General features: G+C 64.6%; 38 protein-coding genes and 1 pseudogene. 19 read left to right on the top strand and 20 right to left on the bottom strand.

Annotation, left to right across the window (positions count from 1 at the left end; all coding sequences use genetic code 11):
• The first annotated feature begins 34 nt into the window (after window positions 1–34).
• Entirely contained in the window at window positions 35–1,234 is a 1,200-nt protein-coding gene (gene ftsZ / locus CAG33_RS24255; protein ID WP_085584858.1) for a cell division protein FtsZ, read from the top strand.
• 112 nt (window positions 1,235–1,346) lie between these two features.
• Window positions 1,347–2,258, top strand: a complete 912-nt coding sequence (gene lpxC, locus CAG33_RS24260) for a UDP-3-O-acyl-N-acetylglucosamine deacetylase (RefSeq protein WP_085584860.1) — start codon at window positions 1,347–1,349, stop codon at window positions 2,256–2,258.
• Between the two features lie 207 nt (window positions 2,259–2,465).
• On the opposite strand, the gene CAG33_RS24265 is transcribed toward lpxC, so the two are convergent.
• The 7 genes from CAG33_RS24265 to CAG33_RS24295 form a co-directional block, all read right to left on the bottom strand.
• The gene (locus tag CAG33_RS24265) at window positions 2,466–3,971 is read right to left on the bottom strand and encodes a sensor domain-containing diguanylate cyclase (RefSeq protein ID WP_085584863.1); all 1,506 of its coding nucleotides are present in this window, start codon (window positions 3,969–3,971) and stop codon (window positions 2,466–2,468) included.
• Between the two features lie 191 nt (window positions 3,972–4,162).
• A complete protein-coding gene (locus CAG33_RS24270; protein ID WP_085640811.1) occupies window positions 4,163–5,479 on the bottom strand; it encodes an OprD family porin in 1,317 nt (438 codons plus the stop codon).
• Window positions 5,480–5,674: 195 nt separating this feature from the next.
• On the bottom strand, window positions 5,675–5,899 hold the full coding sequence (locus tag CAG33_RS24275; protein WP_085584867.1) for a hypothetical protein: 225 nt from the start codon (window positions 5,897–5,899) through the stop codon (window positions 5,675–5,677).
• A 122-nt stretch (window positions 5,900–6,021) separates the two neighbouring features.
• Window positions 6,022–7,386: a heavy metal sensor histidine kinase gene (locus CAG33_RS24280; RefSeq protein WP_085640813.1), complete on the bottom strand. Its 1,365-nt coding sequence runs from the start codon at window positions 7,384–7,386 to the stop codon at window positions 6,022–6,024.
• Window positions 7,376–8,053 (bottom strand): heavy metal response regulator transcription factor, encoded by a 678-nt coding sequence (locus CAG33_RS24285; RefSeq protein ID WP_085584871.1) that lies wholly within the window; start codon window positions 8,051–8,053, stop codon window positions 7,376–7,378. The genes CAG33_RS24280 and CAG33_RS24285 overlap by 11 nt, the downstream gene beginning before the upstream one ends.
• A gap of 9 nt (window positions 8,054–8,062) precedes the next feature.
• Window positions 8,063–11,164 carry a multidrug efflux RND transporter permease subunit gene (locus CAG33_RS24290; protein ID WP_085640816.1) on the bottom strand — a complete coding sequence of 1,034 codons (3,102 nt, stop codon included), beginning with the start codon at window positions 11,162–11,164 and terminating at the stop codon, window positions 8,063–8,065.
• Window positions 11,161–12,321: an efflux RND transporter periplasmic adaptor subunit gene (locus CAG33_RS24295; RefSeq protein ID WP_085584875.1), complete on the bottom strand. Its 1,161-nt coding sequence runs from the start codon at window positions 12,319–12,321 to the stop codon at window positions 11,161–11,163. Before CAG33_RS24295 ends, CAG33_RS24290 begins: the two co-directional genes overlap by 4 nt.
• Window positions 12,322–13,600: 1,279 nt before the next feature.
• On the opposite strand from CAG33_RS24295, the gene CAG33_RS24300 reads away from it, so the two are divergent.
• From CAG33_RS24300 to CAG33_RS24310, 4 genes and pseudogenes are all read left to right on the top strand, one after another.
• Window positions 13,601–13,957 carry a DUF6124 family protein gene (locus CAG33_RS24300; RefSeq protein ID WP_085584877.1) on the top strand — a complete coding sequence of 119 codons (357 nt, stop codon included), beginning with the start codon at window positions 13,601–13,603 and terminating at the stop codon, window positions 13,955–13,957.
• Between the two features lie 144 nt (window positions 13,958–14,101).
• On the top strand, window positions 14,102–14,329 hold the full coding sequence (locus tag CAG33_RS24305) for a hypothetical protein (RefSeq protein ID WP_085584879.1): 228 nt from the start codon (window positions 14,102–14,104) through the stop codon (window positions 14,327–14,329).
• 150 nt (window positions 14,330–14,479) lie between these two features.
• Window positions 14,480–14,761, top strand: a pseudogene (locus tag CAG33_RS29130) (PAS domain-containing protein); the annotation flags it as partial.
• Between the two features lie 207 nt (window positions 14,762–14,968).
• Entirely contained in the window at window positions 14,969–16,072 is a 1,104-nt protein-coding gene (locus CAG33_RS24310) for a methyl-accepting chemotaxis protein (RefSeq protein WP_371856117.1), read from the top strand.
• 295 nt (window positions 16,073–16,367) lie between these two features.
• On the opposite strand, the gene CAG33_RS24315 is transcribed toward CAG33_RS24310, so the two are convergent.
• The 5 genes from CAG33_RS24315 to norR all read right to left on the bottom strand — a co-directional run bounded on the left by CAG33_RS24315 (window position 16,368) and on the right by norR (window position 20,723).
• Window positions 16,368–17,117, bottom strand: coding sequence for a YkgJ family cysteine cluster protein (locus CAG33_RS24315; RefSeq protein WP_085584883.1), 750 nt, complete (start codon window positions 17,115–17,117; stop codon window positions 16,368–16,370).
• An 83-nt stretch (window positions 17,118–17,200) separates the two neighbouring features.
• A complete protein-coding gene (locus tag CAG33_RS24320) occupies window positions 17,201–17,521 on the bottom strand; it encodes a hypothetical protein (protein WP_085640820.1) in 321 nt (106 codons plus the stop codon).
• Between the two features lie 139 nt (window positions 17,522–17,660).
• Window positions 17,661–18,143, bottom strand: a complete 483-nt coding sequence (locus CAG33_RS24325; protein WP_256576752.1) for an N-acetyltransferase — start codon at window positions 18,141–18,143, stop codon at window positions 17,661–17,663.
• A 3-nt stretch (window positions 18,144–18,146) separates the two neighbouring features.
• Window positions 18,147–19,049: a chemotaxis protein CheV gene (locus tag CAG33_RS24330; RefSeq protein ID WP_085584887.1), complete on the bottom strand. Its 903-nt coding sequence runs from the start codon at window positions 19,047–19,049 to the stop codon at window positions 18,147–18,149.
• A gap of 123 nt (window positions 19,050–19,172) precedes the next feature.
• The gene (gene norR / locus CAG33_RS24335; RefSeq protein ID WP_085584890.1) at window positions 19,173–20,723 is read right to left on the bottom strand and encodes a nitric oxide reductase transcriptional regulator NorR; all 1,551 of its coding nucleotides are present in this window, start codon (window positions 20,721–20,723) and stop codon (window positions 19,173–19,175) included.
• Window positions 20,724–20,884: 161 nt separating this feature from the next.
• Between norR and hmpA the strand changes: the two genes are divergently transcribed.
• The 9 genes from hmpA to CAG33_RS24385 all read left to right on the top strand — a co-directional run bounded on the left by hmpA (window position 20,885) and on the right by CAG33_RS24385 (window position 29,723).
• Window positions 20,885–22,066 (top strand): NO-inducible flavohemoprotein, encoded by a 1,182-nt coding sequence (gene hmpA / locus CAG33_RS24340; RefSeq protein ID WP_085640822.1) that lies wholly within the window; start codon window positions 20,885–20,887, stop codon window positions 22,064–22,066.
• 234 nt (window positions 22,067–22,300) lie between these two features.
• Entirely contained in the window at window positions 22,301–22,861 is a 561-nt protein-coding gene (locus tag CAG33_RS24345) for an ester cyclase (protein WP_085584894.1), read from the top strand.
• A 25-nt stretch (window positions 22,862–22,886) separates the two neighbouring features.
• Window positions 22,887–23,396 (top strand): disulfide bond formation protein B, encoded by a 510-nt coding sequence (locus tag CAG33_RS24350; RefSeq protein WP_085584896.1) that lies wholly within the window; start codon window positions 22,887–22,889, stop codon window positions 23,394–23,396.
• 826 nt (window positions 23,397–24,222) lie between these two features.
• Window positions 24,223–25,164 (top strand): ubiquinol oxidase subunit II, encoded by a 942-nt coding sequence (cyoA, locus tag CAG33_RS24360; RefSeq protein WP_085640824.1) that lies wholly within the window; start codon window positions 24,223–24,225, stop codon window positions 25,162–25,164.
• 3 nt (window positions 25,165–25,167) lie between these two features.
• A complete protein-coding gene (gene cyoB, locus CAG33_RS24365; RefSeq protein ID WP_085640826.1) occupies window positions 25,168–27,198 on the top strand; it encodes a cytochrome o ubiquinol oxidase subunit I in 2,031 nt (676 codons plus the stop codon).
• Between the two features lie 3 nt (window positions 27,199–27,201).
• The gene (locus tag CAG33_RS24370) at window positions 27,202–27,828 is read left to right on the top strand and encodes a cytochrome o ubiquinol oxidase subunit III (protein ID WP_085584902.1); all 627 of its coding nucleotides are present in this window, start codon (window positions 27,202–27,204) and stop codon (window positions 27,826–27,828) included.
• Complete coding sequence (cyoD, locus tag CAG33_RS24375; protein ID WP_085584904.1) at window positions 27,828–28,163, top strand: cytochrome o ubiquinol oxidase subunit IV; 336 nt, start codon at window positions 27,828–27,830, stop codon at window positions 28,161–28,163. Before CAG33_RS24370 ends, cyoD begins: the two co-directional genes overlap by 1 nt.
• A 10-nt stretch (window positions 28,164–28,173) precedes the next feature.
• Window positions 28,174–29,061 (top strand): heme o synthase, encoded by an 888-nt coding sequence (cyoE, locus tag CAG33_RS24380; protein WP_085584906.1) that lies wholly within the window; start codon window positions 28,174–28,176, stop codon window positions 29,059–29,061.
• Window positions 29,062–29,231: 170 nt separating this feature from the next.
• On the top strand, window positions 29,232–29,723 hold the full coding sequence (locus CAG33_RS24385) for a RidA family protein (RefSeq protein WP_085584908.1): 492 nt from the start codon (window positions 29,232–29,234) through the stop codon (window positions 29,721–29,723).
• Window positions 29,724–29,783: 60 nt separating this feature from the next.
• Here the strand turns inward: CAG33_RS24385 and CAG33_RS24390 are convergent, their stop codons facing one another.
• The 3 genes from CAG33_RS24390 to CAG33_RS24400 form a co-directional block, all read right to left on the bottom strand.
• A complete protein-coding gene (locus tag CAG33_RS24390; RefSeq protein ID WP_085584910.1) occupies window positions 29,784–30,488 on the bottom strand; it encodes a hypothetical protein in 705 nt (234 codons plus the stop codon).
• A gap of 118 nt (window positions 30,489–30,606) precedes the next feature.
• On the bottom strand, window positions 30,607–32,133 hold the full coding sequence (locus tag CAG33_RS24395; protein ID WP_085640828.1) for a HAMP domain-containing sensor histidine kinase: 1,527 nt from the start codon (window positions 32,131–32,133) through the stop codon (window positions 30,607–30,609).
• The gene (locus CAG33_RS24400; RefSeq protein ID WP_085584914.1) at window positions 32,130–32,846 is read right to left on the bottom strand and encodes a response regulator transcription factor; all 717 of its coding nucleotides are present in this window, start codon (window positions 32,844–32,846) and stop codon (window positions 32,130–32,132) included. Before CAG33_RS24400 ends, CAG33_RS24395 begins: the two co-directional genes overlap by 4 nt.
• A gap of 151 nt (window positions 32,847–32,997) precedes the next feature.
• On the opposite strand from CAG33_RS24400, the gene msrB reads away from it, so the two are divergent.
• Genes msrB through msrA form a run of 3 tightly spaced genes read left to right on the top strand, consistent with a single transcriptional unit; the run spans window position 32,998 to window position 36,088 of the window.
• Window positions 32,998–33,516 carry a peptide-methionine (R)-S-oxide reductase MsrB gene (msrB, locus tag CAG33_RS24405; RefSeq protein ID WP_085640830.1) on the top strand — a complete coding sequence of 173 codons (519 nt, stop codon included), beginning with the start codon at window positions 32,998–33,000 and terminating at the stop codon, window positions 33,514–33,516.
• A gap of 43 nt (window positions 33,517–33,559) precedes the next feature.
• The gene (locus CAG33_RS24410; RefSeq protein ID WP_085640832.1) at window positions 33,560–35,368 is read left to right on the top strand and encodes a cytochrome c biogenesis protein DipZ; all 1,809 of its coding nucleotides are present in this window, start codon (window positions 33,560–33,562) and stop codon (window positions 35,366–35,368) included.
• Between the two features lie 15 nt (window positions 35,369–35,383).
• Window positions 35,384–36,088, top strand: a complete 705-nt coding sequence (gene msrA / locus CAG33_RS24415; protein WP_085584920.1) for a peptide-methionine (S)-S-oxide reductase MsrA — start codon at window positions 35,384–35,386, stop codon at window positions 36,086–36,088.
• A gap of 14 nt (window positions 36,089–36,102) precedes the next feature.
• Here msrA and CAG33_RS24420 read toward each other — a convergent pair whose 3' ends face one another.
• The gene (locus CAG33_RS24420; protein ID WP_085640834.1) at window positions 36,103–37,008 is read right to left on the bottom strand and encodes a LysR family transcriptional regulator; all 906 of its coding nucleotides are present in this window, start codon (window positions 37,006–37,008) and stop codon (window positions 36,103–36,105) included.
• 102 nt (window positions 37,009–37,110) lie between these two features.
• Between CAG33_RS24420 and CAG33_RS24425 the strand changes: the two genes are divergently transcribed.
• Window positions 37,111–38,283: an aspartate aminotransferase family protein gene (locus CAG33_RS24425; protein WP_085634085.1), complete on the top strand. Its 1,173-nt coding sequence runs from the start codon at window positions 37,111–37,113 to the stop codon at window positions 38,281–38,283.
• A 19-nt stretch (window positions 38,284–38,302) separates the two neighbouring features.
• On the opposite strand, the gene CAG33_RS24430 is transcribed toward CAG33_RS24425, so the two are convergent.
• The 4 genes from CAG33_RS24430 to CAG33_RS24445 all read right to left on the bottom strand — a co-directional run bounded on the left by CAG33_RS24430 (window position 38,303) and on the right by CAG33_RS24445 (window position 42,034).
• Window positions 38,303–38,794 (bottom strand): adenylate kinase, encoded by a 492-nt coding sequence (locus CAG33_RS24430; RefSeq protein ID WP_085640836.1) that lies wholly within the window; start codon window positions 38,792–38,794, stop codon window positions 38,303–38,305.
• Window positions 38,795–38,879: 85 nt separating this feature from the next.
• Window positions 38,880–40,793 (bottom strand): alkaline phosphatase D family protein, encoded by a 1,914-nt coding sequence (locus CAG33_RS24435; RefSeq protein WP_085640838.1) that lies wholly within the window; start codon window positions 40,791–40,793, stop codon window positions 38,880–38,882.
• Window positions 40,794–40,864: 71 nt separating this feature from the next.
• On the bottom strand, window positions 40,865–41,578 hold the full coding sequence (locus CAG33_RS24440) for a hypothetical protein (RefSeq protein ID WP_085584929.1): 714 nt from the start codon (window positions 41,576–41,578) through the stop codon (window positions 40,865–40,867).
• A 126-nt stretch (window positions 41,579–41,704) separates the two neighbouring features.
• Window positions 41,705–42,034, bottom strand: coding sequence for a hypothetical protein (locus CAG33_RS24445; RefSeq protein ID WP_085584931.1), 330 nt, complete (start codon window positions 42,032–42,034; stop codon window positions 41,705–41,707).
• Between the last annotated feature and the right edge of the window lie 408 nt (window positions 42,035–42,442).

Here is a 42,442-nt window from a genome sequence, read left to right on the forward strand (position 1 = left end):
GGCGAAAAAACTAGAGAATGTAAGGAGAGGGAAAATGTTCGAACTCGTAGACAACATCCCCGCAAGCCCGGTAATCAAGGTTATCGGTGTCGGCGGTGGCGGCGGCAACGCCGTCAATCACATGGTCAAGAGCAACATCGAAGGCGTCGAGTTCATCTGCGCCAACACGGATGCCCAGGCCCTGAAGAACATCGGTGCGCGCACCATCCTGCAACTGGGCACCGGCGTGACCAAGGGCCTGGGTGCGGGCGCCAACCCGGAAGTCGGCCGTCAGGCCGCGCTGGAAGACCGCGAGCGCATCGCTGAAGTCCTGGCCGGCACCAACATGGTGTTCATCACCACCGGCATGGGCGGCGGCACCGGCACCGGTGCGGCGCCGATCATCGCCGAAGTGGCCAAGGAAATGGGCATCCTGACCGTTGCGGTCGTGACCCGTCCGTTCCCGTTCGAAGGCCGCAAGCGCATGCAGATCGCCGACGAAGGCATCCGCATGCTGTCCGAAAGCGTCGACTCGCTGATCACCATCCCGAACGAGAAGCTGCTGACCATCCTGGGCAAGGACGCCAGCCTGCTGTCCGCCTTCGCCAAGGCCGACGACGTGCTGGCCGGCGCCGTGCGCGGCATTTCCGACATCATCAAGCGTCCGGGCATGATCAACGTCGACTTCGCCGACGTGCGCACCGTGATGAGCGAAATGGGCATGGCGATGATGGGCACCGGCTGCGCCAGCGGTCCGAACCGTGCGCGCGAAGCCACCGAAGCGGCCATCCGCAACCCGCTGCTCGAAGACGTGAACCTGCAGGGCGCACGCGGCATCCTGGTGAACATCACCGCAGGTCCCGACCTGTCCCTGGGCGAGTACTCCGACGTGGGTTCGATCATCGAAGCCTTCGCCTCCGAGCACGCGATGGTCAAGGTCGGCACCGTGATCGATCCGGACATGCGCGACGAGCTGCACGTGACCGTGGTCGCCACCGGTCTGGGCGCCAAGATCGAGAAGCCTGTGAAGGTCATCGACAACACCGTCCACACCACCATGGCCGCCGCCCCGGTACAGCCGCAGCAGGCGCCTGCACGTCAGGAGCAGCCAGCGGTGAACTACCGTGACCTGGACCGTCCGACCGTCATGCGCAACCAGGCCCAGGCCGGTGCTGCGACTGCCGCGAAGATGAATCCGCAAGATGACCTGGACTACCTGGACATCCCGGCTTTCCTGCGTCGTCAGGCCGATTGATGAAATGTATCAGGGGTATTCAGGTGATTGGTGTTCAGCAAAGGCTCGGTCTGCTATCATCGCCAGCCTTTGTTGATACCAGTTCGCAATTTGCGCTGAAGCGGCCCATGCCATGATTAAACAACGCACACTGAAAAACATTATCCGTGCCACCGGTGTTGGCCTGCACTCCGGCGAGAAGGTCTACCTGACCCTCAAGCCTGCGCCGATCGACACCGGGATCGTCTTCCGTCGTGCCGACCTCGACCCAGTCGTCGAGATCCCGGCCCGCGCCGCCAACGTCGGCGAGACAACCATGTCGACGACGCTGGTCAACGGTGACGTGAAGGTGGACACGGTGGAGCACTTGCTCTCGGCCATGGCTGGCCTGGGCATCGATAACGCCTACGTCGAGCTCTCCGCGTCCGAAGTCCCGATCATGGATGGCAGCGCCGGACCTTTCGTATTCCTGATTCAGTCGGCTGGCCTGGAAGAGCAGGACGCCGCCAAGAAGTTCATCCGCATCCTGCGGGAAGTGACCGTGGAAGACGGCGACAAGCGCGCCACTTTCGTCCCTTTCGACGGGTTCAAGGTGAGCTTCGAGATCGATTTCGATCACCCGGTTTTCCGCGACCGCACCCAAAGTGCAAGCGTGGACTTCTCCAGCACGTCGTTCGTGAAGGAAGTCAGCCGCGCCCGCACCTTCGGCTTCATGAGTGACATCGAGTACCTGCGCAAGCACAACCTCGCACTCGGCGGCAGCGTGGAAAACGCGATCGTGGTCGATGCCGATGGCGTGCTGAACGAAGACGGCCTTCGCTACGAAGACGAGTTCGTTAAGCACAAGATCCTCGATGCGATCGGCGACCTCTACCTGCTGGGCAACAGCCTGATCGGTGAGTTCAAGGGCTTCAAGTCCGGTCATGCACTGAACAACCAGCTGCTGCGCAAGTTGATTGAGCAGACAGATGCGTGGGAAGTCGTGACGTTCGAAGACGCCAGCACCGCTCCGATCTCTTACATGCGCCCGGTTGCGGCGGTGTAAGTAAAAAACCTCTCTAGTTTTTTGAAGGCCACCTTTGGGTGGCCTTTTTTTATGCCCGGATTCGTTGCACGGCGGGCGCCAGCCCGCTGGCAATGGCAGTGGGGCAGCCACCACAGTTGTAGTGGTGCGCATGAATCTTGCGAACACCCGGTGCCCCCTGTGGGAGCCAGCTTGCTGGCGATGGCGTCAGCACCGTCAGCTCAAGGCTCAGGCCACCACCACCCGGTTGCGCCCACCTTCCTTGGCCTGGTACAGCGCCTTGTCCGCCGCAAACAGCAGTTGCTCAAGGCTTGAGTCCATTGCCGTCGTCCAGGTGCTGACGCCGATGCTCACGGTCATCGGCGCCTCATCGCCGTCCGCGTGGGGCAACTGCTCCACCGCCGCGCGGATGTGCTCGGCGATCTGCCGGGCGCCGGCGCTGTCGGTCTCGGCGAGGATCACCGAAAACTCCTCGCCGCCATAACGGGCCACCAGATCCGCCGGGCGCCGCACGTTCGCGCTGACCACCCGGGCCAGCGCCTGCAATGCCCGGTCCCCGGCCTGGTGCCCGTGGCGGTCGTTGAAGGCCTTGAAGCGGTCGGCGTCGATCATCAGCACCGATAACGGCTTGCCCGAGCGCTGGGCGCGGAACCACTCGTGGCGCAGCGACTGGTCGAGCATGCGCCGGTTGGCCACGCCGGTGAGGGCATCGGTGGCCGCCAGCTGCGCCAACTCCCGCTCGGCCCGGTGGCGCAGGCGCAGTTCCCGGGCCAGCAGCCAGGTCAGCCACAGCAGGCCGGCGCAGAGCACGCCGGTGGCGCCGCTGATCAGGATCGCCGTGCGCTGCCAGGCGCCGAACACCGCATCGCCGGACAGGGCGACGATCACCGTCAGCGGCAAATTGCCGACCCGGGAGTAGGTGTACAGCCGCTGCCGCAGATCCATGCTGGAAATGCTGTTGAAGCTGCCGTTGCCGCCGCTGTCGCCGAGGATCCGGATCACGTTGGGCCGGTTGGCGAAGCTCTTGCCGATGGAGTCGCTTTGCAGGTAAGGCTTCTGTGCCAGCAGCAGGCCGTCGCTGTTGATGATGTTCAGGGTGCTGTCGACGCCGATGTCGAGGCTGTTGAACAGCTGGTCGAAGTAATCGAGCTTCATCGACGCCACCGCCACGCCGATGAATTCGCCGGTGTCGGAAGACATGCGCCGACTGAAGCTGATCCGCCATTGGTCGGCCTCGTCGCAGTCGCAGCGGGTCTTGAACGGACGGCTGATGAACAGGCCCGCGTCGCGGTTGAAGGCATGGGCCAGGAAGTAGTCGCGGTCGGCGAAGTTGCCCGGTTTCGGCTCGACCCGGGAAGAGTCGGCCACCACCTCGCCGTGCTTGTCGAGCAGCAGGATGTCGCCCTTGAAGCGCACTGCGGTGGAGCGGTCGAACAGGGCCATGTGGCGGATCTGCGGCGACACGTGCTTGAGGTCCTCGCGCTGGGCGGCGGCGATCAGGCCTTGCAGCGTCAGGTCGTACAGCTCGACGGTGCGCAGCACATCGGCGTCGATCAGTTGGGCGATGGTGGTGGCGCTGCGGGTGGCCGATTCCTGGGCGTTGGCGTGCTCGCGGATCAGCAGGAAGGTGACGATGCACACGATCGCGACGACGGTCAGCAGGCTGCCGAGAATCAGCAGCGGCACGGAACGTCCGGTCTTGCCCGAAGCAGGTGGGGTGCGGCTTGCGATCATGGTGGGCGTTCGGTTGTGGATTTTTGTAAGCGTAGGCCTGCAGATACCATTGTGGGAGCGAGCCTGCTCGCGATGGCGATCCTTCAGCAACCTGGATGTTGGCTGATGCACCACCATCGCGAGCAGGCTCGCTCCCACAGGATATTGGAACGGCCTGAGGGTCAGGCCGATCCTCTAGCGTAGCGCCGATCTTAGAAGACGTTGATCGGGTAGTCGATGATCACGCGGTATTCATCGGTGTCGGAGTCCAGCGCGCCGTAGCCGTTGCCGCCACGGTTGGTCGCCCATTGCAGGCGCACCGCCAGGTCTTTGGCCTGGCCGCTCTGCACCACGTACTTGAGGTCGACGTCGCGTTCCCAGTGTTTGGCGTTGCGCCCCTCGGCGCTGTACCACGCGGCGTAGCCGGGGCTGTTCGGGTCGGTCTTGGTCAGGTCCAGGGTGCCGCGCGAGTAGGACACCGCCGAAGTCAGGCCCGGCAGGCCGACGCCGGCGAAGTCGTAGGCGTACTTGAGCTTCCACGAGCGCTCGTTGGGGCCGTTGAAGTCCGAGTACTGCTGGGAGTTGTCCAGGTAGATGCTGTCGCCCTGGCTGATGTAGTCGAACGGCGTGTTGCCGTTGACCCTTTGGTAGGCGGCGGTGAGGCTGTGGCTGCCGATGCCGACCGTGAAGTGCACGCTCCAGGTGTTGTTGTCGATGTCGCCCAGCAGCGCCTCGCCGGTGTCCTGGGTGTGGTAGTAATGCAGGCCGGGGTTGAGGCTGACCAGATCGTTCAGCGCCCAGGTGTAGTCCAGGTCGTAGTAGTACTGGTTCCAGATGTCCTTGAGTTCGGAGGCGTACAGGCTGCTGGTCAGGCCTTCGACGCCGCTCCAGGCCACGCCGGCCCAGTTCAGGTGACGGCTTTCGTCGCCGTCGGGGAGGCTGCCGTAGGAAGTGCCGATGCGCTTGTGGCCGCTCTGGTTGTAGGGCTTGGTGAAGCTGGCCTGGCCGCCTTCGATCAGCCAGCCGTCGAAGCTGCGGTTGGTCAGGCTCAGGCCGCGGAACGTCTGCGGCAGCATGCGGCTCTCGCCGCCGGCGATCACCGGGTTGGTGAGGAACAGGTCGCCGGCCTTGAGCTCGGTGTCGAACGCGCGCATTTTCAGGGTGCCGCCGGCCGTGGAGAACGAGCCCGGCGCTTTGCCGCTGCCGTCGCTCACCGGCAGGATGCTGGAGTTGTCGGTGCCGCCACCGCCGTCGAGCTTCAGGCCAAGCATGGCGTGGGCGTCGACGCCGAAGCCGACGGTGCCTTCGGTGTAGCCAGACTCGAACTTGCCGAGGAAACTCTGGCCCCACTCGATGTTGTCGTCCGCCTGCTGCAGGCGGTTGCGGTTCATGTAGTAGTTGCGGGCGTTGAGGTTGAGGCTCGAACCTTCGACGAAGCCTGCCTTCTCGGGTTCGGCGGCCTGGGCTGCCGGGGCAATCGTTGCGGCGACTGCAATGAACAGCGGGGTGAAACGGACTGGGTAACGCACGTGCGGTAAAGCTCCTTGGGTCAACGTTCCCTTCAATCGCTTGAGGGGCGGGATGTTTCTAATTGTTAAAGACGATCCGGACGGCCTTCAGACCACAACGAAAAAAAGGCCGCTGAAATTCAGCGGCCTGGAGTGACGACGGTCGAACGGGAAGAGCCAAACGACCGCGTCGAGGGAAATCGGAAGGAGCGCGGCTCAGCTGTCTTTCTCAAGCGACGGCTGTGCCTGGGAAGTGGCGGCCTGCGGGGACTGCGCGGCGTTCTGGGCCTTGGCCATCATCTCTGCCTGATGCTGCTCGAAGGCCTGGGCGCGGGCGGCGTTGTGCGCCACGAACGACTGGGATTCTTCGGCCATCGCCAAAGGCGACAGGATCAATGAGGACAAAACGAACGCGCTGGCAATTCCCATACTGTTGGACATCTCGAAAACCTTCTTGCTTGGCAAGTGCTGTGTGGTTGCGGGCAAAGATAAGGTCGCCGGACACCGGGAAACAGCGTGATTTTCATAAATGACTGTTACAGCGCAGGCAAAGATCCCGGGCGTCAGACCGGCAAGTGCATGCCGAAGGTGTTCATGCCGCGGTCGCTTTGCACGAACACGTCGCCGCCGTGCATCAGCGCGATCGCCTTGACGATGGCCAGCCCCAGGCCGTGGTTGTTGCCGCTGTTGCTGCGCGACGCATCCACCCGGTAGAAGCGTTCGAACAGCCGCGGCAGGTGCTCGACCGCAATCGGCGAGCCGGGGTTGGCCACGCCGATGCTGACTTGATGCTCTTGCACCTCGATGTGCACCTCGATCACCTGGCCCGGCGCCGTGTGCTGCACGGCATTGCTCAAAAGGTTGATCAGCGCCCGGCGCAGGTGGGCGATCTCGATGCGCACCTGGGCGTCGCCGCTGACCTGCACCTGCACCTGGGCGTCCTCGAGGATGAAGTCCAGGTATTCGAGGGTGGTGGCCACCTCGTCGGCCAGCGAAGTCTGCGTCAGTTTGGTGGCCTTGCTGCCCTGGTCGGCGCTGGCCAGGAACAGCATGTCGTTGATGATCGAACGCAGCCGCTCCAGCTCTTCGAGGTTCGATTGCAGCACTTCGAAGTAATGTTCCGCCGAGCGCCCCCGGGTGAGGGCGACCTGGGTCTGGCCGATCAGGTTGGTCAGCGGCGAGCGCAGTTCGTGGGCGACGTCGGCGTTGAACGACTCCAGCCGCGAATAGGCCTGTTCGACCCGTTCCAGCGTCGAGTTGAACGAGCTGACGAACTGCGCCAGCTCCGGCGGCAGCGGCGACAGGCGCAAGCGCCCGGCCCGCAAGGGTGGCGCCAGGCGCTGGGCCTCCTGGGACAGTTTGATCAACGGCTTGAGGCCGATCCGCGCCACCCAGTAGCCCAGCGCCGAGGCCAGCAGCACGCCGACGGCCGCCAGGCTGACCAGGGCGATCAGCAAGCGGTGCTGGGTCTCGTGGAAGGTCTCGGTGTCGATGCCGATCATGAAGCGCAGGGGTGGGCGCTGATCCTTGGCCGGCAGTTCGGTCAGCAGCACTTTGAGCGGGTAGGCGTGGCCGGGCAGTTGCAGGTCGCGCATGCCCAGCGGCCCCTGGGCGAAGGCGCGGATCAGGGCGTCCGGGCTGCCGTACTCATAACCCGGATCGCCGCTGACCACCCAGAAGCGGATGCGCTTGTCCTCTTCGCCGAGCAGGTTGAGCTTGGCGTTGATCTTCACCCAGTGCTCGGGCGTGCCGAAGCGGTTGAGCGCCGACTCCAGCACGCTGTAGCGTGCGTCGAGCTCGGCTTCCGGCAGCAGGCCCAGGCCCTTGTCCACCTGCTGGTACAGCGCGCCGCCGATCAGCAGGAACACCAGCAGCGCCACCAGGGTGAACAGGCCGCTCAGGCGCAGGGCAATCGAGTTACTGGACACCGCGGCTCTCCAGCACATATCCCATGCCGCGGATGGTGTGCAGCAGCTTCTCGTCGAACGGCCCGTCGAGCTTGGCCCGCAGGCGCTTGATCGCGACCTCGACGACGTTGGCGTCGCTGTCGAAATTGATGTCCCAGACCATCTCGGCGATGGCGGTCTTGGACAGGATCTCGCCCTGGCGCCGGGCCAGCACGCTGAGCAGCGAGAACTCCTTGGCGGTCAGGTCCAGGCGGGTGCCGGCGCGGGTGGCCTTGCGGCTGATCAGGTCGATCCACAGGTCGGCGATGCTCACCTGCACCGGCTCGTGGCCGCCGCTGCGCCGGGTCAGGGCTTGCAGGCGCGCCACCAGTTCCAGGAACGAGAACGGCTTGCCGAGGTAATCGTCGGCGCCGTCGCGCAGGCCCTTGATCCGGTCCTCGACCCGTTCCCGGGCGGTGAGCATGATCACCGGCGTCTGCTTGCGCGCCCGCAGCGCGCGCAGCACGCCGAAGCCGTCCAGGCCCGGCAGCATGACGTCGAGCACGATCACCGCGTAGTCGCCTTCCAGCGCCAGGTGCAGGCCCTCGATGCCGTCGCGGGCCAGGTCCACGGTGTAGCCCTGTTCCGTCAGGCCGCGGTGCAGGTAGTCCGCGGTTTTTTCTTCGTCTTCGATAATCAGGACGCGCATGACCCTGCCTCAGTCTGTGGTCGCCAGCGCCGCGGCGGGCGCCGGTGCAGGTCGATGGAATAGCCGTTCGAGCCACAAGTATATGACCGGCGTGGTGAACAGCGTCAGGGCCTGGCTCACCAGCAGGCCGCCGACCACCGCGATGCCCAGCGGCTGGCGCAGCTCGGCGCCCGTGCCGTAGCCGAGCATCAGCGGCAGGGCGCCGAGCAGGGCGGCGAGGGTGGTCATCATGATTGGCCGGAACCGCGTCAGGCAGGCCTCGAAAATCGCCTCCTGCGGCGCCAGCCCGCGGTTGCGCCGGGCCTCCAGGGCAAAGTCGATCATCAGGATGCCGTTCTTCTTCACGATGCCGATCAGCAGCACCAGGCCGATCAGCGCCATGATCGAGAAGTCCTGGCCGCACAGCCACAGCATGATCACCGCACCGAGGCCCGCCGCCGGCAGGGTCGAGATGATCGTCAGCGGGTGCACGAAGCTTTCGTACAGCACGCCGAGGATGATGTACACCGCCACCAGCGCCGCCAGGATCAGCCACGGCTGGCTCTTGAGCGAACTCTGGAACGCCTGGGCCGCGCCCTGGAAATTGCCGCTGATGGCGGTGGGCATGCCGATCTCGGCCTTGGCCCGGTTGAGCAGGATCACCGCATCGCCCAGCGCCACGCCGGGCGCCAGGTTGAACGACAGGTTGGCGGCCGGGAACATGCCGTCGTGGGCGATGGACAACGGGCCGACCGTGGGCGGGTCGAACCGGGCCAGCGCCGACAGCGGCACCATTTCCCCGCTCAGGGGCGAGCGCAGGTAGAAGTAGTTGAGGCTTTCGGCTTTGCCGCGCTGTTTGGTGTCCAGCTCCAGGATCACGTTGTACTGGTTGACCTGGGTCTGGAACTCGTTGATCTGCCGCTGGCCGAAGGCGTCGTAGAGCGCTTCGTCGACATCGCTGGCGGTCAGGCCGAAACGCGCGGCGGCGCTGCGGTCGATGCTGATGTGGGTGATGCTGCCGCCCAGCTGCAGGTCGTTGGAGATGTCGCGGAACGCCGGGTTGCCGCGCAGCTTTTCGGTCAGGCGCTGGGTCCAGGTGGCCAGGGTCGCGCCGTCGTTGCTCTTGAGCACGTATTGGTATTGCGCCCGGCTCGGGCCGGAGCTGAGGTTGATGTCTTGCCCGGCGCGCAGGTAGAGGACGATGCCCGGCACTTTCATCAGTTTGGGCCGGATGCGGTCGATGAACTGGCTGGCGCTGACGTCACGGTCGCCACGTTTTTTCAGGGCGATCCAGAAGCGGCCGTTGGCGATGGTCTGGTTGCTGCCGGAGACCCCGACCGAGTGGGAGAACGCCTGCACGGCAGGGTCGGCGGCGACGATCTCGGCCATGGCCAGGTGTTTTTTCACCATGTCGCCGTAGGAAATGTCTGCGGCAGCTTCGGTGGTGCCGAGGACGAAGCCGGTGTCCTGCACCGGGAAGAACCCCTTGGGAATGAAGACATAGCCACCGACCGCCAGCGCCAGGGACAGGCCGAACACGCCGAGCATCAGTTTCTGGTGGGCCAGGGCATGGCGCAGGCCTTTCTCGTAGCCGGCCAGCAGGCGCTCGCTGAAGCCGGGCTTGTCGTGGGCGTGGTGCGTGGGCCGGCGCATGAACAGGGCGGCAAGGGTCGGCGCGAGGGTCAGCGACACCAGCACCGAAATCATGATGGTCGAGGTGGCGGTCAGGGCGAATTCCTTGAACAGCCGACCGACCACGCCGCCCATGAACAGCAACGGAATGAACGCCGCCACCAGGGAGAAACTGATCGACACCACGGTGAAGCCGATCTCGCCGGCCCCCTTGATCGCGGCTTCGCGCATGTCGTCGCCGGCCTCCAGATGGCGGTGGATGTTCTCCACCACCACGATCGCGTCGTCCACCACAAACCCCACGGCCACCACGATCGCCACCAGGGTCAGGTTGTTCAGGCTGAAGCCGAGCAGGTACATCAGGGCGAAACTGGCGGTCAGCGACACGCCGAGCACCGCCGACACGATCAGCGTCGCCGACAGTTGGCGCAGGAACAGCGCCATCACCGCCACCACCAGCAGAATCGCGATCATCAGCGTGATCTCGACCTCATGCAGCGAGGCGCGGATGGTCTGGGTGCGGTCGATCAGCACCTTGACCTGCACCGAAGCCGGCAGCATGGCCTCCAGGGCGGGGAGGGCGGCCTGGATCCGGTCCACCGTCTCGACGATGTTGGCCCCCGGCTGGCGGGAGATCACCAGGTTCACCCCCGGCTGGTCGCCGGCCCAGGCCTGCACGTAGGCATCTTCCGAACCGTTGACGACTTTGGCGACATCCTTGAGGTGAACCGGGGCGCCGTCCTTGTAGGAAACAATGAGCTGGCTGTACTCCTCGGGATGGAACAGCTGATCGTTGGTCGACAGCGTGGAAATGCTCGACTCGCCGTACAGCGCGCCTTTGGCCAGGTTGAGGCTGGTCTGCTGGATCGCCTGGCGGATGTCGGCCAGGGTCAGGCCGATGGCCGCCAGTTTGTCGGCGGACGCCTGCACGCGGATGGCCGGGCGCTGCTGGCCGGTGATGTTGATCTGGCCGACGCCGTCGATCTGGCTGATCTGGCGGGCCAGCAGGGTTTCCACCAGGTCGCTCAGTTCGGTGCCAGGCATTTGCGTCGAGCTGACGCTCAGGATCAGCACCGGGCTGTCGGCCGGGTTGACCTTCTTCCAGGTCGGCAGCGTCGGCATGTCCTTGGGCAGTTTGCCGGCGGCGGTGTTGATCGCGGCCTGCACCTCCTGGGCGGCGGTGTCGATGCTCTTGTCGAGGGTGAACTGCAGGGTCAGCAGGCTGGAGCCCAGGGCGCTGCTGGAGGTCATCTGGGTCATGCCGGGAATGGCGCTGAACTGCACCTCCAGCGGCGTGGCCACCGACGACGCCATGGTGTCGGGGCTGGCGCCGGGCAATTGTGCGGACACCTGGATCGTCGGAAATTCCGCTTCCGGCAGTGGGGCGATCGGCAAGCGCGGGAAGGCAATCGCCCCCACCAGCAGCAACGCGAACGTCAGAAGAATCGTCGCCACCGGGTGATCGATGCACCACCCGGACATCCCGCCGCGCACGCTCATGGCTTCGGCTCCGCTTGCACCACCTGCGCCGGTTCATTCATCACCTGCACGGTCGAGCCGGGCTTGAGCCGCGACTGGCCGTCGCTGACCAGGATGTCGCCGGCCTTCACGCCCTGGATGATGTCCTGGCCGCTGCCCTGATAGACCATCTGCACCTGCACCGCCTCGACCTTGTCGCCGTTGACCCGGTAAACGAAGTGTTGATCGAGCCCCCGCTGGACGACGGTCGGCGGCACCACCAGGGCGTCTTTATCCAGGGCGGTCTGCACCTTCACCGTCACCAGCAGGCCGGGCCAGAGCTTCTGGCCGGGGTTGTCGAACTCGGCCTTGGCGCGGATGGTGCCGGTGTTGGCGTTGATCTGGTTGTCGATCAGGGTCAGGTGGCCTTCGCCCAGCAGGTTGCCGGTCTCGCCGTCGGTGTCGGCGCCGATGTAGGCCTTGACCTGCGCGTGCTGCGGGTCGGCGATCAGGCCTTGCAGGGTCGGCAGCATTTGCTGGGGCAGGGAGAACTCCACGGCGATCGGGTCGATCTGGGTCACGGTGAACAGGCCCTGGGTGTCGGTCATGCGCAGGAAGTTGCCTTCATCGACCGTGCGAATCCCGACGCGGCCGGTGACCGGGGAGCGGATCTGGGTGTAGGACAGTTGCACCTGCGCCGCGTCAATCGACGCCTGATTGCCCTGGGCGGTGGCCTTGAGCTGGTTGACCAGCGCCTGTTGCTGGTCGTAGGTCTGCTTCGACACGCCGTCGTCGACGCTGAGCAGCTTGTAGCGCTTGAGGTTGACCAGCGCCACCTGCAGCTGCGCCTGGCTCTCGCCCAGTTGCGCCCGGGCCTGGTCGAGGCTGGCGCGGATCGAGCGGTCGTCGAGGGTGGCGAGCAGGTCGCCGGCCTTCACGAGTTGGCCTTCCTTGACCCAGAGCTTGGTGAGGATGCCGTCGATCTGCGGGCGCACCACTACGCTGTGCAGCGAGAGCACCGAGCCGATGCCGCTGGTGTAGCGCGGCACGTCCTGTTCGCTGACGCTGACGACCTGCACCGGGATGGCGGTGGGGGCCGCCAGTTTGGCCGGGGCGGGTTTGGCGATGTACCACAGGCCGGCGGCTGCCAGGGCGATCAGCAGGGTGGCGAGCAGGGCGGGTTTCTTCTGGATGTGCATGCGGTGGGCGCCAGGGGGACGGAGTTGGGGCAGGTTGTGTCTTTATAAACGGGTTTGGGGGTCGGGAGGGTGACGGCTGGCTGACGGCGCTGTCAGTTTCGGCTTCTTGGTTTTTTTGTTTTGGTCTTGGCGGCCTTTGGGCCGACCAGGTTGGGGGTGTTTGGTGTGTATATCCGTTTCTTCGGGTGTGGCGGCTGGCGGTTCCGCCCTTACGGCGGGTCACTTTTGGCAGACGCCGGAATGCCGGCCCAGCCCAAAGTAACCAAAAGGTCTGGCCCCGGCGTACGGCCCCTCGCCTAGGCTCGGGGTCCCTTCGCTCCGGGATTCATCCGGGGGCATCGGCTACGGTTTGCTTCGCTGCACCTCCTTGCGATGTGTTTGGCTGCGCCAAACGGCGCTGCGCGCCCCCCCCCGGATGAACCCCTCCACTCAGCCTTCCGAAGGGGCCGGCAGATCAAGATCAAAAGCGAGGCGAGCTGACACTCGGCCTTTTGAGAAGCACGCCACGGCGGCCTGACAGCCGACCTGTTTCTGACTGCCCGACACAATTCCCTGTGGGAGCTGCGGTGCGACGACTCGACTTGCCAGCGATGGCGGCCTGCCAGCCGAGCAATCCCTCCCAGACCACCTCAATCCCTGTGGGAGCTGGCTTGCCAGCGATGGCGGCCTGCCAGCCGACCAATCCCTCCCAGACCACCTCAATCCCTGTGGGAGCTGGCTTGCCAGCGATGGCGGCCTGCCAGCCGACCAATCCCTCCCAGACCACCTCAATCCCTTGTGGGAGCCAGCCTGCTGGCGATGACGGCCTGCCAGCCAACCAATCCCCACCTGACTGCCCCCGATCCAACTGTAGGAGCCAGCCTGCTGGCGATAGCGGCCTGCCAGCCAACCAATCTCTACCTGACCACCCCAATCCCCCATAGAACCTCACTGCATTTCAGAACCGAAATGTTTAAAGGCTGTTGCAGATTTGCCGAACCCTCCCACAAGGTTTTCAGGTTGTCCGTCGGAAGCCCGCTCTCTAGTCTTTCCCCGTCGCTGGCCATTCAGCGACCGGGAGGTGAGATGCCCGGCTGTTCAATTTGGAAACTAACGCAAGCGCCCCCATAATTGCCGCCAGCTCTGGCTGTCAGCAGTTCTTTATGGCGGTTATGTGCGGGCAGGCTTCGGTCTGGCCGGGTTTAGTTTCCTTACCGGTAATCTCACTCCGTACATAGCTGCCACCTCATTCCACGGGTGAGATCGGGAATGAAGGTGCAATTTCATAAGGAAATGCGTGATGGATAAATTGATCCCCGACCCACCCTCAACAACCCCACTCGCCGACGCCAGGCGCGCCGAAGAGCAAGCCAGAAACGAGCAAGCCGTCAAACGGGCCCTCGATTTCTACCTCAGCCCGGAACCCCACAAGCGCCGTCAGCCGAGTGCGATGTACACGGTCTGCCCCAACATCGGCAACGAGAACCTGCTGGCCGACGCCTGTGAGTCCCTGGCGTCGGCCAGCATCCTGGTCAGCAACTTCGCCAATGAGCTCAGCGGCCCGCATCGCAGCATGGCATTGGGGATCCAGCAGATCGTCATGCTCGCCGAGCTGGCGGTGAACCGGGCGCTGGACCGGGTGGCGCCGTTGGCGTGAGGCCGGAGCGTTCCGCCCATCGAACAGTCTCGGCATGAGGCCGGCCGGTTCCTTTTTCGGGGCTGTAAAGTGGTGGCGCGCAGGTATACTGCGCGCTTTCTCGGCTCCTTTCCGGAGCCGACCTCCCGCCTCCCCGGAGCCCCCATGACTGCCCCCACCGACGACGCCGTGACCGACGCCCCGGCCGTTCAACCTGATGCCAGTGAAACCCCGTCGGCCATCCCGGACTTCAAGTTCCCGTTCAGGCCCGGTGAGCTGGCCGCCGCCAAGGGTTCCAACCAGCCGTGGTACAAGAACGGCGCCAAGAACGGCCACACCAAAGTCCCCGGCATGGCGCCGCCCGGCACCCGGCGGTCGATGGGCAAGCGCTGATCCGGCGCCGATGTGCGGCCATCGGCTGCGATTTTCCGTCGCAGTGATGGCTAATTGCTCAGATCCTGAGCCAGATCAACGTTTATCCATTGAGTGCGCTTAGAGTCAGCAGCCCTGCCGACTCTTTCCAATAAAACGAGCGCGCTCTCCATGAAGATCAATCTCCCGGTGACCGGGCGCAACGTCGATGTTGCGCCCGATGCGAACATCCTCTCGACCACCGATCTGAACAGCGCGATCACCTACGCCAACGACGACTTCATCAACATCTGCGGTTATGGCCGTGACGAGCTGCTGGGCGCGCCGCACAACCTGCTGCGCCATCCGGACATGCCGCCCCAGGCGTTCGCCCACATGTGGCAGACGCTCAAGCGCGGGCGTTCCTGGATGGGGCTGGTGAAGAACCGCTGCAAGAACGGTGATCATTACTGGGTCAGTGCCTATGTCACGCCGGTGACGCAGAACGGCGCGGCGGTGGAGTACCAGTCGGTGCGCACCCGGCCGGACGCGCGGCTGGTGGCGGCGGCGGAGCGGGCCTATGCGCGGTTGCGCGAAGGTCGCACGTCGCCTTGGGCGCGCCTGCCGGTGCTGGGGTTGCGGGGGCGGATCACGGCGCTGGCCAGCGCGTTGCTGGCGCTGGTGCTGGGCACCGAAGCGTGGTTGCGGCCGGAGTCGTTGTGGATCGATGCCGGGGCGTTCGTGGTCGGCAGCGCGGTCTGCGCCCTGGGCGTGGGCTGGCTGCTGCGGCCGCTGGAGCGCTTGACCGCGCGGGCGCAAACAATCGCCGACAACCCCTTGAGCCAGGGCATCTACACCGGCCGGCGGGACGAGTTCGGCCAGATCGAGTTTGCCTTGCAGATGCTGGAGGCCCAGGTCGGCGCGGTCGTCGGGCGGATCGGCGACGCTTCGCAGCGGCTGGCCGGGCATGCCGCGCAATTGGTCGATCACCTGCACAGCAGCCACACCAGCAGCCTGGCCCAGCAGGCTGAGACCGATCAAGTGGCGGCGGCGATCCATCAGATGGCGGCCAGTGTCGCCGAGGTGGCCAGCCATGCCCAGCAGGCCTCGGTGGCGGCGGACATGGCCGGCACGGAAACCCGTGAAGGGCATCTGCTGGTCGGCGAAAGCCGCACGGCGGTGCTGCGCCTGGCCGAGGAGCTGGGCCGGGCGACCGAGGTGATCCATCAACTGGAAGGCCACAGCAGCGAGATTTCCGGGGTGCTGGAGGTGATCCGCAGCATCGCCGAGCAGACCAACCTGCTGGCGCTCAACGCTGCCATCGAAGCGGCGCGGGCCGGGGATGCCGGGCGCGGGTTCGCGGTGGTGGCCGACGAAGTGCGGGGGCTGGCCCAGCGTACCCAGCAATCGACCAACGAGATCCAGCGGATGATCAGCACCCTGCAGAACGGCGCCCGGGACGCGGTGCTGGCCATGCAGCAGAGCGGCGAGCATGTGGACAACAGCGTCGAACAGGCGAAGCGGGCGGCGCAGGCATTGGACGGCATCAGCGGGCGTGTGGGGCAGATCACCGAAATGAGCCTGCAGATCGCGGCGGCGGTGGAGGAGCAGAGCGCGGTGAGCGAGGACATCAACCGCAACATCGTCAGCATCCGCTCGGCCTGCGAGGTGACGGTGGACGAAGGGCGGCAGAGTCAGGCCAATTCGCAGGACGTGGCGGGGCTGGCGGGGGACCTGCGGTCGTTGGCGCGGGAGTTCTGGGGGCGGCGTCAGGTCAGGGATTGAGGGTGTTCCGGCCGGCCTCATCGCCAGCAGGCTGGCTCCCACGGGGGGCGTTGCCGGACGGGTCTCTTCGCGGGCAAGTCGAATCGTCGGACCGCAGCTCCCACAGGTTTTTGGGTGTGCAGGGATTTGCGCACGACCGGGATCCCTGTGGGAGCCAGCCTGCTGGCGATGGCGGCAGCCCAGGCGCCGCAGGCTCCCACAGGTGACATGGGGGCTCAAAATCAGTGAACGACGCGGACCCTGTGGGAGCTAGCTTGCTAGCGATGAGGCCGCCAGCCCCGGTGCAAGATCTGGATCAGGCCGCTCGCAGCGGAATGAAGGCATAGGTCAGCGCCGGCTCCGTCACCACCTGCGCCCCCGCCGCCCGCACTTGCCCGGCAATGTCATCGCCGGAGACATGGAACTGCCATTCACCCGGCGTCTCGGCCAGCGGTTGCGCCGTCACTTGGTCGATCACGCCGGCCAGCGCCGCCATGTCCGGCAGGTACGCGGTGAAGCCGTCGCCCTTGAGCGCGGTGGTGCGGATGCCGAGCAGTCCGCAGACCGCCTCCTTGATGCGGATGTCGTCGCGGTCCGCCTGGCGCGACCGCTGGATCAGTTCCACCAGTTCTCGGTCCACCAACTCCCCGCCGACGATCAGCTCCGGCCCCTGGGTCCAGGATTCCGGCGGGCAGTCCTTGGCGGCGGGGTTGAGCGGGATGTGCGGGTTGATCTCCGCCGGGTAGATGCGGCACACCAGCGGGCGGCGTTCGTAGATGCGGCAGCGCTTGTCGTCGTCAAGATTCCGGCAGGGACCGACGTTGTAGGCGGCGAAGGTGATCGCCACGTGGACGTGGGCCTCTGCGCTGCGCACCACGGCCGAACGGCGCTCGGCGTGCTCGCGCTGCTGCGCCGGCAAGCCCAGGCCGTTGCCGAGGAACGCCTCCACCAGCACGATCACTTGACCGCCGTCCGCCGCCCACATGCGGGTTTCGGCCAGGGTCAGGGGCACATGGTGGTCGGTGCAGCATTTGCCGCAGCCCACGCAGGAAAACGTCGTATTCATTGAACGGCCAATCTTCGGTCAGGAGGTGGAGCGGCGACGGAAAGCCGCCGGGCTGAGCCCTGGCGAAGCAAGTTGCACGCCATTCACCGACCCTTGGCGGTCGGCCGCACCGAGTCCCATTCGGTGACGTAGGCGCTCTTGGCCTTTCTGTCGTACAGGCACAGCTCGGTGCCTTGCTGGCCTTTCATGTGTTTTTGCGGGTACTGGCCCTGCAGCAGCACGGCGGTGTAGCCGACCCGGTCGTCGAACGGCGCGGCGGTGCCGACGGGCTTGGGGGCTTTCAGGCCGCTGGCCTGGGTGCAGGCGGCGAGCACGGCTTTGTCGTGGGCGGCCCAGGCGTCGGGGCTGGAGGCCTGGGCCAGCCGGGCGAGGGCCGCGAGGCAGAAGAGGGTGAGGGCTTTCATGGTTCGGCATCCTTGGGGGTGGGTGTCCAAGGTTCGGAGTATGCCTGATGGGGGGCGGTTGTCAGTGCTGGCCATTCGCGAGCACGGACGCCATCGCCAGCAGGCTGGCTCCCACAAAGTTCTGCGGTAAGCGATCGGGTCAGTCGGGCACGGGCTCGCGGTGGACCACGTACATCCCGGCGCTTTCGTACAGGCGTTGCGCGCGCAGGTTGTCTTCCAGCACCTTCAGGTCGACGAAGCCTTCGTGGCGCGCCCGAAACACCCTGAACACCTCCAGCAGCAGCGCCCGACCCAGGCCCCGACCCTGAAGGCGGGGATGCACCACCAGGTTCTTCAGGTACGAACTGGTCCAGCACTGCGCCACGCCGACGATGCCCTCGGCATCGCTGGCGATCAGGCACAGCGTCGGGTCGTATTCCGGGTCGATCTCGAACTGCGCTTGCCAGTGTTCCAGCGTCGGCACCCGGCCGCCGCCTTCGCGGTAGCCGAGCTCCATCAGGCGGTGCACCGCCGGCGCCAGTTCAGTGCGGTAGGTGGCGAGTCCGATCCCGTTCGGCCACTCGATGGGCGGCACGTCCTGGCTCAGGTCGCGCCGCATCAGGTAGCAGAAGGTCTCGGCCATCGGTCAATGGCCCTGGGCGGCGACGTACTTGGCCGCTTCGATCAGACAGTGGGTGAGTTCCGGCGAGGAGAACTTGGTCAGCACTCCGTTGGCGCCGGCCTGACGGGCCTTTTCGCTGTTCATCGCGCTGTCGAGCGAGGTGTGCAGCAGCACATAGAGGTGGGCGAAGTCTGGCGTCTCGCGCAGGGTGCGGGTGAAGGCGTAGCCGTCCATCTCCGACATTTCGATGTCCGAGACGATCAGGTTGATCTCCTGCGCGGTGCCTTGCAGGTCCAGCAGGCAGCCGATGGCTTCCTTGGCGCTGCGGGCGGTGTGGCATTCCAGGCCGAGGTTGCGCAGGGTGTGCACCGATTGCTGCAGCGCCACCTGGCTGTCGTCCACCACCAGGATGCGTGCGTTGCCCAGCACTTCGGCGTCTTCCATGCTCAGTTCGGTCGGGGTCAGGTCGATCTCCACCGGGGCGATGCCGTGGATGACCTTTTCGATGTCCAGCACCTGCACCAGCGTGCCGTCCACCGACGTGACGCCGGTGATGTAGGCACGCGAGCCGCCGGAGCCGAAGGGCGGCGGCTTGATGTCGGTGGTCAGGCAGTGGACGATCTTGCTCACCGCCTGCACGTGCAGGCCCTGTTTCGAACGGCTGACGTCGGTGACGATCAGGCAGCCGCCGTTGGGATCCTCCAGCGGCCGCTCGCCGATGGCGCGGCTCAGGTCGATGACCGACAGCGACGTCCCGCGCAGGGTGGCGATGCCTTTGACGTGGGGGTGCGACTCCGGCAGCTTGGTCAGCGGCGGGCAGGGGATGATTTCACTGACTTTCAGCAGGTTGATCGCCATCAGCTTGCCGCTGCGCAAGGTAAACAGCAGAAGCGAAAGTGAATCTGCGCGGGCTTTGTTGGAAGACATAAAAACCTTCTGTTGAAAAAGGTGAGCGGCGATCCACGGATCGCCAGCAGGTATCGATGCCGGGTTATCGACTTGATGCCGGCAGGCTTTAGGGATTCTGGCGCCAATCGGACGGCGTGGCGGTCATTTCATCCCCAGCCTTTTGGCCAGCCGCCCCAGGTTCGCCCGGTCCAGCCCCAGTTCACGGGCGGCGCTGGCCCAGTTGTCCCGGTGGCGTTCCAGGGCGGCGCCGATCAGCTGGCGCTGGTACTGCTCGGTGGCGCTGCGCAGGTCTGCGCCGGGCAAGGGCAGGGCGGCTGCGGCGACCGGCGGCGCCAGGTTATCCACAACCTCGCGGGGCAAGTCGAGATCCGCCGCATGCAAGGTGAGGATCTTCGGCCGTACCTTGCAGTTGCCCAGCGCCTTGAGCGCGCTGCGGCCGATCAGGTGTTCCAGTTCGCGCACGTTGCCCGGCCAAGTGTAGGCCAGCAGCGCCTCCTGGGCGTCGGCGCTCAGGCGCAGGCTGCCCAGGCCCATGCGCGAGCGGTTCTGCTCCAGGAAAAAGCCGCTGAGCAGCAGCACGTCGCGGCCCCGGTCGCGCAGGGCCGGCACCCGTAAGGGGTACACGCTCAGGCGGTGGTAGAAGTCGGCGCGGTAGCGGCCGTTGCGCACTTCGTCGGCCAGGTCGCGGTTGGTGGCGGCGATCAGGCGCACGTCCACCTGGTGTTCCTTGTCCGAGCCCAGGCGCTGCAGTTGACCGCTCTGCAGTACCCGCAACAGCTTGGCCTGGACGGTCAGCGACAGCTCGCCGACCTCGTCGAGGAACAGCGTGCCGCCGTTGGCCAGTTCGAACTTGCCGCGCCGGTCGGCGGTGGCGCCGGTGAAGGCGCCGCGCACGTGGCCGAACAGTTCGCTTTCCACCAGGGTGTCCGGCAGGGCGGCGCAGTTGAGGCTGATGATCGGTTTGTCGGCGCGGGGCGAGGCGGCGTGGATCGCCTGGGCCACCAGTTCCTTGCCGACCCCGGTCTCGCCGGTGATCAGTACGGTCAGGTCGCTGCCGCCCACCAGTTGGATCTCTTCCACCAGACGTTTATGGGCCTTGCTCTGACCGATCATTTCCCGGTGCTGCTGGCCGCTGGCCTGGCGATAGACCTCGGCTCGCTGGTGTTCGTCTTCGGCGCGCAGCGCCAGGCGCTCGATGCGCTCGGCGGCGTTCACCGTGGCCGAGGCCAGGCTGGCGAAGGCTTGCAGGGCGTCGAGCTCGATCGGCTCGAAGCGTTCGGGGTCGAGGGCGTCGAGGGTGATCAGGCCCCACAGCCGTTCATCGACAAACAGCGGGCAGCCGAGGCAGTCATGGACTTCCAGGTGGTCGGCCAGCCCGTCCACCAGACCGTCGTAGGGGTCGGGCAGTTCGCTGTCGGCGGCGAAGCGGGTCGGTCCTGCGCCCGCCAGCAGCACTTCGAAACGCGGGTGCTCGCTGACCTTGAAGCGCCGCCCCAGGGTGTCGGCGCTCAAGCCGTCCACCGCCAGCGGCACCAGGCAATCGCCGTCCAGGCGCAGCAGCGCGGCGGCGTCGCACGGCAGTAGCGCGCGCATGGCTTCGAGCAGGCGTCGGTAGCGCTCGCCCTCGGGCAGTTCGCGGGACAGGTCGGCGACCAAGGGGAGCAGGGCGGTGAGCAGGGGTTTGGCGGACATGGTGGTAGTCATTCGGACTCTGTGTAGTCGGCGTGACTATACGCGCGCCTGTGTCGATATGACTACGCTATTTATAACTCATTGATTTTATTCAATAAAAAACTTGGCATGAAAGCTGAAACGCTTAAGACATTAATCAAGAAAGCTCAGGAGTCACCCTTATGCTTAGCGTTCAGGACCGTGCAATCATCAAATCCACCGTGCCGCTGCTGGAGAGCGGCGGCGAAGCGCTGATCACCCATTTCTACCGGATGATGCTGTCCGAATACCCTGAGGTGCGCCCGCTGTTCAACCAGGCCCACCAGGCCAGCGGCGACCAGCCCCGGGCCTTGGCCAACGGCGTGCTGATGTACGCCCGCCACATCGACCAGCTCGACCAGTTGGGCGATCTGGTGGCCAAGATCATCAACAAGCACGTGGCGTTGCAGATCCTGCCGGAGCACTACCCGATCGTCGGCAGCTGCCTGCTGCGCGCGATTTCCGAAGTGCTGGGCGACGAGATCGCGACGCCTGACGTCATGAGCGCCTGGGGCGCGGCCTACGGCCAGCTCGCCGACATCCTGATCGGCGCCGAATCCGCCATCTACGACCAGAAGGAACAGGCGCCCGGCGGCTGGCGCGGGGCGCGGGAGTTCATCGTCGCGGCCAAGGTCGAGGAGAGCGCGGAAATCATCTCGTTCTACTTCGAGCCGGCGGACAAGGGCCCGATCCTTGCGGCCGAGCCTGGCCAGTACATCGGCATGAAACTGATCCTCGACGGCGAAGAGATCCGCCGCAACTACTCGCTGTCGGCGCTGGCGAACAACGGCCAGTACCGCATCAGCGTCAAGCGCGAGCCCGGCGGACGCGCCTCCAATCACCTGCATGACCAGCTGCACGTCGGGGCGAGCATCCAGCTGTTCCCGCCGTCGGGCGAGTTCACCCTGACCGACAGCGACAAGCCGCTGGTGCTGATCAGCGGCGGCGTCGGCATCACGCCGACCTTGGCGATGCTGGAGGCGGCGCTGGAGACCGAGCGTCCGGTGCACTTCATCCACTGCGCGCGCAACGGCGGCGTGCATGCGTTCCGCGACTGGGTCGACGGGCTGGCCGAGCGTCACCCGCAGCTCAAGCGCTTCTACTGCTACGCCGAGGACGACGGCGTGAGCCCGGCGGCGGACAAAGTCGGGCTGTTGAGCGAGGAGCAACTGGGCCGATGGCTGCCGGCGCAGCGTGACGTGGACGCCTACTTCCTGGGGCCGAAGGGCTTCATGGCGGCCATCAAGCGCCACCTCAAGGCGCTGGGCGTGCCGGAGGCGCAGAGCCGTTTCGAGTTCTTCGGGCCGGCGGCTGCGTTGGAGTGATCTGAAACCGGGTGGCCTTCATCGCGGGCAAGCCCGCTCCCACAGGAACCGTGGTGGATGCAGAAAGTGCGGCCACTGCAAAACACTGTGGGAGCGGGCTTGCCCGCGATTGGCCGTGATGCGGTCCCGATTCTTAAAAAGTGTTTAAAGGTTAATCGTTTCTTAACCGGTTTATCGTTTATTCCCCGATGCTGATGATAGGCGCTCGTTCGTTTACAGGATCAGGATCGCCCCATGTCGCACCTCACCTTCTCCCGCCGTTTCAGCCTGGCCGCATTGGGCCTGTCGGCTGCCTTGCTCGCCAGCCCGTTCGCGTCTGCCGAATCCGCCTTGATCAAGCCCCAAAGCCTGACCGTTGACCGGAGCCTGCCCAAGGCGCAGCAAGAGGCGATGGAGCTGGCGGCGCGGCGCTACGGCAGTTTCTGGAACTCGGGGGAGGAGGCGTTGGCCACGGCGGCGCTGTCGCCGCAGTTCGTCGACATGACCCCGCCGCAAGGCCGGGTGCAGGGGCCGACCGGCCCGTTGCTGGCGTCCAGGTTCTTCCGCACGGCGGTGCCGGACCTGAGCTGCGAGATCGAGCAGATGATCGTCGCCGGCGACCGCGTGGTGGTGCATCTGCACTTTCGCGGGCATTTCACCGGCACGTTCAAGGCTCTCAAAGGTCAGGGCCAGCGTGTAGACTTCCGGGCAACCGATATCTATCAGATCGACAATGGCCGGATCGCGGCCAATTGGCATATCGAAGACAACATCAGCCTGATGGCGCAACTGCAGGCGCAGGCGCCGGCCGGCTGAACCATGGACATGAAAGGGAAACGCGATGAGCGAGGAATCGATTCGGTTGGGACGTGAGCGGCGCTGGCTGGTGTTGCTGGGCATCATCTGCCTGGCGCTGATCGGCGGGGCGCTGTACATGCAGATCGTGCTGGGCGAGGCGCCGTGCCCGCTGTGCATCCTGCAGCGCTATGCGTTGCTGCTGATCGCGCTGTTCGCGTTCATCGGCGCCGCCATGCGCACTCGCCGCAGCATCACGGTGTTCGAGGCGCTGGTGGTGGTCTGCGCACTGGCCGGTGCCGGCGTCGCGGGGCATCACGTGTACACCCAGTTCTACCCGGCGGTGAGCTGCGGCATCGATGTGCTGCAACCGATCGTCGATGACCTGCCGCTGGCGAAGATCTTCCCGCTGGGCTTCCAGGTGGACGGTTTCTGCTCGACGCCGTACCCGCCGATCCTCGGCCTGTCGCTGGCCCAGTGGGCGCTGCTGGCCTTCGTGCTGGTGGTGATCCTGGTGCCGCTGCTGACCGCGCGCAACCGCCGGGCGTTGCGCTGAGTCAACTTATCCCAAGGCTTGCCGATACAGGACGGCGCCCCGATTTCCGGGTTCGGAGATCGGGGCGCCGTGCCATTTCAGGGGCCGCGTGAAAACGTCGTGACGAACGGCAACGAACGGTGCGGCAAGTGTGCGACATGTTGTCACACACGTTGCGCCGCGGTGTCGTTTTCAGGACAGGGGAGACGCAGGATCAGGCAAGCGAACGGTTCTGTTTCGACATTTGTCAGCATTTATTCAGCGTCGCTCCGGCAGGCAGTTTTAACAACATCTGGCATTTGGCCAGAACCCTTTGGTTATCGGGGTTTACGCCGATCGGGGATCGGGAAAATGCCTTCGGAGCTGTCTGATCTGGGGCGGGTACACCTACATTTTTTGGTGTTTTTGTTGAGAATCGATTTCGATACCATGCGCCACTTTTGCAAAAACGGTGATGGATTGTTGCTCTGAGGGATAAAAATTATTTCGGGATGAGACATGGTGTCGGGGGCGCTACCTCACTACAATCGCCCGCACTGAATTCCCGGCACTGCCCGTCCTTATAGAGGCACAGGCAGGAAGTCGGGTATCGGGGCGGCCATGAGGCCTGCCGCGATACCCAGGTGTCGGTGCCTTCCAACTTTCCGCACCAAATGGAATTGGTCTGTAACAAGGCCTTTGACCACGAATTCGAATAAGAACTGACCGCTGTCCCAGGATTTGTCGAGCGTCTGACGCGCGACGGGCGGCCCTTATTCAATCCAAAGAAAATGCCAACCCTTGGCAGGGTGAAGTGTTGGCGATCAAAACCCAACTGCATTGCGCAAGCTGCTTTAGAGGTCGTGAGATGAGTAAAAACAGGTACCCCAGATTACTAGGCCTAGTGCCGCTGCTCGGCACGTTGCTGCTGGGAGGCTGCAACATGACCTTGCTCAATCCAACGGGCCAGATCGGCCTGGAACAGCGCAACCTGATCATCACCGCCACGCTGCTGATGCTGTTGGTCGTGGTGCCGGTCATCGTGATGACCTTCCTGTTCGCCTGGAAGTACCGCGCCTCCAACAAGAACGCCGTCTACACCCCGAAATGGTCGCACTCGACCAAGATCGAAGTGGCCGTCTGGACCATCCCTGTCCTGATCATCATCGCCCTGGGCTACATCACCTATAAGTCGACCCACTCGCTGGATCCTTATCGCCCGATCGAATCCGACCTCAAGCCTGTGACCATCGAAGTGGTCGCGCTGGACTGGAAATGGCTGTTCATCTATCCGGAACAAGGCATCGCCACGGTCAACAAGATCGTGTTCCCGGCGCACACGCCGATCAACTTCAAGATCACCTCCGACGCCGTGATGAACTCGTTCTTCATCCCGGGCCTGGGCGGCCAGATCTACGCGATGGCAGGCATGCAGACCAAGCTGCACCTGATCGCCGACCGCAACGCTGAAATGGAAGGCATCTCCGCCAACTACAGCGGCGCTGGTTTCACCGGCATGAAATTCAAGGCTATCGCAACTTCCCAGGAAGATTTCGACGCCTGGGTAAGTGAAGTCAAAAAGGCACCTAAACAGCTTGATCAAGCTGAATACGCAGCCCTTTCCAAGCCAAGCCAGAACAATCCGGTTGAGCTCTACTCCTCGGTCACGCCGAACCAGTTCCAGATCATCGTCGACAAGTACGAAGGCATGAAACCGGGCAAGCCTCTGAAGCACGAGAAGAAAGAGAAGGAAGTGGCCGCCACGGAAATGGACTCGAATTCGCATTCAGCTGCCGGGGCAGAGGAGTAAACGATGTTTGGTAAATTAAGTTGGGAAGCGGTTCCTTTCCACGAGCCGATTGTCATGGTCACCATCGCCATGATCGCGCTCGGTGGTCTGGGGCTGTTCGCGGCAATCACCTACTTCAAGAAGTGGACCTACCTGTGGACCGAGTGGCTGACGTCGGTCGACCACAAGAAAATCGGCGTGATGTACATCATCGTCGCCATGGTCATGCTGCTGCGCGGCTTCGCCGACGCCATCATGATGCGTTCCCAGCTGGCCATGGCCACCGAGGGTTCGCCTGGCTACCTGCCGCCTGAACACTATGACCAGATCTTCACCGCCCACGGTGTGATCATGATCATCTTCATGGCGATGCCATTCTTCACCGGCCTGATGAACCTTGCGGTGCCGCTGCAGATCGGCGCCCGTGACGTTGCCTTCCCGTTCCTGAACTCCCTGAGCTTCTGGCTGCTGGTGTCCGGCGTCGTGCTGATCAACCTGTCCCTGGGCGTCGGCGAATTCGCCAAGACCGGCTGGGTTGCCTATCCGCCGCTGTCGGGTCTGCAATACAGCCCTGGCGTGGGTGTGGACTACTACATCTGGGCGCTGCAGTTATCGGGCCTGGGTACGACGCTAACGGGGGTCAACTTCCTGGCCACCGTGCTGAAGATGCGTACCCCTGGCATGAAGCTGATGGACATGCCGATCTTCACCTGGACCTGCACCTGGGCCAACGTCCTGATCGTGGCTTCGTTCCCGATCCTGACCGCCACCCTGGCGCTGCTGACCCTTGACCGTTACATGGATTTCCACATTTTCACCAACGAACTTGGTGGCAATCCGATGATGTACGTCAACCTGTTCTGGGCCTGGGGCCACCCTGAGGTGTACATCCTGATCCTGCCGGCGTTCGGCATCTTCTCGGAAGTCGTCTCGGCGTTCACCGGCAAGAAACTGTTCGGCCACCACTCGATGATCTACGCCTCGGGCGCGATCTCGGTGCTGGGCTTCATGGTTTGGCTGCACCACTTCTTCACCATGGGTTCGGGCGCCAGCGTCAACGCCTTCTTCGGTCTGGCGACGATGCTGATCTCCATCCCGACGGGCGTGAAGCTGTTCAACTGGCTGTTCACCATCTACCAGGGCCGTCTGCGCTTCACCAGCCAGGTGATGTGGACCCTGGGCTTCATGGTGACCTTCGCCATCGGCGGCATGACCGGCGTACTGCTGGCCATCCCGGGTGCGGACTTCGTGCTGCACAACAGCCTGTTCGTGATCGCGCACTTCCACAACGTGATCATCGGCGGCGCGGTATTCGGCTACATCGCAGGCTTCGGCTTCTACTTCCCTAAAGCGTTCGGCTTCAAGCTGCACGAAGGCTGGGGCAAGGCAGCGTTCTGGTTCTGGATCGTCGGCTTCTTCGTCGCGTTCATGCCGCTGTACGCACTGGGCTTCATGGGCATGACCCGTCGCCTGAACGCCACCACCAACCCTGAGTGGGTGCCGTACCTGTACGTCGCCATGGTCGGTGCGGTGCTGATCGCGTTCGGTATCGCTTCCCAGCTGATCCAGCTGTACGTGTCGGTGCGTGACCGCAACAAGCCAGAGAACAAGTGCGAACACGGCGACCCGTGGAATGCCCATACCCTGGAATGGTCGACCTCGTCGCCGCCACCGTTCTACAACTTCGCCGTCCTGCCGAAGGCCGACTGCATCGACCCGTTCACCGAAGCCAAGGAAAACGGTACCGCGTACCAGAAGCCGGCCAAGTACGAGCCGATCCACATGCCGAACAACACCGCCACCGGTGTGGTGATGGGCGCTCTGCTGACCGTGTTCGGTTTCGCGATGATCTGGCACATCTGGTGGCTGGCGATCGCGAGCCTGGCAGGCACCGTGATCTACTTCGTGATCCACGCTGCGCGTGACGATCAGGGCTACATGGTGCCGGTCGACGTGATCGAGCGCATCGAAGCCGAGCAGCACAAGCGTCTGGTCGCGGCCGGCAAGATCCCGGCGTCCGCCACCCGTGTTGAAACCAAGTTGGAACAGGCTTAAACAATGTCGAACTTAGTGACCAATGTTGGACACGCCCATGGTCATGACCATGGGCACGATGACCATCACCACGACTCGGGCGAGATGACCGTCTACGGTTTCTGGCTCTACCTGATGACCGACTGCATCCTGTTTGCGTCGATCTTCGCGGTGTACGCGGTACTGGTGAACAACGTGGCCGGCGGACCGTCGGGCCACGACATCTTCGAACTGCCTTACGTGCTGGGCGAAACCGCTCTGCTGCTGTTCAGTTCGATCACCTACGGCTTCGCCATGCTGGCGTTGTACAAGGGCAAGAAGCAGCAGGTGCTGGGTTGGCTGTTCATGACCTTCCTGCTGGGCGCGGGCTTCATCGCCATGGAGATCAACGAGTTCCACCTGCTGATCTCCGAAGGCTTCGGCCCTAACCGTTCGGGCTTCCTGTCCGGGTTCTTCACCCTGGTCGGCACCCACGGCCTGCACGTTTCCGCCGGTCTGATCTGGATGGCGGTGATGATGTACCAGGTCAACAAACATGGCCTGACGTCGACCAACAAGACCCGCCTGAGCTGCCTGAGCCTGTTCTGGCACTTCCTGGACGTGGTCTGGATCTGCGTCTTCACCGTCGTCTACCTGATGGGGACCCTGTAATGGCTAATGCACACTCCCATGACAGCCACGATGCTGGCCACGGCAGCGTAAAGTCTTACGCCATCGGCTTCATCCTGTCGGTGATCCTGACCGTCATCCCGTTCGGCCTGGTGATGTACCCAAGCCTGCCGAAGGCGACGACGCTGGCGATCGTCCTGCTGTTCGCGGTGATCCAGGTGATCGTTCACCTGTATTACTTCCTGCACCTGGACCGTTCCGCGGCGCAGCGCAACAACGTGATTGCGTTCGTCTTCACGGCCATCGTGATTCTGCTGCTGGTCGGCTTGTCGCTGTGGATCATGTTCAGCATCCACACGTTCATGATGGCGAAGTGAGGTAGACCCGATGTCGCTCAAGCACTTTATCCAAATCACCAAACCGGGGATCATTTTCGGTAACGTGCTTTCGGTGGCAGGCGGGTTCTTCCTGGCCTCCAAAGGGCATGTCGATCTGGCCGTGTTCCTGGCGGCCATGATCGGCACCTCCCTGGTCGTGGCCTCCGGTTGCGTGTTCAACAACTGCATCGACCGCGACATCGACCTGAAGATGGAGCGCACCAAGAACCGGGTGCTGGTTCAGGGGCTCGTGTCCCTGAAACTGGCCCTGGCCTATGCGACCGTCCTGGGTGTCGCCGGCGTTGCGTTGCTGTACAAGGTGGCCAACCCGTTGGCTGCCCTGTTCGCCGTGATCGGCTTCATCATCTACGTCGGCTTCTACAGCCTGTACCTCAAGCGCAAGTCGGTTCACGGCACGCTGGTGGGCAGTCTGTCGGGCGCCATGCCGCCGGTGATCGGTTACGTGGCCGTGAGCAACAGCTTCGACATGGCTGCGCTGACCCTGCTGGTGATGTTCAGCCTGTGGCAGATGCCGCATTCCTACGCCATCGCGATCTTCCGCTTCAAGGATTACCAGGCCGCATCGATTCCGGTGCTGCCGGTGAAGCGCGGGATCGAGACGGCCAAGAAGCACATCCTGATCTACATCCTGGCGTTCCTGGCGGCGACCCTGATGCTGACCCTGAGCGGCTACGCCGGCATGAGCTACTTCGCCGTCGCTGCGGCCATGGGCATGTACTGGCTGTACATGGCCTGGACCGGCAACAAGGCCGTGGACGACACCGTCTGGGCACGCAAGCTGTTCGTGTTCTCGATCTTCACCATCACCGCGCTGAGCGTGATGATGTCGGTGGACTTCAAGGTGCCGGGCGACGTGCTGATGACGTACGCGCAGTAAGGTTCGCAGGCTTCAAGAAAAACCCCGCCATCGGAAGATGGACGGGGTTTTTTCTTGCCTGCGTTTCGGTGCCGGGGGAGGGGAATGGCCGGTTGCGCGGTAATGGCAAAAGGCCTAGATTTGGATCCAAACCTGCGGTCCTTCATGCATCGATTCAGAGGCTGGGCGAAATGACGGAAAGGCTGACCTGCGACGAACGTTTCATTGCACTGGCGAAAGAACTGAACTTCGACATCTATGGCGAGAACTCCAGCGGCGGCAACTATGCGCCGCTGATCCGCCATCACGACGAGCTGTACATCAGCGGGCTGGTGCCGCGCACCCACGGCCAGATCCAGTACCCGGGCCGGGTCGGCCTGGAGCTGACGCTCAAGGATGCGCAGGCCGCCGCCAGCATCAGCGCGATGCGCGCGCTGGCGTTGATCGTCGATGCCGTCGGCTCGCTGGACAAGGTCAAGGCGCTGCTGCGGGTCACGGTCTACGTGAAGTCCACGGCGGACTTCGTCGACCTGAGCGAAGTGGCCAACGGCGCATCGGATGTGTTCAGCCACGTGTTCGGCGATGTCGGCCGGCACACCCGCACCACAGTCGGCGTGTATCAGTTGCCCAAGAACGCGGCCATCGAAGTGGACATGATCGCGGCGCTGCATCCGTCGGCCTGACCGCCGCACAGCAAAAAGCCCCGCCTGGATTCCAGAGCGGGGCTTTTTCGTCAGAGCGGTTTACTGCGCGGCGATGCTGTAGCCGTCGAACGCGGTCTGCTGCTGCAGGGCGGTGATGATGTTCTTGCGGTTGACCGCCTGCTCGGTGCCGGCGTTGTCGATGAAGGTCTCGCTCTCCAGCTCGGCCTCGTCGCCTTCGCCGGTGAAGGTGAAGCCGAGGAACTCCAGCGCCTCGCGGTCCATGCTCAGGCGCGAGCGCGGGGTGCGCATCGGCAGGGTCACGCTGACGCCGTCCTTGCTGATGCTGAACACTTCGGCGTCTTTCTTGGCCCGTGCGGCCTTGCCCTTGCCGCCGCTCGGATTGCTGATGGCCTGGTGGGTCTGGTTCAGGACCTTGAGGGCCAGGCCGTAGACGATTTCCTGGAACGCCGGATCGTCCTTGAAGCTGGACAGGATACGGCTGATCGGGAACTTGCTGCTCAAGTCTTCGAGGGCGGCGGTGTCGGCGGCTTCGGCGTCCTTCAGGCGCTTGAGCTGGCCCATCAGTTCATAGGCCTGGTCGTCATCGAAGCGGTCGTGGGCCTGACGGATAGCCGCGCGCAGCTCACGGATCTGCTCGCTTTCGCGGGTGGACTGGAACGCGTCCAGCACCATTTCGCTGATGGTCTTGGCCTGCGGAAGGTGTTGTGAAAGATTGATGGAGTTTTCGTATTCCGCTTTGGACGACAGAGTGACTACGGATTCAGCGGTGTTGAAATCGGACATTGAAATTTCACTACTTCTTTGACTGGGTGGAGGCGAGAAAGCACGGGGTCTTTTTCCGGGCGCCTAATTTAGGGGAGCGGCGCCGGGTTGTCACGGAGCAGGGCGCCGACGGCGCCGATTATTTGCCCGCTGCGTGCTGTGTCACCGAACGCAGCATCGATTGCTCGGCGCTCTGCGGATTGACCTGCAGGGCAAAGCGGAACGTCGCCCCGCGCCCCGGCGCATCGAGCAGGCGGATCTCGCTGCCGTGCAACTGCAGGATGCGATGCACGATGCGCAGGCCCAGCCCCCCGTCCCGGCGTGCGCCGCCGATGTTGAACGGGCGCAGGAACAGGCCTTCGCGCAGTTCCGGCGCAATGCCGGGGCCGGTGTCGCTGACCGTGACCTCGACCTGCGCACCCTGCGGCGTGAGCGCAAGCTCGATGTCCCCGCCCGGCGGGGTGTGGCGCAAGGCATTGTCCACCAGGTTGGTCAGCACCCGCTCGATGAGGCCGAGGTCTGCGCAGACCGCCGGCAAGCCGGCGGTGAAGTCGGCCTTGAGGCTGACCTGGCGGGCCTCTGCGCCCAGCTCGAACTTCTGGAACACATCCTGCACCAGGTCGGTCAGCGAAAAGCGTTCCAGCACCGGTTGCACGAAGCCGTGCTCCAGGCGCACCAGTTCCAGCAGCGATTGCGCGAGGCCGCCGACCTTGCGGCTCTGGTCGAGGGCGATGCCCAGGTAGCGGCGGCGTTCCTGCGCCGATAGCGTGGCGTCCTTGAGCGACAGGGTTTCCAGGTAGCCGTGCAGGGAAGCCAGCGGCGTGCGCAGGTCATGGGAGATGTTCGCCACCAGCTCGCGGCGCTCCTGATCCTGGCGGGTCAATGAACGCCACTGTTCGCCGAGCCGGGCCTGCATCTGCCGGAAGGCGTTGTCGAGCACGGCGATCTCGTCGTGTCCGGCGGACTTGTCCACAACCGGCGGGCCGTTGTCTTGCGACGCTGTGCGCGGCGCACCGTCGATGTCGAAGCGGCTGACGGTGTCGGTCAGCCGCCGCAACGGACGGGTGATCAGGTTGAACGCCACGAGACCGGCGACCAGGCACAGCAGCGCCACCAGCCCGATGGACAGCAGGGCGGTGTTCAGGGCGGCGCTGGTGGCGCCGCGTTCGGCGTAGCGGTCGTGCGCCTCGCTGAGCAGCACCACGTAGAGATAGCCGGACGGCTTGCCGTCGACCTGCAGCGGCGCGGCGCTGAACACCTTGCGGCCGTCGACGCTGCGCGGGTCGTCGCCGAGGATCGGCAGCGGCTGGTCGTCGAGCAGCCGCCGAACCGGGGCGAGGTCGACCGTCTGCCTGCGCAGCCGGCCTTCGGGGGCAGCGTTGCCGACGATCCGGCCGGCGTTGTCGAGCAGGTACACCTCGACGCTGGGGTTGACCAGCATCAGCTGGCTGAACAGCTCGCGCACGGCGCCGGGCATCAGGCCGTGGCTGTCCATCAGCACGGTGTCGCGGGCGATGTGCCGGGCCAGGTCGCGGGACAGCCCCTGTACCACTTCCAGTTCGTGCATCTGGCTGGAGCGCACCTGCAGCCAGGCCGAAGTGCCGCAGCACACCAGCAGCAGGGCGGCGAACACCAGCGACAGGCGCTGCGTGAGGGTCAGTCTCATGGCAGGTCCGCGCTGGCGCTGAACTTGTAGCCGCGTCCCCACACCGTAAGGATGCGACGGGGGGCGGCGGGATCGGTCTCGATCTTCGACCGCAACCGGTTGATGTGGGTGTTGACCGTGTGCTCATAGCCTTCATGGCTGTAGCCCCAGACGGCGTTGAGCAGATCCATGCGCGAGAACACCTTGCCCGGCTGGCGGGCGAAGAAGTACAGCAGGTCGAACTCCCGCGGCGGCAGATCCAGCCGCTGGCCGTTGAGCAGCACCTCGCGGGTGATCGGGTCGATCTCCAGGCCGTCGAGCATCAGGCGCCCGGCGTCCATCTTCAGGTTGCGCGCCATGGCGTCGACCCGGCGCAGCAGGGCCTTGACCCGGGCCACCAGCTCCAGCATCGAGAACGGTTTGGCGAGGTAATCGTCGGCCCCCAGCTCCAGGCCGAGGATGCGGTGCACTTCGCTGGAGCGGGCGCTGGTGATGATGATCGGCGTATAGCGCGCCATGGCCCGGGCGCGGCGGCAGATTTCCAGGCCGTCGACGCCGGGCAGCATCAGGTCGAGGATGAGGGCGTCCCACTGTTCACGCTGCAGCAGGCGCATGCCTTCGGCGCCGTCGGCGCTGTGCACCACCTCGAATTGCTCGTCCCGCAGGTGCAGGCAGATGAGGTCGGCGATGTGCAGGTCGTCCTCGACCACCAGGACGCGTTTGGTCTGTTCCATGAAGCTCATTCCTTCGGCGCGATAGGCGCATTGTGCGGGTTTTCCTCCGGGCGAGTTATCACCAATCGTTTAACTTTCCGTGAGGATTCGGCGATCAACCCAAGCCTAGGCTGTGTTCGTCATCAAGCACTTGGAATCGACGGAGACAGCCATGCTTTCACGGCGACAGATACTGGCAGCGGGCGGCGGGCTGGGGGTTGCGGCCCTGTTGGCGGGTGTATTGCCAAAATTGTCGACCGGCGCCGCGCCGATCGGCGAAGCCCGGGCCGACGAAGCGTTCGACGTTGTCCACAGCGACAGCGAATGGCGCGCGCTGCTCAGCCCCGAGCAATACGACGTGCTGCGCCGCGAAGGCACGGAACGGGCCTACACCAGCCCGCTGAGCGATGAGCACCGCTCCGGCACGTTCGCCTGCGCCGGTTGCGCGCTGGCGCTGTTCTCGTCCGCGACCAAGTTCGACAGCCGCACCGGTTGGCCGAGTTTCTGGGCGCCGCTGGAGCACGCCGTGGCCACGCGCCAGGACCGTTCCTTCGGCATGAGCCGCGAGGAAGTCCACTGCCGGCGGTGCGGCGGGCACCTGGGGCACGTCTTCGACGACGGGCCGAAACCCACCGGCCTGCGCTACTGCATGAACGGCGTGGCCATGACCTTCAACCCCGCGGCGGCATGAACCGTGCCCCGCCCGCGTTTTTCACTGACTACAGGACGATGCCATGTGGCTCTTGGTTCTCGCATATCTGGGCGGCGTGCTGACGATCGTCAGCCCCTGCATCCTGCCGGTTCTGCCCTTTGTCTTCGCTCGCACCGGGCAGCCGTTTTTCAGAAGTGGCTTGCCGCTGTTGGCGGGGATGGCGCTGACCTTCGCCCTGGTCGCCACGCTGGCGGCGGTGGGCGGCGGTTGGGTGGTGCAAGTCAATCAGTACGGGCGCTGGCTCGCGTTGCTGTTCGTTGCACTGTTCGGGCTGACGCTGCTGCTGCCGCGTCTGGCCGAACGCCTGACCCGGCCGCTGGTGTCGGCCGGCAGTCGCCTGTCGGAAGCCGCCGGGCAGGACAGCCGGCCGCGTCCCGGCGCTTCGTTTCTGATCGGCGTCGCCACCGGGTTGCTCTGGGCGCCTTGCGCCGGGCCGATCCTGGGGCTGATCCTGACCGGCGCCGCGCTGCAAGGCGCAAGCATCGCCACCACGCTGTTGCTGCTGGCCTACGCCGCCGGTGCCGCCACTTCGCTGGCCGCGGCCCTGCTGCTGGGCGGTAAGGTCTTTGCGCTGATGAAGCGCTCGATCGGCACCGGCGAGTGGATTCGGCGCGGGCTGGGGGCCGCGATGCTGGCCGGGGTGGCCGCCATCGCGTTGGGCCTCGACACCGGGATTCTGGCGCGGGTGTCCACCGCCTCCACGGGCGGCCTGGAACAGGCGTTGGTCGGCAAGCTGTCCGGACGCTCCGCCAGTGCGAACGGCACGATGACCGCGCAGGTTCCGGCGTCGGACATCCCAGGAAGCGGCGCCATGATGGCGGCCGGCGGCGCAATGAAAATGGCGGCGAAGGCACCGGGCACCTTGCCGGTGGAGGGGCAGTTGCCGGCGCTGGACGGTGCGGTGCAATGGCTAAACTCGCCGCCGCTGGATGCCCAGGCCTTGAAGGGCAAGGTGGTGCTGGTGGATTTCTGGACCTACTCCTGCATCAACTGCCTGCGCACCCTGCCTTACGTAAAAGCATGGGCCGAGAAGTACCGCGACCAGGGGTTGGTGGTGATCGGCGTGCATGCGCCGGAGTTCGCCTTCGAGCGCGACGTGGGCAACGTCACCAAGGCCATGAAGGCGCTGGGCATCCAATACCCGGTGGCCATCGACAACGACTACCGGATCTGGCGGGCCTTCAACAACGAATACTGGCCGGCGCACTACTTTGCCGACGCCCAGGGGCGAATCCGTTACCACCATTTCGGCGAAGGGGACTACGCCGAGTCGGAAAAGGTCATTCAGCAATTGCTGCGCGAAGCCGGTTCGAAGACCGTGGCCGACGGCTTGATCGATGCCGATGCCCAGGGCGTGCAATTGGCGGCGGACATGAATCAGGTGCTGTCGCCGGAAACCTACATCGGCTACCAGCGCGCGGAACATTTCGTACCGGAAACCAGCCTCGTGCCCGACAAGGTAGCGGCTTACAACACCCCGGCCACCCTGGCCTTGAACGACTGGAGCCTCGGCGGGCAATGGGCGGTCGGCGCCGAGCGCGCCACCGCCGACGCACCGGCCGGCCGCATCGTCTATCGCTTCCACGCCCGCGACCTGCACCTGGTGCTGGGCCCGGGCAAGGACGGCAAACCCGTGCGCTTCAAGGTGACCCTCGATGGCCAGGCGCCGGGCGATGCCCACGGTGTCGATGTCGCCCCGGACGGAACCGGCCAGGTGACCGAGCAGCGCCTCTATCAGTTGGTGCGCCAGGCCGATGGCGTGAAGGACCGCACCTTCAGCATCGAGTTCCTCGATCCGGGCGTGTCGGCCTACGCCTTTACCTTCGGTTGATCAGGAGTCCGCAACATGAAAACCCAAACGATCTGGCGCCGGCTGTTGCTCGGCGTCGCGACAGCCGCGGTGGTGGGGCAGTGCTCGGCATTCTCCTTCGGTGCCGAGCAAGGGGTGGTCATTCCGCCGCCGGCCCTCGATGAGAACACCCAGGCCCACAGCGAGACGGCGGTGTTCGCCGGCGGCTGCTTCTGGGGCGTCCAGGGCGTTTTCCAGCACGTCAAAGGGGTGAGGAACGCCGTGTCCGGCTATGCCGGCGGCGCGGCGGACACGGCAGAGTACGAGCGGGTCAGCGAGGGCGATACCGGCCATGCGGAATCGGTGCAGGTCACCTTCGACCCCACGCAGGTCAGCTACGGCAGCCTGTTGCAGATCTACTTCTCGGTGGCCCACAACCCCACCGAGCTCAACCGGCAGGGGCCGGACAGCGGCACGCAATACCGCTCTGCGCTGTTTCCGCTCAATGCCGAACAGCAACGGGTGGCCCAGGCCTACATCGCCCAGCTCGATGGGACGCATGCCTTCGGCAAACCGATCGTGACCCGGCTGGAAACCTACAACGGCTTCTACCCGGCGGAGGACTATCACCAGGACTTCCTGACGGAACACCCGAGCTATCCCTACATCGTGATCAACGACCTGCCGAAGGTGGCGCAGTTGAAGCAGTTGTTCGCCCAGCGCTATCAGGAGAAACCGGTGCTGGTCAAAGGCGGGTCGTGATTACAGGTCGCCGGTCAGCGCTTGCCCCACGTCTGCATCGCAAACTCGACGAAGCGCCGCAGCTTCGGCAGCCGGTAGCGATCCGGCGCATACAGCAGGTGCAACGGGCGGCTAGGCGGTTGGTAATCGGGGATCACCGTGATCAGTTTGCCGTCCCGCAAGTCCTGCTCGACCAGGGCATCGGGCAGCATCACGATGCCCATGCCGGTGCGGGCCGCCTGATGCAGCCCGGCAGAGGTGTTCATCAGCATCGGGCCGCTGACGTCGATCATGATTTCTCCGTCCGGCCCGCTCAGGCGCCAGCGCTTCTCCACCGATTGCCAGTCATCGCCGGCAGGGTAGGCGAACGACAGGCAATCGTGCTGCTGCAGGTCTTCGGGCGTATGCGGCATGCCGCGCCGGGCCACGTACTCGGGGGAGGCGCACACGGTCAGGGTGTAATCGATCAGTGGCCGGGCGATCAGGTTCGATTGCTCGAAATGGCCAAGCCGGAACGCCACATCGAGGCCGCTTTCCAGCAGGTCCGGACGGCGGTTGGTCAGCACCACATCCAGTTTGACCTGCGGGCACTGCAGGGAAAACTCGCTCAATGCCGGGGCCAGGCGCTCGACGCCGAAGGTCAGCGGTGCGGTGATGCGCAAGAGTCCGCACGGCTCGTCCACCGTCTGTTCGGCGAGGCGTTCGGAGTCCTTGACGAGCCCCAGCACCTCAAGGCACCGCTGGTAGTAGAGCGAGCCGAACTCGGTCAGCCGCTGGCGGCGGGTGGTGCGTTGCAGCAGTTGCACGCCGAGCCGCTGCTCCAACGCCCGCAGGTGATTGCCGACCATGGTCGTGGACATTTCGCATTGCAGGGCTGCCGCGGTCATGCTGCCGGCTTCCACGACTTTGACGTAGACGCTCATCGACTGGAACAGATCCATTATCAAGCCCTGCTTCTAAATGATTGAAGTGTTGCCGAGTTTATCCAGCTCTGGTGGCTAACCATACTGCAAACACACCGACCTTCACTGGAGTTTGAAGTCATGACCGCCGCCCTGATGAACACCTACCAACCGCTGGCCCTAAGTTTCATCAAGGGACTGGGCACACGACTGTGGGATCAGGCCGGTCGCGAATACCTGGACGCGGTGGCCGGTGTGGCGGTGACCAACGTCGGCCACTCGCACCCGCGCATCGTTTCGGCGATCAGCGAACAGGCCGGATTGCTGCTGCACACCTCCAACCTGTACAGCATCGACTGGCAGCAACGGCTGGCGCAGAAACTGACGCAACTGTCCGGCATGGAGCGAGCGTTCTTCAACAATTCCGGGGCCGAGGCCAACGAAACCGCGCTGAAGCTGGCGCGGCTCTACGGCTGGCGCAAAGGCATCGAGCAGCCGTTGGTGGTGGTAATGGCCAACGCTTTCCACGGCCGCACGCTGGGCACCTTGTCGGCCAGCGACGGTCCGGCGGTGCGCCTCGGTTTCAATGACCTGCCGGGGGATTTCATCAAGGTGCCGTTCGGCGACCTGGCTGCGTTGGATCAGGTGCAACGCCAGCACGGCGCACGGATCGTGGCTGTCCTGATGGAGCCGATCCAGGGCGAAAGCGGTGTGCAGACCGCGCCGCCCGGTTATCTCAAGGCCCTGCGCGAGCAGTGCGACCGTCATGCCTGGCTGTTGATGCTCGACGAGATCCAGACCGGCATCGGCCGCACCGGCCGCTGGTTCGCGTTCCAGCACGAAGGCATCGTTCCGGATGTCATGACGCTGGCCAAAGGCCTGGGCAACGGCGTGCCCATCGGCGCCTGTCTGGCGCGGGGGCGGGCGGCCGACCTGTTCACCCCGGGCAGCCACGGCAGCACCTTCGGCGGCAACCCGCTGGCGTGCCGGGTCGCCTGCACGGTGCTCGACATCATCGAAGAACAAGGGCTGCTGGAAAACGCCAGGGTACAGGGCGAACGCCTGTTGACCCGGCTGCGCTCAGAGCTGGCGGACAACCCCAACGTGCTGGCGATACGCGGGCAGGGGCTGATGATCGGCATCGAACTCAAGCAGCCGATCCGCGACCTGACGCTGATTGCGGCACGGGATCACGGATTGCTGATCAACGTCACCCGCGGCAAGACCATCCGGCTGCTGCCGCCGCTGACGCTCGATGAGCGGGAGGTGGGGATGATTGTCAGAGGGGTGGGGCGGGTGATCGCCTCGATGTGAAGCTGGGGCGGGCAGTGTGTCATGCACTGCCCGCAAACCGGATGATTTCACCGCGCCCCCAGAGCACCACCTTCTCCCCCGCAAACCCCTCAAACAACTGCCGGTGCGCGGCCCATCCGTCCGTGCCTTCCCGGTCTCGGTAGCCGACGGCCCACGCCAACATCGCGGCCAGGCGCGGATCGTCCGGGGGCGAGCCGCGTTCCCGTTGGCGGATGTTGGCCACGCATTCCGCGTCGGCGGTGCGCAGCCAGATCAGCGCCGTCGCGCGGTCGAGCAATTCACTGACGAACACCTCGTACACGCCTTCGATCACCCAGCGTTCCTGGCTGGCGGCGAGTCGGGCCATGCCCATCGCTTCGCCGCGGGGGCGGGGGATGCTGTGTTCGTCGGACAGCCAGTGGATAAGGTCGAGCTCGATCCACGGCGCGTCCAGGTGCGCGGCCAGGCGTCGGGCCAGCCAGCTCTTGCCGGCGCCCGAGTTGCCGATGATGAGGGTGCGTGTGAGGTTCATGGGCATGCTTCGGCCCTGCGGCGTCCGTGCTGGCGCCATCGCCAGCAGGCTGGCTCCTGCAGTGAGCGTCTGCGGTGCCGTGGTTCTAATCAGGATAGTCCGACAGGTCGGGCGCCAGCATCCGAGTCTTGGCTGCGCCGTTGGCGTTGTGCTGGATGATGTCCTGTGGCTGTCCTGCCTCGTTGAAGAACACCTGGCCGATCCCCGCCGAGTTCCACAGGCGCTCGCCCGCTTCGGCGTGTTCGGGGACGTAGGGCACGATGCGCATGCGGCGGCGCTTGGTCAGCCAGTTCAGCGGCGAGCGCGGCGAGTAGAGCCAGCGGTTGAGGCGGTCGAACCATTCCAGCAGGGCGGGCGGGAATTCGTTCTTGATGCCGCTGCTGGTGATCTGCCAGATCCGCGGGCCGGCCTTGCGGTGTCGGATGAGCACTTCGTAGACGAAGGAATAATGCACATCGCCGGACAGCACCACGTAACTGCCGGGCGTGCGCGAGTGTCGGAAAATGTTCAGGATCACCTGGGCCGCACCGCGATGGGCCATCCAGTTTTCCGCGTCCACCAGCAAGGGGTAGCCGCACCAGCTGAACACCCGCTGCACGGTCTCGATCAGTTTCACGCCGAACACCGGCGCCGGTGACACGATGATCGCCGACGGGTGATCGAGCAGTTCCTGCTGCAGCTCGCACAGGGCTTCCCAGTCCAGCAGGCCCGAGGGTTGCTTGAGCGAGCGTTCGCTGCGCCAGCGGCGGGTGCGGGTGTCGAGCACCACCAGCGCCGGGGTGCTCGGCAGCACGTAGTGCCAGCGCTGGAAACGCAGCAGGTCGTCGATCAGCGCATCCTGCGCCGGGCTGTCGAGGTGACGGCCCTCGCCGTCGGTGCCCAGGCGGCGGGCCTTCTCCAGCGGATCCTTGAAGGCGTCCGGATTGTTGCCCCAGCCCTGGCACAGCAGGTAGGCGATCAGCGCATTGCCGATGATGCGCTTGGAGAACGGATGGCCGTAGGCCGTTTCCTCCCATTGCGCAGACAGGTTCCAGTCGTCGGTGATGTCGTGGTCGTCGAAGATCATCAGGCTCGGCAAGTGCGCCAGCGCCCGCGCCACGTTGCCCAGGCCGGCCTTGAAGCCGTCGATGCGCACCTGTTCGAGGGCGTAGCGCTTGAGCCGGTCCGGCGTCAGTGCCGGCGGCTGCGGATCGATCAGCGTCCACGGCACCGGCGACCACACCAGCAGGTACATCGCCATGACTTCGGCGAACGTCACCAGATGGTTGTCGGCGTTGCTGCTGGTGAAGATCGGCTTGCGCGCCCCGCCGAAGAAGCGCTCGCGCAATGTCTCGTTGCTCTCGAGCGCCGGCAGCAGGTCCGCGCGGTGGTAGTAGCTGGCCGGATGTTCGTAGAGCCGGGCGCTGTCGCTGACCACGGCGCCTTCGAGGTGCTCGCCGAACAGGCCCAGGCGTTCGATCAAGGCATGGATCGCGCGCAGCATCGGCCCGGCGACGTCATCGGCGTAGATCTGGTCGCCGGTCATCATTAGCAGGGCCGGGCGTTGCGCAGGGTCGGTTTCGGCCGCCAGCAGTCGGTCGACGCATAGCAGGCCGTCGGCGGCCTTGTGGTGCGGCTTGCGGCAGGAGCCGTGGAGCAACTGGTCGATGCGCGAGCGCAGGACGAAGTCCGGCGAATCGGCGTTGCCGTAGAGCAGGTGAGGGGCCCACTCGGCGATCGGCTGCAGGCCATCGATCAGCAGGTCATAAGCGATGCGGGTGTCGCAGGGCAGCGGGGCCTGCAGGGCGACGTCGATCAGGTGGATAAACGCCCGGGCGCCGACGGGCACGACGGTGCACGCCGTCCCGTCGAGCGGGATGTCGCCCACGCCATCAAGGTGCAAGGTCAGCGACAGCGGCCGGGTGCCCACCAGCCACATCACCAGCCGAGAGGGCTCCAGCCGCCGCAGCAGCGGGCCGGCCAACACAGGGGGCAGCGGGGTCAACTCATCGAGGGGCATCGTGGATCGGGCTCTGGGCGCACAGGCCGGCGATCATAGCGCAGCCGGCGCCCGACACCCTTAAACCAGGCTTAAGATTTGACCTTCTGCAGCTTCAGGTTCAGCAGGCGCCAATCGGCGTACCCGGACTCTTTGCCGGCCACTTGCTGCAGCGAGCAGTCATAGCGGTAGCTGACATCGTCGCCGAGCATGTTACGGGCGGTGACGGTATTGCTGATGGTGTAGGTCTGATCCTTGTACCGCGTGCTCTGGGTCGAGGACGGATTGGCGATCACCGCCGAGGCAGGAAAGCGCATGGCGTTCATGATGAAGGGCGCGCACATCACCGAGGCCAGCAGGGACTTGTCGGCGTTCGGGTCTTTGCCGATCCGTTTGCGCAGCGCGGCGAATTCCTTGCCGGCGGTGTCCTGCACCTTCTTCTCGGACACCGCTGCCGTCAGACGTTTACTGAAATTGGGCAGGAGCGCGGACTCGGGCGGCGAAGGCTCGTTCTGCGGTTCGCCGGCGACATAGGCCGGAAGGTCGTCGGCCTCCGGGAGCAGCGCGACATCGGAGACCGACTCGGCCTCTTGCTCCACCACTTCCTCCGGTGCTGCCCTTTCGGCGCGGTGCGGCGACGGGAACAGCGAAAAGGTGATCGACAGCATCACCAGGCCCACGATGAAACCGCCCGCCGCACCCACCAGGTTGCTGTAGAACAGGTTCCAGCCGCCGCGGTTCTTCACCACCCAGCGCCACATGAAACCCCAGGCCGCCAAAAACACGAGTAAACGCAGAAACTCCATTCGATCCTTTCCTTGAATTGCCTATCGCCCCGCATCGGTGTCTGCCGGGCAGGGTGCTGAAGATGGGTGGCAAGATATCAGAACGACAGAGTCTCGCCACGCAGACATTCACCGAAGAGGCAGGCGTCAGAGCACGTCTTTCAGATAGCCCTTGATCGCCAGCACGGGCGCGTGCAACTGCTCAAGCGAATCGGCTCGGCCGATGCCCGCCGACAGCCTGTGCAGTTCGCGCCCCAACGGCTTCTCCGCACCGCCCAGGGCGTCCAGCGCCAGGTCCAGGCACTCGTGCAGCTTCACTCGGATGGCGTCCACGTCATTGCGGCGCACCAGCAGTTCGAATACGTCCCTCTGGTAATCGCCCATCACCAGATCGTCCCGCAGGATCGGGCTCAGGCCTTCTTCCTCATAGGCCAGCTTGAGGGAGAACAGGGCGACGGTTTCCAGTGACGTTTCCATGGTGAGGATCCTTACGCCGCGTGCCGCGGGGGAGGGGGGCGGCCGCCAAAAGTAGAAAAGGTCCTGCAAAACAAGACCTTTTCTACTTTTGGTGCCCGAGAGGGGCTCGAAAATACCTGCTGCTATAGGCGACTGTCGACACAGGCTGTGTAAAAGGGAAAAGAATTTCTAAACGGGGGTTGACGGCCAATTTCAATGCTGTACTATTCGCCTCCCGCTAACGAGCAGCTCGAAGCTGATCTTAGTTAAGCAGTTGATTTTGTTGATGAAATTAAAGCTTTTAAGGGTGTTGCAAAAAGAGGTGAAGCATGTAGAATGCGCGCCTCGGTCGAGACGAAAGGCTTGACCAACCGCTCTTTAACAACTGAATCAAGCAATTCGTGTGGGTGCTTGTGGAGTCAGACTGAC

This window comes from Pseudomonas sp. B3(2017), assembly GCF_002113595.1.
Taxonomy (GTDB): domain Bacteria; phylum Pseudomonadota; class Gammaproteobacteria; order Pseudomonadales; family Pseudomonadaceae; genus Aquipseudomonas; species Aquipseudomonas ekonensis.

Excerpts from the sequence above, each read along its gene's own strand:
- msrB (WP_085640830.1), top strand. The coding sequence starts at position 32,998 with ATGCTTTCACGGCGACAGATACTGGCAGCGGGCGGCGGGCTGGGGGTT.
- msrA (WP_085584920.1), top strand. The coding sequence starts at position 35,384 with ATGAAAACCCAAACGATCTGGCGCCGGCTGTTGCTCGGCGTCGCGACA.
- CAG33_RS24315 (WP_085584883.1), bottom strand. The coding sequence starts at position 17,117 with ATGAATACGACGTTTTCCTGCGTGGGCTGCGGCAAATGCTGCACCGAC.
- CAG33_RS24265 (WP_085584863.1), bottom strand. The coding sequence starts at position 3,971 with ATGATCGCAAGCCGCACCCCACCTGCTTCGGGCAAGACCGGACGTTCC.
- CAG33_RS24275 (WP_085584867.1), bottom strand. The coding sequence starts at position 5,899 with ATGTCCAACAGTATGGGAATTGCCAGCGCGTTCGTTTTGTCCTCATTG.
- CAG33_RS24385 (WP_085584908.1), top strand. The coding sequence starts at position 29,232 with ATGACGGAAAGGCTGACCTGCGACGAACGTTTCATTGCACTGGCGAAA.
- cyoE (WP_085584906.1), top strand. The coding sequence starts at position 28,174 with ATGTCGCTCAAGCACTTTATCCAAATCACCAAACCGGGGATCATTTTC.
- cyoD (WP_085584904.1), top strand. The coding sequence starts at position 27,828 with ATGGCTAATGCACACTCCCATGACAGCCACGATGCTGGCCACGGCAGC.
- CAG33_RS24395 (WP_085640828.1), bottom strand. The coding sequence starts at position 32,133 with ATGAGACTGACCCTCACGCAGCGCCTGTCGCTGGTGTTCGCCGCCCTG.
- CAG33_RS24295 (WP_085584875.1), bottom strand. The coding sequence starts at position 12,321 with ATGCACATCCAGAAGAAACCCGCCCTGCTCGCCACCCTGCTGATCGCC.
- norR (WP_085584890.1), bottom strand. The coding sequence starts at position 20,723 with ATGTCCGCCAAACCCCTGCTCACCGCCCTGCTCCCCTTGGTCGCCGAC.
- CAG33_RS24325 (WP_256576752.1), bottom strand. The coding sequence starts at position 18,143 with ATGGCCGAGACCTTCTGCTACCTGATGCGGCGCGACCTGAGCCAGGAC.
- CAG33_RS24290 (WP_085640816.1), bottom strand. The coding sequence starts at position 11,164 with ATGAGCGTGCGCGGCGGGATGTCCGGGTGGTGCATCGATCACCCGGTG.
- CAG33_RS24410 (WP_085640832.1), top strand. The coding sequence starts at position 33,560 with ATGTGGCTCTTGGTTCTCGCATATCTGGGCGGCGTGCTGACGATCGTC.
- CAG33_RS24345 (WP_085584894.1), top strand. The coding sequence starts at position 22,301 with ATGTCGCACCTCACCTTCTCCCGCCGTTTCAGCCTGGCCGCATTGGGC.
- cyoA (WP_085640824.1), top strand. The coding sequence starts at position 24,223 with ATGAGTAAAAACAGGTACCCCAGATTACTAGGCCTAGTGCCGCTGCTC.
- CAG33_RS24320 (WP_085640820.1), bottom strand. The coding sequence starts at position 17,521 with ATGAAAGCCCTCACCCTCTTCTGCCTCGCGGCCCTCGCCCGGCTGGCC.
- CAG33_RS24440 (WP_085584929.1), bottom strand. The coding sequence starts at position 41,578 with ATGGAGTTTCTGCGTTTACTCGTGTTTTTGGCGGCCTGGGGTTTCATG.
- CAG33_RS24420 (WP_085640834.1), bottom strand. The coding sequence starts at position 37,008 with ATGGATCTGTTCCAGTCGATGAGCGTCTACGTCAAAGTCGTGGAAGCC.
- CAG33_RS24400 (WP_085584914.1), bottom strand. The coding sequence starts at position 32,846 with ATGGAACAGACCAAACGCGTCCTGGTGGTCGAGGACGACCTGCACATC.
- CAG33_RS24300 (WP_085584877.1), top strand. The coding sequence starts at position 13,601 with ATGGATAAATTGATCCCCGACCCACCCTCAACAACCCCACTCGCCGAC.
- CAG33_RS24370 (WP_085584902.1), top strand. The coding sequence starts at position 27,202 with ATGTCGAACTTAGTGACCAATGTTGGACACGCCCATGGTCATGACCAT.
- ftsZ (WP_085584858.1), top strand. The coding sequence starts at position 35 with ATGTTCGAACTCGTAGACAACATCCCCGCAAGCCCGGTAATCAAGGTT.
- CAG33_RS24390 (WP_085584910.1), bottom strand. The coding sequence starts at position 30,488 with ATGTCCGATTTCAACACCGCTGAATCCGTAGTCACTCTGTCGTCCAAA.
- CAG33_RS24305 (WP_085584879.1), top strand. The coding sequence starts at position 14,102 with ATGACTGCCCCCACCGACGACGCCGTGACCGACGCCCCGGCCGTTCAA.
- CAG33_RS24445 (WP_085584931.1), bottom strand. The coding sequence starts at position 42,034 with ATGGAAACGTCACTGGAAACCGTCGCCCTGTTCTCCCTCAAGCTGGCC.
- CAG33_RS24285 (WP_085584871.1), bottom strand. The coding sequence starts at position 8,053 with ATGCGCGTCCTGATTATCGAAGACGAAGAAAAAACCGCGGACTACCTG.
- cyoB (WP_085640826.1), top strand. The coding sequence starts at position 25,168 with ATGTTTGGTAAATTAAGTTGGGAAGCGGTTCCTTTCCACGAGCCGATT.
- CAG33_RS24430 (WP_085640836.1), bottom strand. The coding sequence starts at position 38,794 with ATGAACCTCACACGCACCCTCATCATCGGCAACTCGGGCGCCGGCAAG.
- CAG33_RS24425 (WP_085634085.1), top strand. The coding sequence starts at position 37,111 with ATGACCGCCGCCCTGATGAACACCTACCAACCGCTGGCCCTAAGTTTC.
- lpxC (WP_085584860.1), top strand. The coding sequence starts at position 1,347 with ATGATTAAACAACGCACACTGAAAAACATTATCCGTGCCACCGGTGTT.
- CAG33_RS24435 (WP_085640838.1), bottom strand. The coding sequence starts at position 40,793 with ATGCCCCTCGATGAGTTGACCCCGCTGCCCCCTGTGTTGGCCGGCCCG.
- hmpA (WP_085640822.1), top strand. The coding sequence starts at position 20,885 with ATGCTTAGCGTTCAGGACCGTGCAATCATCAAATCCACCGTGCCGCTG.
- CAG33_RS24330 (WP_085584887.1), bottom strand. The coding sequence starts at position 19,049 with ATGTCTTCCAACAAAGCCCGCGCAGATTCACTTTCGCTTCTGCTGTTT.
- CAG33_RS24350 (WP_085584896.1), top strand. The coding sequence starts at position 22,887 with ATGAGCGAGGAATCGATTCGGTTGGGACGTGAGCGGCGCTGGCTGGTG.